The sequence below is a fragment of the Pleomorphomonas diazotrophica genome, assembly GCF_002844595.1.
GTDB classification, from domain to species: domain Bacteria; phylum Pseudomonadota; class Alphaproteobacteria; order Rhizobiales; family Pleomorphomonadaceae; genus Pleomorphomonas; species Pleomorphomonas diazotrophica.
Window position 1 is genome coordinate 227533 of the sequence record NZ_PJNW01000016.1, and the last position, 55835, is coordinate 283367.

At 64.2% G+C, this 55835-nt stretch carries 52 protein-coding genes, 2 tRNA genes, 1 pseudogene and 1 riboswitch (1 of these 56 running past the window's edge); of the genes and pseudogenes, 21 read left to right on the top strand and 34 right to left on the bottom strand.

All coding sequences use genetic code 11. The features are described 5' to 3' along the window. On the bottom strand, positions 1 to 155 hold the start of the coding sequence (locus CXZ10_RS18765) for a TetR/AcrR family transcriptional regulator (RefSeq protein ID WP_101290886.1). Its footprint begins 400 nt before the window's first position; only the first 155 of its 555 coding nucleotides appear in the window; it begins with the start codon at positions 153 to 155; its stop codon lies beyond the left edge, outside the window. 251 nt (positions 156 to 406) lie between these two features. On the opposite strand from CXZ10_RS18765, the gene CXZ10_RS18770 reads away from it, so the two are divergent. Continuing rightward, positions 407 to 1387, top strand: a complete 981-nt coding sequence (locus CXZ10_RS18770) for a quinone oxidoreductase family protein (protein ID WP_101290887.1) — start codon at positions 407 to 409, stop codon at positions 1385 to 1387. A 68-nt stretch (positions 1388 to 1455) separates the two neighbouring features. Here CXZ10_RS18770 and CXZ10_RS18775 read toward each other — a convergent pair whose 3' ends face one another. The 13 genes from CXZ10_RS18775 to CXZ10_RS18835 form a co-directional block, all read right to left on the bottom strand. Continuing rightward, positions 1456 to 2784, bottom strand: coding sequence for an aspartate aminotransferase family protein (locus CXZ10_RS18775; protein WP_101290888.1), 1329 nt, complete (start codon positions 2782 to 2784; stop codon positions 1456 to 1458). Then, positions 2781 to 3785 (bottom strand): phosphotransferase enzyme family protein, encoded by a 1005-nt coding sequence (locus CXZ10_RS18780; protein ID WP_101290889.1) that lies wholly within the window; start codon positions 3783 to 3785, stop codon positions 2781 to 2783. Before CXZ10_RS18780 ends, CXZ10_RS18775 begins: the two co-directional genes overlap by 4 nt. Before the next feature lie 180 nt (positions 3786 to 3965). After that, positions 3966 to 4901, bottom strand: coding sequence for an ABC transporter substrate-binding protein (locus tag CXZ10_RS18785; protein WP_101290890.1), 936 nt, complete (start codon positions 4899 to 4901; stop codon positions 3966 to 3968). A 272-nt stretch (positions 4902 to 5173) separates the two neighbouring features. Then, entirely contained in the window at positions 5174 to 6181 is a 1008-nt protein-coding gene (locus CXZ10_RS18790; RefSeq protein ID WP_101290891.1) for an ABC transporter permease subunit, read from the bottom strand. Positions 6182 to 6210: 29 nt separating this feature from the next. Beyond that, entirely contained in the window at positions 6211 to 7758 is a 1548-nt protein-coding gene (locus tag CXZ10_RS18795; protein ID WP_101290892.1) for a sugar ABC transporter ATP-binding protein, read from the bottom strand. Beyond that, positions 7742 to 9010 (bottom strand): ROK family protein, encoded by a 1269-nt coding sequence (locus CXZ10_RS18800; RefSeq protein WP_101290893.1) that lies wholly within the window; start codon positions 9008 to 9010, stop codon positions 7742 to 7744. Before CXZ10_RS18800 ends, CXZ10_RS18795 begins: the two co-directional genes overlap by 17 nt. A gap of 273 nt (positions 9011 to 9283) precedes the next feature. Then, positions 9284 to 10843 carry a D-aminopeptidase gene (locus tag CXZ10_RS18805; RefSeq protein ID WP_101290894.1) on the bottom strand — a complete coding sequence of 520 codons (1560 nt, stop codon included), beginning with the start codon at positions 10841 to 10843 and terminating at the stop codon, positions 9284 to 9286. An 85-nt stretch (positions 10844 to 10928) separates the two neighbouring features. After that, complete coding sequence (locus CXZ10_RS18810) at positions 10929 to 11747, bottom strand: ABC transporter permease (RefSeq protein WP_101290895.1); 819 nt, start codon at positions 11745 to 11747, stop codon at positions 10929 to 10931. Continuing rightward, positions 11744 to 12532 carry an ABC transporter ATP-binding protein gene (locus tag CXZ10_RS18815; protein WP_180336075.1) on the bottom strand — a complete coding sequence of 263 codons (789 nt, stop codon included), beginning with the start codon at positions 12530 to 12532 and terminating at the stop codon, positions 11744 to 11746. The genes CXZ10_RS18810 and CXZ10_RS18815 overlap by 4 nt, the downstream gene beginning before the upstream one ends. A gap of 63 nt (positions 12533 to 12595) precedes the next feature. Then, positions 12596 to 13636 (bottom strand): ABC transporter substrate-binding protein, encoded by a 1041-nt coding sequence (locus CXZ10_RS18820; RefSeq protein ID WP_101290896.1) that lies wholly within the window; start codon positions 13634 to 13636, stop codon positions 12596 to 12598. Positions 13637 to 13796: 160 nt separating this feature from the next. Continuing rightward, a complete protein-coding gene (locus CXZ10_RS18825) occupies positions 13797 to 14918 on the bottom strand; it encodes a DmpA family aminopeptidase (protein ID WP_101290897.1) in 1122 nt (373 codons plus the stop codon). 538 nt (positions 14919 to 15456) lie between these two features. Next, positions 15457 to 16827, bottom strand: a complete 1371-nt coding sequence (locus CXZ10_RS18830; protein ID WP_101290898.1) for a PleD family two-component system response regulator — start codon at positions 16825 to 16827, stop codon at positions 15457 to 15459. A 27-nt stretch (positions 16828 to 16854) separates the two neighbouring features. After that, entirely contained in the window at positions 16855 to 17226 is a 372-nt protein-coding gene (locus tag CXZ10_RS18835; RefSeq protein ID WP_101290899.1) for a response regulator, read from the bottom strand. 173 nt (positions 17227 to 17399) lie between these two features. Here CXZ10_RS18835 and CXZ10_RS18840 point away from each other — a divergent pair, with 173 nt between their 5' ends. Next, positions 17400 to 17687 (top strand): DUF3572 domain-containing protein, encoded by a 288-nt coding sequence (locus CXZ10_RS18840; protein WP_101290900.1) that lies wholly within the window; start codon positions 17400 to 17402, stop codon positions 17685 to 17687. Positions 17688 to 17720: 33 nt separating this feature from the next. Further along, positions 17721 to 18987, top strand: a pseudogene (locus tag CXZ10_RS18845) (DNA polymerase IV). Positions 18988 to 18996: 9 nt separating this feature from the next. On the opposite strand, the gene CXZ10_RS18850 reads toward CXZ10_RS18845, so the two are convergent. Then, complete coding sequence (locus CXZ10_RS18850) at positions 18997 to 19443, bottom strand: Lrp/AsnC family transcriptional regulator (protein ID WP_101290901.1); 447 nt, start codon at positions 19441 to 19443, stop codon at positions 18997 to 18999. 129 nt (positions 19444 to 19572) lie between these two features. On the opposite strand from CXZ10_RS18850, the gene rocF reads away from it, so the two are divergent. Next, complete coding sequence (rocF, locus tag CXZ10_RS18855) at positions 19573 to 20499, top strand: arginase (protein WP_101290902.1); 927 nt, start codon at positions 19573 to 19575, stop codon at positions 20497 to 20499. Beyond that, complete coding sequence (locus CXZ10_RS18860; protein WP_101290903.1) at positions 20496 to 21548, top strand: ornithine cyclodeaminase; 1053 nt, start codon at positions 20496 to 20498, stop codon at positions 21546 to 21548. Before rocF ends, CXZ10_RS18860 begins: the two co-directional genes overlap by 4 nt. Here CXZ10_RS18860 and CXZ10_RS18865 read toward each other — a convergent pair. Next, complete coding sequence (locus tag CXZ10_RS18865) at positions 21541 to 22029, bottom strand: hypothetical protein (RefSeq protein ID WP_101290904.1); 489 nt, start codon at positions 22027 to 22029, stop codon at positions 21541 to 21543. The genes CXZ10_RS18860 and CXZ10_RS18865 overlap by 8 nt on opposite strands. A 536-nt stretch (positions 22030 to 22565) precedes the next feature. Between CXZ10_RS18865 and CXZ10_RS18870 the strand changes: the two genes are divergently transcribed. From CXZ10_RS18870 to CXZ10_RS18890, 5 genes are all read left to right on the top strand, one after another. After that, complete coding sequence (locus CXZ10_RS18870; protein ID WP_101290905.1) at positions 22566 to 24272, top strand: methyl-accepting chemotaxis protein; 1707 nt, start codon at positions 22566 to 22568, stop codon at positions 24270 to 24272. A 114-nt stretch (positions 24273 to 24386) separates the two neighbouring features. Next, positions 24387 to 24463 (top strand) — tRNA-His (locus CXZ10_RS18875). 595 nt (positions 24464 to 25058) lie between these two features. Then, positions 25059 to 25376, top strand: coding sequence for a hypothetical protein (locus tag CXZ10_RS18880; protein ID WP_101290906.1), 318 nt, complete (start codon positions 25059 to 25061; stop codon positions 25374 to 25376). Positions 25377 to 25616: 240 nt separating this feature from the next. After that, positions 25617 to 25934 carry a hypothetical protein gene (locus CXZ10_RS18885; protein ID WP_101290907.1) on the top strand — a complete coding sequence of 106 codons (318 nt, stop codon included), beginning with the start codon at positions 25617 to 25619 and terminating at the stop codon, positions 25932 to 25934. Between the two features lie 259 nt (positions 25935 to 26193). After that, positions 26194 to 26270 (top strand) — tRNA-Arg (locus CXZ10_RS18890). Positions 26271 to 26339: 69 nt separating this feature from the next. Here the strand turns inward: CXZ10_RS18890 and CXZ10_RS18895 are convergent. Beyond that, a complete protein-coding gene (locus tag CXZ10_RS18895; protein WP_180336076.1) occupies positions 26340 to 27260 on the bottom strand; it encodes a LysR family transcriptional regulator in 921 nt (306 codons plus the stop codon). 132 nt (positions 27261 to 27392) lie between these two features. On the opposite strand from CXZ10_RS18895, the gene CXZ10_RS18900 reads away from it, so the two are divergent. Continuing rightward, on the top strand, positions 27393 to 27695 hold the full coding sequence (locus tag CXZ10_RS18900) for a monooxygenase (protein ID WP_101290909.1): 303 nt from the start codon (positions 27393 to 27395) through the stop codon (positions 27693 to 27695). Positions 27696 to 27707: 12 nt separating this feature from the next. Further along, positions 27708 to 27995, top strand: coding sequence for an antibiotic biosynthesis monooxygenase family protein (locus CXZ10_RS18905; protein WP_101290910.1), 288 nt, complete (start codon positions 27708 to 27710; stop codon positions 27993 to 27995). Between the two features lie 124 nt (positions 27996 to 28119). Here the strand turns inward: CXZ10_RS18905 and CXZ10_RS18910 are convergent, their stop codons facing one another. Then, a complete protein-coding gene (locus tag CXZ10_RS18910) occupies positions 28120 to 28545 on the bottom strand; it encodes a VOC family protein (RefSeq protein WP_101290911.1) in 426 nt (141 codons plus the stop codon). Positions 28546 to 28614: 69 nt separating this feature from the next. Here CXZ10_RS18910 and CXZ10_RS18915 point away from each other — a divergent pair, with 69 nt between their 5' ends. After that, positions 28615 to 29196 carry a TetR/AcrR family transcriptional regulator gene (locus CXZ10_RS18915; RefSeq protein ID WP_101290912.1) on the top strand — a complete coding sequence of 194 codons (582 nt, stop codon included), beginning with the start codon at positions 28615 to 28617 and terminating at the stop codon, positions 29194 to 29196. A gap of 31 nt (positions 29197 to 29227) precedes the next feature. Here the strand turns inward: CXZ10_RS18915 and CXZ10_RS18920 are convergent, their stop codons facing one another. Both CXZ10_RS18920 and CXZ10_RS18925 read right to left on the bottom strand, forming a co-directional pair. Continuing rightward, the gene (locus CXZ10_RS18920) at positions 29228 to 29671 is read right to left on the bottom strand and encodes an RrF2 family transcriptional regulator (protein WP_101290913.1); all 444 of its coding nucleotides are present in this window, start codon (positions 29669 to 29671) and stop codon (positions 29228 to 29230) included. Positions 29672 to 29722: 51 nt separating this feature from the next. Continuing rightward, positions 29723 to 30832 carry a threonine aldolase family protein gene (locus tag CXZ10_RS18925; protein WP_101290914.1) on the bottom strand — a complete coding sequence of 370 codons (1110 nt, stop codon included), beginning with the start codon at positions 30830 to 30832 and terminating at the stop codon, positions 29723 to 29725. Between the two features lie 42 nt (positions 30833 to 30874). Continuing rightward, a riboswitch (SAM-I-IV-variant riboswitch) is annotated at positions 30875 to 30981 on the bottom strand. A gap of 302 nt (positions 30982 to 31283) precedes the next feature. On the opposite strand from CXZ10_RS18925, the gene CXZ10_RS18930 reads away from it, so the two are divergent. Beyond that, on the top strand, positions 31284 to 32789 hold the full coding sequence (locus CXZ10_RS18930) for a pyridoxal-phosphate dependent enzyme (protein WP_101290915.1): 1506 nt from the start codon (positions 31284 to 31286) through the stop codon (positions 32787 to 32789). Between the two features lie 3 nt (positions 32790 to 32792). Continuing rightward, a complete protein-coding gene (locus CXZ10_RS18935; RefSeq protein ID WP_101290916.1) occupies positions 32793 to 34073 on the top strand; it encodes a PLP-dependent lyase/thiolase in 1281 nt (426 codons plus the stop codon). A gap of 157 nt (positions 34074 to 34230) precedes the next feature. Here the strand turns inward: CXZ10_RS18935 and CXZ10_RS18940 are convergent, their stop codons facing one another. Genes CXZ10_RS18940 through CXZ10_RS18950 form a run of 3 tightly spaced genes read right to left on the bottom strand, consistent with a single transcriptional unit; the run spans position 34231 to position 38249 of the window. Beyond that, positions 34231 to 35985, bottom strand: coding sequence for an NADH-dependent [FeFe] hydrogenase, group A6 (locus tag CXZ10_RS18940; protein WP_210199967.1), 1755 nt, complete (start codon positions 35983 to 35985; stop codon positions 34231 to 34233). A 26-nt stretch (positions 35986 to 36011) separates the two neighbouring features. Continuing rightward, entirely contained in the window at positions 36012 to 37667 is a 1656-nt protein-coding gene (locus tag CXZ10_RS18945) for a NuoF family protein (protein ID WP_101290917.1), read from the bottom strand. A gap of 42 nt (positions 37668 to 37709) precedes the next feature. Next, positions 37710 to 38249: an NADH-quinone oxidoreductase subunit NuoE family protein gene (locus CXZ10_RS18950; RefSeq protein WP_101290918.1), complete on the bottom strand. Its 540-nt coding sequence runs from the start codon at positions 38247 to 38249 to the stop codon at positions 37710 to 37712. A 455-nt stretch (positions 38250 to 38704) separates the two neighbouring features. On the opposite strand from CXZ10_RS18950, the gene CXZ10_RS18955 reads away from it, so the two are divergent. After that, positions 38705 to 39100, top strand: coding sequence for a hypothetical protein (locus tag CXZ10_RS18955; protein WP_101290919.1), 396 nt, complete (start codon positions 38705 to 38707; stop codon positions 39098 to 39100). Between the two features lie 61 nt (positions 39101 to 39161). Here CXZ10_RS18955 and CXZ10_RS18960 read toward each other — a convergent pair whose 3' ends face one another. Together CXZ10_RS18960 and chrA are read right to left on the bottom strand one after the other, a co-directional pair. Further along, complete coding sequence (locus tag CXZ10_RS18960; RefSeq protein WP_101290920.1) at positions 39162 to 41393, bottom strand: methyl-accepting chemotaxis protein; 2232 nt, start codon at positions 41391 to 41393, stop codon at positions 39162 to 39164. A gap of 287 nt (positions 41394 to 41680) precedes the next feature. Further along, a complete protein-coding gene (gene chrA / locus CXZ10_RS18965) occupies positions 41681 to 42898 on the bottom strand; it encodes a chromate efflux transporter (protein WP_101290921.1) in 1218 nt (405 codons plus the stop codon). A 270-nt stretch (positions 42899 to 43168) separates the two neighbouring features. On the opposite strand from chrA, the gene CXZ10_RS18970 reads away from it, so the two are divergent. The 5 genes from CXZ10_RS18970 (at position 43169) to CXZ10_RS18990 (ending at position 47207) form a co-directional block, all read left to right on the top strand. Beyond that, on the top strand, positions 43169 to 43714 hold the full coding sequence (locus tag CXZ10_RS18970) for an RNA polymerase sigma factor (RefSeq protein ID WP_101290922.1): 546 nt from the start codon (positions 43169 to 43171) through the stop codon (positions 43712 to 43714). After that, complete coding sequence (locus CXZ10_RS18975) at positions 43711 to 44133, top strand: hypothetical protein (RefSeq protein ID WP_101290923.1); 423 nt, start codon at positions 43711 to 43713, stop codon at positions 44131 to 44133. Before CXZ10_RS18970 ends, CXZ10_RS18975 begins: the two co-directional genes overlap by 4 nt. Beyond that, positions 44130 to 44603, top strand: coding sequence for a periplasmic heavy metal sensor (locus CXZ10_RS18980; RefSeq protein WP_101290924.1), 474 nt, complete (start codon positions 44130 to 44132; stop codon positions 44601 to 44603). The genes CXZ10_RS18975 and CXZ10_RS18980 overlap by 4 nt, the downstream gene beginning before the upstream one ends. A 69-nt stretch (positions 44604 to 44672) precedes the next feature. Next, positions 44673 to 46058 carry a DUF1800 domain-containing protein gene (locus tag CXZ10_RS18985; RefSeq protein WP_101290925.1) on the top strand — a complete coding sequence of 462 codons (1386 nt, stop codon included), beginning with the start codon at positions 44673 to 44675 and terminating at the stop codon, positions 46056 to 46058. Between the two features lie 6 nt (positions 46059 to 46064). Further along, positions 46065 to 47207, top strand: coding sequence for a DUF1501 domain-containing protein (locus CXZ10_RS18990; RefSeq protein ID WP_101290926.1), 1143 nt, complete (start codon positions 46065 to 46067; stop codon positions 47205 to 47207). Here CXZ10_RS18990 and CXZ10_RS18995 read toward each other — a convergent pair. The 9 genes from CXZ10_RS18995 to CXZ10_RS19035 all read right to left on the bottom strand — a co-directional run bounded on the left by CXZ10_RS18995 (position 47204) and on the right by CXZ10_RS19035 (position 55744). Next, complete coding sequence (locus CXZ10_RS18995) at positions 47204 to 48469, bottom strand: Zn-dependent hydrolase (RefSeq protein WP_101290927.1); 1266 nt, start codon at positions 48467 to 48469, stop codon at positions 47204 to 47206. The two genes, CXZ10_RS18990 and CXZ10_RS18995, sit on opposite strands and share 4 nt — an antisense overlap. Further along, on the bottom strand, positions 48466 to 49308 hold the full coding sequence (locus CXZ10_RS19000; RefSeq protein WP_101290928.1) for a BtpA/SgcQ family protein: 843 nt from the start codon (positions 49306 to 49308) through the stop codon (positions 48466 to 48468). Before CXZ10_RS19000 ends, CXZ10_RS18995 begins: the two co-directional genes overlap by 4 nt. Continuing rightward, positions 49305 to 50201: a PfkB family carbohydrate kinase gene (locus CXZ10_RS19005; RefSeq protein ID WP_101290929.1), complete on the bottom strand. Its 897-nt coding sequence runs from the start codon at positions 50199 to 50201 to the stop codon at positions 49305 to 49307. The genes CXZ10_RS19000 and CXZ10_RS19005 overlap by 4 nt, the downstream gene beginning before the upstream one ends. A gap of 3 nt (positions 50202 to 50204) precedes the next feature. Further along, positions 50205 to 50972, bottom strand: a complete 768-nt coding sequence (locus tag CXZ10_RS19010) for a glutamine amidotransferase (RefSeq protein ID WP_101290930.1) — start codon at positions 50970 to 50972, stop codon at positions 50205 to 50207. Between the two features lie 36 nt (positions 50973 to 51008). After that, on the bottom strand, positions 51009 to 52097 hold the full coding sequence (locus tag CXZ10_RS19015; protein ID WP_101290931.1) for a phosphotriesterase family protein: 1089 nt from the start codon (positions 52095 to 52097) through the stop codon (positions 51009 to 51011). A gap of 2 nt (positions 52098 to 52099) precedes the next feature. Further along, positions 52100 to 53101, bottom strand: a complete 1002-nt coding sequence (locus CXZ10_RS19020; RefSeq protein WP_101290932.1) for an ABC transporter permease — start codon at positions 53099 to 53101, stop codon at positions 52100 to 52102. After that, positions 53098 to 53895 carry an ATP-binding cassette domain-containing protein gene (locus CXZ10_RS19025; protein WP_101290933.1) on the bottom strand — a complete coding sequence of 266 codons (798 nt, stop codon included), beginning with the start codon at positions 53893 to 53895 and terminating at the stop codon, positions 53098 to 53100. The genes CXZ10_RS19020 and CXZ10_RS19025 overlap by 4 nt, the downstream gene beginning before the upstream one ends. A 145-nt stretch (positions 53896 to 54040) precedes the next feature. Continuing rightward, positions 54041 to 54976, bottom strand: a complete 936-nt coding sequence (locus CXZ10_RS19030) for an ABC transporter substrate-binding protein (RefSeq protein ID WP_101290934.1) — start codon at positions 54974 to 54976, stop codon at positions 54041 to 54043. A gap of 207 nt (positions 54977 to 55183) precedes the next feature. Continuing rightward, positions 55184 to 55744: a cupin domain-containing protein gene (locus CXZ10_RS19035; RefSeq protein WP_101290973.1), complete on the bottom strand. Its 561-nt coding sequence runs from the start codon at positions 55742 to 55744 to the stop codon at positions 55184 to 55186. Between the last annotated feature and the right edge of the window lie 91 nt (positions 55745 to 55835).

Genomic DNA, 55835 nt, shown 5'->3' on the forward strand with positions numbered 1-55835 from the left:
TGCCTGTCGTCAAACTCTCGATAGAGCGCAACGAGAAGCGCCTCACGGGTCCGGAAATGGCGATATGTGATTGGCTTCGTTACACCCGCCCGCTCAGCAAGCCGGATAAGTGTTAGGGCGGCGGGACCCTCCTCCTTCACGATTGCACGAGCCATTCCCAATAGCTGCTGGTGCCGCTTCTCTCCAGGGAGCCGCGCTTTCGTCTTCCGCCTCGCAGGCAGGGATGTGCTCGTGCCGGTATCGCTCACGCCGATATTGTATTTTACCGGGACCGCACCGTCGAGGTCGTTCGGTTAACGAGCTGGCTTGCACGCCAGCCCCGCTTGAAAAATCGCGACGACCGTCTATGTTACTGTTAGTAACTTAAACGGAGGGAATGGGTATGCCTGAAGCGCGAGACCAACATATGCATGCAGCGGTGATCGAGTCTTTCGGCGGGCCGGAGGTTCTGAAGCTGGCTGAACTCAACATACCCACCCCGGGAGAAGGAGATGTGCTCATCCGAGTCGAAGCCGCGGGAATCGGAGCGTGGGATAGGCAGGAGCGAGCAGGCGAGTATGACGGAGTGTTCGGAGTACCGTCTACTTTTCCCTATGTACTGGGATGGGACGGAGCAGGAACTGTCGCGGCCGTGGGGCACGGAGTGACAAGGTTTCGTCCGGGAGACCCGGTCTATGCCGCGTCTATGCCACTACCCAGAGGCGGCTTCTACGCTGAATATGCGGCTGTTGAGGAGCAGTTTGTTTCAAAGCGCCCCAAACAACTCTCCGTGGAGCAAGCAGCAGCTTTGCCTTGGGATTCCCTGACTGCCTTGAGCGGCCTGAAGGTTCTGGAGCTCGTTCCAGGCGACACGTTGATGATCTTTGGAGCAAGCGGCGGAATAGGACACATGGCGGTGCAACTGGCAAAGCATCTTGGATACCGCGTGTTTGCCGTGGCCTCGGGAGCAGATGGGGTCGCCCTCGTTCGGAGCTTGGGGGCCGATTTTGCCGCCGACGGGCGCCGAGACGACGTCGTCTCCGTCGCGCGCCAAACTGTGCCGGAAGGTTTTGGCGGAGCATTGGTGACAGTCGGCGGAGAAGGCCCGTCCAACGCGATCAAGAGCGTCCGTGCAGGCGGACGGATCGCATGCCCCAACGGGGTCGTTCCGCTTCCGACGGCTGCGGGCGGGACGGAGCTCGTGCTCTACGACGGAGACAGGACTCCCGAAGCCATGGAACAAGTGAACACGATCGTGGAGCGCGGCGGCCTGATCGTCCATGTGGCGGAGGTGTTCCCCCTGCACGCGGTCCAAGCCGCCCATCGACGTCTACAGAGCCATTATGTTGGCAAGCTCGTTTTGAAGACAGGCCGATCAGGAAATGCTCTGGGCTCGATACAGAGTTGAAACGGGGGCAGCCTGTAGAGCCGTCCCTCTCATTTGCGGGCGGGCGGAGGCGAGATGCGGGAGACGATCTAGCGTTCTGCCAAGATCGCCCGCAGCGTGTCGACGAAGAAGTCGGCATTGTCCTTGGCAAAGCAGAGCGGCGGCCGGATCTTCAGCGTGCTGCCCCAGAGGCCGGCGGCGCCGATCAGGATGCCGCGTTCCTTCATGGCATTGATGACGAAGGTGGCGAGCCCCTGGTCCGGCCGCCCGTCGGCATCGATGAAATCGAGGCCGATGAAGAGCCCTGCTCCCCGCACCGCACCGATATCGCGGCGATTGCCCATGATGGTCGAAAGGCCGGCCTTGAAATAGGCGCCGACGTCGCGGGCATTGTCGATCAGCCCTTCCCGCTCGATGACGTCGAGCACCGCCGACCCGGCAGCGGCGGCGACAGGATTGCCGCCAAAAGTGTTGAAGTAGCCGGTCTCCTCGCAGAACAGCGACAGGAGGTCCGGCCGGGTGACGACGCCGGCCATCGGAAAGCCGTTGCCCATCGGCTTGCCCATGGTGACGATGTCTGGGACGATACCATGGCGCGAGAAGCCCCAGAGGCCGCCACCGGTGCGGCCGAAGCCGGGTTGCACCTCGTCGGCGATGAAGAGACCGCCCGCCTTGTGAGCCACCTCGACCGCCGCCTGAAGAAAGCCCGGCGGATCGGCGAAGATACCGTCCGAGGAAAAGATGGTGTCGACGATGACGGCAGCGAAGCCGATCCCCTTTTCTTCGAGATCGTCGATGGCCGCCTGAAGGTTGCCGGCAAAGAAGGCGGCAACGTCGCCGCCCGGCGCCAGCGCCGGATCGGGCTCGGGAATGACCCGCACGAAGTCCGGTACCGGTTTCGACTTCATCGACGACGGCGATATGGCCGTCACGTGATGGGTATTGCCGTGATAGGCGGCGCGGGTGACCACGAAGCCGCGCTTGCCCGTTGCCGCCTCGGCAATGCGCATGGCGAGATCGTTGCTCTCCGAGCCGGTGCAGGTCATCGTGAGGTTGGAAAGCGGCGCCGGAAACTTCGACAACAACTTCTCGGCATAGGCCTCGGCCGGCTTGGTCAAATAGCGCGTGTGGATGTTGAGGACGGCGATCTGCCTCGCCACCGCCTCGGCAACGGCCGGGTGCGAATGACCGACCGACGGCACGTTGTTGTAGACGTCGAGATAGCGCTTGCCATGGGCGTCATACATGAAGACGCCCTCCGCCCGCACCATCTCGATCGGCTCCTTGTAGAAGAGAACCGAAGAAGCGCCGAAGGTGGCCTGTCGCCTCGCGACGCGGGCCGCCAGTTCCGGCGCGAGCGCCGCGCCATCGGACGCCTCGAAGCGATTGAGAGCGAGGATCTGCTTGGTCGGGCTCATGCCACACCCTTCAGGAAATCGGCGGCAAGGTAGCGGTCGGCGAGATCGACGGTGCCGGCGGTGTAGGCGGGCCCCATCGACTGGGCGGTCGGCGTTTCCGAATGCGAGGCGATCCAGGCGGTGAGCTGCATCCGCCGGAGCATCACCAGCATGGGCAGCGCTGCCGCCTGTTCGGGATCGAGCGGAGCGACACGCGCATAACCCTCAAGCCAGGCTGCCGTCAGATCGGGAATGAAGGGTTCGGTCTCCATGAAGGAAATCGAGGCGGCGAAGTCGTAGGCAAACCAGGAAAAGCCGCAGTCGTCGAAGTCGATGACACCGAGCCGGTCGCCATCGACCAGAAGGTTGGCAGCGCGCATGTCGGCGTGGATCAGGCCGAAGCGATCGGGCGCCGTGCCGAAGGCGGCCGTTTCGCGATGGAGCTGCGCCGCGACCCTTTCGAGGATTGCCCGCCCGGTGGCATCGAGGCCAAGTGCCGCGCGCCAATCGCCCCAATATGCGTTCGGGCCGATGATGGTGTCGAAGGTCCAGGTCTTGCGGGTGAAGTCCTTGGGTGGCGACCAAGCCCGGCTGTGGGCGTGGAGGCGAGCGGAGATCTCACCGAGATGGCCGTACCAGCGGGTGAGGTCGCCGGCTTCATCGGGTGCCTTGCCACTCATGAATTCGAAGGCCACGGCGTTGCGGTGCGTTTCGCCGTCAAAGAAGCTGGCGAGCAGTTGGCCGTCGGCGGCGTGGATCGGCGCCGGCGTGGCGATGATACCGGCCGCCCGCAACGCCTCGATCCATTCGAGCTCGGAGACTATCTCATCGTCGCTGTGGTAGGCCGGACGATGCACGCGCAGGATCAGGCGACGACCGGCCTTCGCGTCATCCACGAGAAAAGTGGCGTTCTCGGAAATCGTCAGCAGCGACAGATCGGACGTTTTGTCGATATTCCAAGTCGGTAGCGCCGAGCGGAGACCGTCTTCGAGGCGGGCGAGAAAGGCGTCGTCATAGAGCATGCTGGCCGGATCCGTGATTGCCAATGTTTGTAGATGCAACAACATTGATGTTGGAATTGCAACATCAAAAAGCGGGCAGCGGATGCCTGTCCCTCTGGCAACCGCAGCCCTGAAAAGCACATCCCCGGAGAGCGGCGCTCCCCGGGGATGCATTCTAGCTCCAATTGGCGGAGGCGTGACTCAGCGAGCCGCCGTCCAGCCCTTGTAGTCGGCGATGTTGTCGCGCGTCACGAGCTTGGAGGGCATCAGCGTCACCTGCTGCTCGGGCTTCTTGCCATTGAGCAGGTCGATGCCGATCTGCGTGGCGAGCTGGGCCATGGCATAGGGGTCCTGGCTCGAGGAGGCCAGAACGAGCGACGAAGAATCCTTCAGCTCGGCTTCGATGTCCGGCGCGCCGTCAACGGCGGTGATGAACAGGTTGGTGCGATTGGCCTGCTTGGAGGCAAGGCTGGCACCGATACCCGTCGGGTCGTTGATGGCGAACACGGCGTCGATCTTCTCGAAGCGGGTGAGCAGCGACTGCATGACGTTCAGGCCGCCGTCGCGCGAACCCTTGGCGTCCTGGTCGTCAGACAGCACGTTGATGCCGGAGTTGGCGCCGAACACCTTCTTGCAGCCGACGACGCGGTCGATGACCGACGACACCTGCGGGCCATTGACGATGACGACGTCGCCCTTGCCGCCCAGCTTGTCGACGATGAACTGGCAGGCGATCTCGCCGGCCTGGACGTTGTCGGTGGTGACGGTGGCATCTGCGCCTTCGGCGGCGGTGTCAACGGCCACGACCGGAATGCCGGCAGCCTGGGCGCGGGCGATGGCGGGCGCCACGGCCTTCGGGTCGGCCGGGTTCAGGAGGATCAGGTCGACGCCGGCGGCGATGAAGTTGTCGATCTGGGTGAACTGCTTGTTCATGTCGTAGTCGTAGCCGAGGGCGGTGACTTCGACGTTCGGGTTGACTTCCTTGGCCTTGTTCGTCGCACCGTTGGCGAGGGCCACGAAGAACGGATTGCCCATCGAACCGAGCGAGATACCGATCTTGTTGAGGTCCTTGGCCGAGGCGACACCAGTGAAGGCGACGGCGGCGGCGGCGGCGAGCAGAATGCTGCGAGACTTCATGAGTTTACTCCTCCTTGGGATGCCGGCTGGGCCAGACGGTTCTCCTCCCGCCTGACACGCCTGCTATGTCCGGCCGGCCGCGGAGCGGTCCTGCCGATGGCTTGCCGGGGTATCGTGTCGGCCGGGTCTATCCGGCTGAAACGCCACCCCAGATACGGAGGCGGGACCGGCCCGCCGCCGAATTCCTGGATCGAGGCAGACGAATTTGCCTCGATCCCTTATCGTTTCGCATCCGCTTGGTCCGAAAAGTCTCCAACTTTTCGGGCAGATGCTTAGGTCCTAGCGCCACCCTGCGAGCGGACGCGGTCGAGCGCCACGGCGATGATGATGACGAGGCCCTTGATGATGTACTGCCAGATGTCGCTGACGCCGACGAGCACCAGACCGTTGGACAGCACGGCGATGATCAGCGCACCGATCAGCGTGCCCCAGATGGATCCGACGCCGCCGGTGAACGACGTGCCGCCAAGAATGACGGCCGCGATGGCGTCGAGTTCGTAGGACTGGCCGAGCTGGGTGCCGTTGGCGGCGAACAGGCGGGCCGCGCTCATCACGCCGCCGAGGCCGGCCATCAGGCCCGAGAAGCCGTAGACGAACAGGAACACGGCCCAGACCTTGATGCCGGAGAGCCGAGCGGCGCTCTCGTTGCCGCCGGTGGCGTAGATGTGCACGCCAAGCACCGTTCGGCGCAGGATGATCCAAGTGACGATCACCGACAGGAAGGCGATGATCACCAGCCAGGGAACGCCGAAGATGTAGCCGTTGCCGATGAAGGCGAAGGGCATGTGCGAGTTGAAGACGGTCGTGTCGTTGCCGAGAAGGCGCGCCACGCCACGCACGGCGGTCAGCGAACCCAGCGTTGAGATGAAGGGCGGCAGGCCGATGAAGGCGACCAGCGAGCCGTTGATGAGGCCGAACACCAAGCCGGCGAACAGCGCCAGCGGGATGCCGATCATGCCCATGTCCGGGACCAGCGACCCCATCACCGCCACCATGGCCGAAGCGGCGAGGATCGAGCCAACCGAAAGGTCGATGCCGCCGGTCAGGATCACCGCCGTCATGCCGCAGGCGAGCACGGTGTTGATCGACGCCTGTTGGGTGACGATGGAGAGGTTCTGGGGGGAGAAGAACCGGCCCGACATCAACTGAAAGGCGATGCCGAGCAGGATCAGGATCGGCAGCATGCCGACCGTGCGGATGATCTGTTGGATGAAGACCTGACGATTGGCGGCGGCCTTCTCGCGGGAGAGTTCGGCGGCCGACGAGGTTTCCTGGGACATGGCGGTTCCCTTGCTTCCGTTTTTTGGCTTCAGGCGGCCGGCGCGCTCGGATGAGCGAGACCGGCGGCCAGGGCGATGATGTTTTCCTGCGTGATCGCGACGCCGGTGGTGCCGCCGACCTCCCCAACGATATGGCCCTCACGCATCACCAGAACGCGGTCGGCGATGCCCACCACTTCAGGCATCTCCGAGGAGATGACGAGCACGCCGACACCCGCTTTCACGAGGTCATCGATGATGCGGTAGATTTCCGATTTGGCACCGATGTCGACGCCGCGCGTCGGTTCGTCGAGGATCAGCACGCGCGGCCGCGTCTCCAGAAGGCGGGACAGCAGCACCTTCTGCTGGTTGCCACCCGACAGAGAGCCCACCTCGACGATCGGCCCGGCGACGCGGATCGACAGTGCCTTGATGGCGTCGACCGCCCTCACCCTCGCCTTCTTGAGGTTGAGAATGCCGCCCTTGCCGGCGTCGCGGCCGATGACCTGCAGGTTGATGTTCTCCTGCACCGTCATGTCGAGGAAAAGGCCCTGCCCCTTGCGGTCCTCGGTGAGATAGACGATGCCGGCATCCACGGCCTGGATCGGCCTGTTGATGTCGACCGGCTTGCCGTCAAGCGCCACCGTGCCGGTCTTGCGACTGTCGGCGCCGTAGATGAGACGAGCGAGCTCGCTGCGCCCCGAGCCGACCAGACCGGCGAGACAGAGCACCTCGCCGCGGTGCAGATCGAAAGAGCAGCCGCGCACGCGGTGACCGTCACTCATGTCGCGGACGGACAGGATGACCTCTCCGCGACTGCCCTGGGCGTCGTGGTCCTTCTTGTAGAACTTGGAGAGGTCGCGGCCGACCATCATCTTGACCAGCTTTTCGGCCGACAGTTCATCACGGGTGAGCGTGCCAACGTAGCTGCCGTCGCGCAGCACCGAGCAGCGATCGGCCAGTTCGTAGACCTCGGCCATGCGGTGCGAGATGTAGATGATGGCGAGCCCGTCGGCGCGCAGCGTCCGGATGAGGTCGAACAGCTTGTCGGTCTCGCGCGAGGACAGGGCCGTCGTCGGCTCGTCCATCACCAGGATGCGGGCGTTGGCATGAATGGCACGAGCGATCTCCACCATCTGCCGCTCGGCGATCGACAGGGTCGAAACCACGGTACCCGGTCCGAAGGTGGCGCCCAGGCGGTCGAGCACGCCCTTGCACTCGGCGCGCATGCGTGCCCGGTCGACCTGACCGCCCGCCGACAGCTCGCGACCGAGATAGATGTTCTCGGCCACCGTCAGGTTGGGCGACAGGCTGAGCTCCTGATAGATGACGGCGATGCCCTTGGTCTTGGCGCTGAGGGGGCCATCGATATGGATCACCTCGCCATTGATGCGCAGCTCGCCGCCAGCGTCCGCCCGGTAGGCGCCCGACAGGATCTTCATCAGCGTCGACTTGCCGGCGCCGTTCTCGCCCATCAGGGCGTGCACCTCGCCGGGGTAGACGGTCAGCTCGACGTTGGCGAGCGCCTTCACACCGGGGAAGGTCTTGGAGATGCCGCGCATCTCGAGGATGGGTGTCGTCTCAGGCGCGGACGGCATAGTCTCTGAACTCCCTGAACATGGGCGCCGTGCCGGTCAGGATCGACGAGCGCGGCGAAAAGTTGAAGAAGAGTGGCAGCGTGGCGGCTCCGAGCGCGCCGGCTCGAGCCCGGAACGAACCGTCGAGCACCTTGGCTACGGGCACGCTTTCCGGCGTGGCGGCATCGAGCGCCGCCGAAAGGCGCTCTACGATGGTTTCGATGAGGCCGCAGTCGAGATCGCCCTCGAGAATGACGTGGTCGACATCGAGCGTCGCCGTGATGGCCAGGATGGCCGGCACGAAGGCGGCCACCGCGTCGTCGATCCACTCGTCAAAGGCGACGGGGCGCGGCTCGTGCCGGAAGAGATCGCCGATCTCGGCCAGCGTCTCGACGGCATGGCCGTGCCAGCGCAGATGCCGCCGCAGCCCGGCCAGCGACGTCCGGGTGAGCAGCACGTCGAAGGAGCGCTCGGGCCGGGGAGCCGAAGGCAACGACGAGGCCGACACCGGCATCATGGCGAAGTCGCCGGCGTTGCCGCGGCTGCCGCGCAGGCAATCGCCATCGAGCACGATACCGCCGCCGACGGCACCACCGATGAACAGATAGACGAAGTCGGAACGCGTCCGCCCGTGACCATAGAACAGCTCGGCGATGGCGGCGGCGTTGCCGTCGTTTTCGACGAACACCGGAATGCCGGTCTCCGATTCGAGCGCCGCACCGAAGTCAAACTCGTCCCACAGGCGGAAAGAACTGGCCGGCAGCTCCAGCTCACGCAGCCAACTGCCGAGATGATAGGGTTGGGCAAGACCGATGCCGGCAAGCCGCTCCCAGCGCTCCGGCCCGACTTCCGCTTCAATCGACTTGATGTCGGCGGCCACGGTGGCCAGCATGTCCTTGGGCGGCGGCAGCAAGCTGTCGTGTGACCGGCTGGCCAGGATGCGGCCGCCGAAATCCACGCAGACCGTCTCGCAACCGACGCGGTCGAGGCGAACTCCGATGGAATAGGCGCCTTCCGGCGCCAGCGCCAACATGGTGGCGGGCTGGCCGCGCTGCCCCTCGCGCTTCTTGCCCAGCTCGACGACGAGCCCGGCGGCGGCGAGATAGGCGGTGATGGCGCCGATGGCGTTGTTGGTCAGGCCGGCGGCCCGGGCGAGATCGGCTTTCGACGCTTCGCCAAAACGGCGCAGCGCCTGCAGCACGATTCGCTCATTGTAGAGACGAACCTGGGCAGAGTTCGACCCCTGCCCGGTCCGCGTCTTGCGGGCCGACATTCTCACTCCCCAATGCAGTTGAGCAAAGCAAACCGACGTGACGACAGTTGAAGATGGCGACGACGGCCTCCCAACCGTCGCCGCCCAGCCGAGGCAAGTTCTCCCGTGCTTCCCTCGATTAATTAATTCACGATGAAGAACCTAGGTCCGTTGAGTCAGACCGTCAATTCAGCCAAAAGCATGAACGACAATCGGTTGACTCGGCGCGGGAGTTATCGCATCGCGCGCATGCTCCCGCGCCGGAAAACTTGAATTGTTTCAAAGAACAAGCCGTCAGGCGAGCTTGGCGAACGCAACGTTTCGAGCAAGCCAGCAGCCGATGGTGATCCCCTCGACGGCACCGCTCGTCGAACGGCAAACGCGGACAGTCCAGTCGCCCGGCGCCGGCGCATCCATGCCGCGAGGGGTGGAGAGCCGCCAGACATCGCCAGCAAAGGGTCTCAGCTGGTGCATCGGACCGCGCCCCAGGAAGCCATCGAATCGGCCGGCAAAGGCCGGCCCTACCGCCTCGATCTCCAGGGTGGACTCGGTCTCATCGGACCAGTATCGGCCCGCGATGTCCTGCACCCCATCACCGTCGAGGCGCTCGACCACGCCGCGAAGGTTGTCGCCCGGGCGGTCAAGCCGAAGCCCGCCATCCTCACGGGATAGCAGCATGCCCGTCGAACGGGCGACACCATCCTCGCCAAAGGTCAGCACCTCGGGTCCGCCGCCAAGGTTGGCGAGAATGGCGTTGCCATGGACGGCCACATCGAGCGAAAGGCCAGATGTCGGCTCGAGATAACGTCCGGCCCAACCGGGATCGGCTGGTCCACCGTTTCGTGGCGTCGAGGGTCGGCCAAGAGCCGCCCGCATCACGAAAAGGGCGGCGGCATGGGCGTCGGCCTCATGGTTGAACATCACCACCACCGACAGCCGCTCGGCCGCCGCGTGCAGGCGGCGAATACGGAAGCCGCGCAAAGCGCCGCCGTGGCCGGTGATGGCGACCTCGTCGATGCGGTCATGCGCGAGGCCCATTCCATAGCGGGCGGGCCGACCGTCGGCGAAGGTCGACGGTGCCGATAACCGTCTGTAGAGACCATTGGCATCGTTGCGGGTGCGGTCGATATAGCGCTCCCAGGCGAGCATGTCGTCGAGGGTTGCCGCGACGCCGGCGTCGCCCGACCAGAAGATGCGATTCGCCGCCGGGAACCAGCCGACGGACGAGTTCCCCTCATGGCCGATCGTGCCGTTGAGCGGTGCCGCCGTGTCGGACGCAAGGCGGGCATCCCGCATGCCGGCCGGACCGAAGATGTGGGTTTGATAAAGCTCGGCAAGCGAACGGCCGGACTTCTCCTCGAGGAGATCGGACAGAATGCGGAAGTTGCCGTTGGAGTAGGAGTACTGGCTGCCTGGCTCGAAATGAGTGGTCTTCATGCGGGCAAACAATGGCCGCGCGTCCTCGCGTCGGAAGGCGCCCTCGTGGTGGGCGCCGTGCAATACGGTGAGCGCCCAATAGTCGCGCAGGCCCGAACGGTTGTCGCAGAGCTCCCGGACCGTCGGCCGCCGGCCGCTCAGATTCGGGAGGGCCACGGCAAGTCGCCCGTCGAGCGAGGATGGGTCGCCGACAAGATCGAGCAGCACGCCGCAGGTCATCTGCTTGCTGATCGAACAGATCGGCAGAAGGCGGGACGGCGTCATTTCGAGGCCGGTATCGGGGTCGGCATAACCCCAGGCCTCCCGGACGATCACCTCGCCGTCCTTCATCACGCCGACCGCTCCGCCCGGCCCCTTGAAACGCTCCGGCAGCGAAGCCACGGCAGCGGCAAGGGCGGCACGATCGATCGACGGCATTTTCTACATTCCTACGGTTGGACCACGCGCAGCTAAGGCGGCAACCTCTCGCCGCGCAAGGCCTTTCCCGCCGAAGAGCGTTCCCTCAATGCGACATGGTGGACCGGTGCGCCCATCCGGTCATGCGCTTCTCAACCCAGGCCATGATCGAGTACATGACGATGCCCTCGACGGCGAGCGCCAGCAGGCCAGCGAAGACCAGGGGCACGTTGAACTGGCTCTGGGCCGAACTCATCAGGTTGCCGAGCCCGTAGTTGGAGGCCACCGTCTCCGACACCACCGAGCCGACGAAGGCCAGCGTGATCGCCACCTTCAGCGAGCCGAAGAAATAGGGCATCGAGCGGGGAATGCCGACCTTCAGCATGATGTCGATTTTTTTCGCGCCGAGAGCGCGAAGCACGTCCTCGGTTTCCGGTTCGATGGTGGCGAGACCGGTGGCGACATTGACGACGATGGGGAAGAAGGAGATCAGGAAGGCAGTCAGCATGGCCGGCACGGCACCGATGCCGAACCAGATGACCAGGATCGGCACCACCGCCACCTTGGGCACGGCGTTGAAGCCGATCATCAAGGGGTAGAGGCCGGCGTAGATCACCTTCGACCAGCCGATGAACAGGCCGAGCGCCAGACCGCCCACCACTGCCATCAGAAAGCCGAGCGTGGTCGTATAGAGCGTCTGCAGCGAGTTCTTCCAGATCGGCGACCAATATTGATAGAGGGCTGCGAAGATGCGGGAAGGCGCCGGCAGCACGGTGTAGGGCAGATCGAAGACGCGCACCGAAGCTTCCCAAATGGCGAATAGGGCGATGGTGTAGAGCCAGGGCGATGCCTTCACCCAGTCGATCCTGGCTATCAGCGGCTTGGACCGCTCAGGCCTCTGGATATCCTCGACAACGGCACTCATGCCGCCCTCCTTGCATTGGCGATCTCGCCGTGGAGCTGATGGACCACGTCATTGAAGGCCTGGTCGTAGGTGATCTCCAGATCGCGCGGCCGCGCGAAGGGCACGCGGTGCTCCCGCAGCACACGCCCGGGGCGGGCGCTCATAACCAGGATCTTGTCGGCGAGAAACACCGCCTCGCGCAGATCGTGGGTGACCAGGATGATGGTGACGTCCTGTGCGGCGTGCAGGTCGCGGATGACGCACCAGAGTTCTTCACGCGTGAAGGCATCGAGGGCTCCGAATGGCTCGTCCAGCATCAGGAGCTGCGGCTCATGGATCAGAGCCCGGCAGAGGTTGGCGCGCTGCTGCATGCCACCGGAGAGCTGCCAGGGATATTTCGACCCGAAGTCCTTGAGGCCGACCACCTCCAGCAGATGCTCGGCTTTCTCCACATATTCCGCCCTGTGGGCGCGCAGGCGCTTGCGGTGCCTCTCGACGATCTCCAGTGGCAGAAGGATGTTGTCGAGCGTGGTGCGCCACGGCAGCATGCTGGGGTTCTGAAAGGCCATTCCGACGATACTCACCGGCTCGGTCACATGCTGACCGGCGACGATGACGTTGCCCGCCTGGGGAATGTGCAGCCCGGTGACAAGGCGCATCAGGGTGGACTTGCCGCAGCCGGACGGACCGACCACGGCGGCAAACTCGCCCTTGTCGACCTTGAAGGTGAGATCGGCGACGGCCAGCGTGCCACTCGCCCCGCCATAGCGCATGTCGACGTTTTCGATGGAGACCAGATGGGTCATTGTCTCGCTTTTCAAAGAAAGCAGAACCGGCCGAGGGATCTCGGCCGGCCCGCGACGCCTCGGTCAGGGCAGCTTGCGTTCGCCTTCCGGCGGCAGGAAGCTCGCATCGAACACCTTGTCGGCGGTCACAGCGCCCTTGAGGCCCATCGATGTCTTCAGCGTCTCGATGGCGGCGGCGAGTCGCGCCGGATCCACGCCGCCCATGCCATGCTCGACGACATAGGGCGTCTTGATGTTCTGGCCGTTGGCCATGGTGAGGCGCTCGAGCTCGATGTCGGGGTTCAGCGTCTCGTTACGCTTCAGCACGGCGTCGACACCCTCCTGAGGGTTGGCGACGGCATCGGCAAAGCCCTTGGCAAGCGCCTTCAGCACGCCCTTCACCACCTCCGGGTTCTTGGCGGCAAAGTCGGTGTTGACGGTGACGGTGTTGCCGTAGAGGTTGAGACCGTGCTCGGCCATCAGGATCGGCACAATGTCGTCAGCCGGCACGCCCTGGGCCTTGAGGTTCAGAATCACCGAGAAGGAGAAGCCGAAGACCGCGTCGACGTCGCCCTTGGCCAGCATCGGCTCGCGCACTGGGAAGCCGACCGACTCGAGCGTGATCTTGCTGTCGTCGATGCCGGCCACCGCCTTGAAGGCCTTCCACTGGGCGAAGGCGCCATCCGGCGGCGGCGCGCCCAGCTTCTTGCCCTCAAGCGACTTTGGATCGTCGGTCACGCCGAGCGACTTGCGACCGACGATCGCAAAAGTCGGCCGTTCGTAGACCATGAAGACGCCCTTGATCTTCTGCGAGGGATCCTCGTCGAGCAGCTTGATCAGCGAGTTGATATCGCCGAAGCCCATGTCGTAGGTGCCGGTGGCGACGCGCGAAATGGCCTCCACCGAACCATTGCCGCTGTCGATGGTGACATCCAGCCCCTCGGCCTTGAAATATCCCTTGTCGAGCGCCAGCAGGAAGCCGGCGGCCGGCCCCTCGAACTTCCAGTCGAGCGTGAACTTGACGGGCGTATCGGCAAAGGCGGCCGGCACGGCGGCGAGCGAGGCGATTCCCGCAAGACCGGCGAGCGCGGCCCTCGCAGCAAGGCGGCGGGCGGATTTCAGCATGACGTTCCCCTTATAGGCTTGGAATAACGCCATTTTGTCGGATGAACGCATGCGATTGCAAGACAAAATGCTCAATGTCTAAGCAACTAGCACTATGCCTGCGATTTAGACAATCCGTTGGATGACTTTGCGCTGATAGTAGGCAATCCTCTGTGGACTATCACTCCGTCCGACCGAAGGTCGCCGCCAGCCAGTCATGCGGCAGCGCCGGCACGAAGTTGCCGTCCCGGCCGGTCATGTCGGCGTTGGCGACGAGCGCGTTGAGGATGGCCTCTTCGACTGCCTGAACGGTGGCGTCGAAGAAGGGATCGATATCGACATCCGGGATTGCCGAGAGCAACGCGAGGTGGCCGGTGCGCCCCAAGGCGGCCTCGCCGTTGGCGGTCGAAAAGGCAAGGAAGATGTCGCCGGAAGAGTTGTAGCCGAGGCCTCCGGTCCAGGCGATGCCGAGCGGCACCCGCCGCGCCAAGCGTTTCAGCTGGTGCGGCAGGAGCGGCGCATCGGTGGCGACAATGGCGATGATCGAGCTTTTCTCGGCGCGGGGTGTGCTCTCGACGAGGCGCGGCTCGGCGAGCTCGACGCCGGCTCGATGACCACGGATCATGAGATTGCGCCGCTCCCCGAAGTTGCTCTGAACGAACACCCCTAGCGTGAAGGTTTTTCCCGCCCAGCGGACGACGCGGGACGCCGTGCCGGAACCGGCCTTGAAGTCGAAGGTGCACATGCCTGTGCCGCCACCGACCGAGCCCTCTTCGATCGGCCCAGGCACCGCGCCGTCAAGTGCGGCGAAGACATGCGCGTCGGTCAGATGGTGGCCGTTGATGTCGTTCAGAAAGCCATCGTAGGTCTCGCCCGCCACCGGTAGCCCCCAGGCCGAAGCGAGGGCTTCCGGCCTGTTGGACGCCACCCATTTCAACGTCGCATCGTGGGCGACTCCGAGAGAATGGGTATTGGTGATGGTGATCGGCAGGCTGAAGGCGCCCACCTCCTCGATGAGATGGATGCCGGTGAGTTCGCCATTGCCGTTCCCGGAGAAGAAACCGGCATAGCAGGGCTGGTCGATCGCTGCATTGGGCCGCGGCAGGATGGCCGTCACGCCTGTTCGCACCGGACCGCGACCGACGCTGAGCGGTCCCTCGCCGGAAATCAGCGTGGTGTAGCCGACACTGACGCCGGGAACGTCGGTGATGGCGTTGAAGATGCCCGGCTCGCCATCAAAGGACATGGCGAAGGCACGGGCGCGCGGCAGGCCCGACGGCGTTGAGAAATGGAAGTCAGTCACGGCCGGTGCATCTCCGAGTTCCTAGAGCTTTTCGGTGAACTCAGTTTACCAGAAAAGCTCCATCTCCTTGTCAAGACGCAACTCCGGACGCAAAACCGGTTCCCACTTTTGCTGGAGTTGCTCTAGTAGAAGATGCAGGATAATTGCCTTCCAGGCCGGAAAGGCAAGAGTGGTCGATCGATGCCGGGTCAACGAGGAGGCCACTCTCGCCGGCATCGATCGACCGACCCGACAAGACCAGGAGATGCGGCGGACCTGGTTTCACCGGGTTGTAGTTTGGAAAGCAACTGTACTCTTTCCAAAATCACTAGACTATCAACACTATTGTTCTAACGTTTTAACGAATTATTTACAACATCATCGCCGCAAAACTCAGCATTTTGATGTATTAATCATAAACGGGTAACCTTAATTTCTTGAGCGAAGGCGCACAGAGGGGATCGCCGGACTCATTACCGAATCCAACGAAGACAGCCGCGGAAGCCACATGCCATTGGTTTGCAACGGCCGCTTCGATACGGTTGAACAGAGGGCTTGGTCAGGCGGCAGCGAGAACGACGCGGTTCCGGCCTTCCGCCTTGGCGCGGTAGAGGGCGTTGTCGGCGCGCTTCAGGAGCGACTCCGGCGTGTCGCCTTCATGCAGGATATAGGCGGCGCCGACGGAAATGGTCACGTCGACGAACTCCGCGCCGCCATGAATGGCGAAGGGATCGCGAGCGATCTTGGTGCGCAGCCGTTCGGCGACGATGGACGCTATGCCATAGTCGGTCTCCGGCATGACGATGACGAACTCCTCGCCGCCGAAACGGCAGGGCAGATCGAGGGCCCTCAGGTTGCGGCGGATGCGGGTCGCAAACTCTCGGAGGATCTCGTCGCCGGCATCGTGGCCGTGGGTGTCGTTGACCTTCTTGAAATAGTCGATGTCGACGATCAGAAGCGACAGGTCACCCTTCTTCTCGGTGGCGCGTTCGACGAGGGCGGAGAGATGCGAGTCGAGGTAGCGGCGATTGTAGAGACCGGTGAGCGCATCGGTGATGGCGAGCTCCATCGTCTGCAGCACGCTGGCGCGCAGCCGGTCGGTGTAGCGCTTGCGGCGGATCTGGGTGCGGCAGCGGGCGGTGAGTTCCTGGGCGTCCACCGGGCGGATCAGATAGTCGTTGATACCGAGCTCGAGGCCGCGCGTCAGGCGACCGCCTTCCTCGGGGTCGGCGATCAGCAGGATCGGCAAGAGACGCGTCCGGTCGAGCGATCTCAACTGCGAACAGAGACGTAGCGCGTCGTAATCGTCGAGAGCCATGGAGATCATGGCGAGGTCGTAATTGCCCTCGGCGGCGCGGAACAACGCCTCCTGCGGGTTGGTCTCGATGTCGACGGCCATTTCGCTCGATAGCGCCTGAGCAATGCGCACGTAGGCCGAGCGACGATCCTCCACCAGCAGCACCCGGCCTGGCGCGCGAGCGGTGAGGTCGGCATAGGTCATTGCTCGATCGAAGGCGACGGAACCCTGGTTGGCCCTGAGGTCGAGCTCGTCGGTGAGCTGCTTCAGACGGACGAGGCTCTTGACGCGGGTGATGAGCTGGACGTCGGAGACCGGCTTGGTGAGGAAGTCGTCAGCGCCGGCCTCAAGTCCCAGAACGCGATCGGCAGGCTGGTCGAGCGCGGTGACCATGATCACCGGCAACTGCGTGGTCTTGGGGTTGGCGCGAATGCGGCGACAGACCTCGAAGCCGTCCATTCCCGGCATCATGACGTCGAGAAGAACGATGTCGTAGGCGGCATTGTCCAGCATGGCCAGCGCCTCGGCACCGGAGGTGGCAGTGTGGACATCGAAATACTCGGCGGTGAGGCGGGCCTCCATGAGGCGCACGTTGACCATGATGTCGTCGACAACAAGAATACGCGCTGTCATCACACACACTTCCGTTCCGGCAGACGCCTACTGGTCGCCGATATAGGTACGCACCGTCTCGATGAACTTTGAAACCGAAATCGGCTTGGAAATATACGCCTCGCAGCCTCCCTGCCGGATGCGTTCCTCGTCCCCCTTCATGGCGAAGGCGGTGACCGCGACCACCGGGATCGAGCGCAGCTCGTCATCTTCCTTCAGCCACTTGGTGACCTCCAGCCCCGACACTTCCGGAAGCTGGATGTCCATGAGGATGAGATCCGGTCGGTGGGTGCGCACCAGGTCCAGGGCCTCGATCCCGTTCCGTGTCTGAATCGTGCGGTAGCCATGCGCTTCCAGGAGATCATGGAAGAGCTTCATGTTGAGCTCGTTGTCCTCGACGATGAGAACTGTCTTGGCCATTCGACTCTCTTTCCACCTCGCGCGCCGGTCGGACCGGGTGCTCGGCGGGTTCTCATTCCGGCGCACTCGGCTTGTACGCAGGAACGCCTTCCGGTGGGATAGGTTGCCGCACTGATTCCAGTATAACAAATATAGTACGGATTCCTTTAGCAATCCCAAACGGTGGACCGAACATGCCCATTGATAAAAGGCTTAGCGTCGAGGCAGCGGAGGAGTTGGCGATTTCCGCCCTCGCCTACCTTGCAGGAAATCCTGACGCTCTGGGCCGCTTCCTGTCACTTTCTGGCATTGGGCCGTCCGACCTTAGGGCTGCGGCGCGCGAACCCGGCTTTCTCGTCGGCGTGTTGGAATTTTTTCTCGCCGACGAGTCTCTGCTGCTATCCTTCGTCGAGGAGGCGCAGGTGAGGCCGACAATGATGGCGGCGGCACGGCATGTGCTGGCCCGCGACTTCGAGTTCTGACCGACCAGCGGGGCTAGGTCGGCGGGGGCGAACATGTCCGAGGCGTCGAATGGCTTTTGCAGGGATTGCCTTGCCCCGGCGCCGACCGAGGGGCGTCGTTGTCCGGCCTGCGGCAGCCCGCGCCTTCTCCGTCACCCCGATCTCCATCGGCTCGTCATCGCCCATGTCGACTGCGACGCTTTCTATGCCTCGGTGGAAAAACGGGACGACCCGTCGCTCGCCACCAAGCCGCTGATCATCGGCGGCGGCAAGCGCGGCGTCGTGTCGACCGCCTGCTACATCGCGCGCATCAGCGGCGTGCGCTCGGCCATGCCGATGTTCAAGGCGTTGCAGCTCTGCCCCGACGCGGTGGTGATCCGACCCAACATGGAGAAATACGCCCGTGTCGGCCGGGAGATCCGCCGCCGCATGCTGGAACTGACGCCGCTCGTCGAACCTTTGTCCATCGACGAGGCCTTTCTCGACCTGTCCGGCACCGAGAAGCTGCATCGGGCCAGCCCGGCTCTGGTGCTCGCCCGCTTCGCGCGCGACGTGGAGCGCGAGGTCGGCATTACCGTTTCCGTCGGTCTCGCCGCCAACAAGTTTCTCGCCAAGATCGCCTCCGACCTCGACAAGCCCAGGGGCTTTTCGGTGATCGGGCTCACGGAAGCGGCGGCTTTCCTGGCGCCGCGCCCAGTCACGACGATCTGGGGCGTCGGTCGCGCCTTTTCCGAACGGCTGGCCGCCGACGGGTTCCGGACGGTAGGCGATCTGCAGGCGGCCGATCCGGCACGGCTCGCTAGCCGATACGGGGCGCTCGGTCTCAGGATCGTCAAACTGGCGCGCGGTTCCCAACTCGAAGCGCAAGAGCGTCGGCTCGGAAGTGACCTTCTTCGAGGACCTTGCCGACCTAGGCGACCTCCGGCCGATCCTGCGCGAACAGGCGGAGCGCGTCTCCTTCGGTCTCAAGCATGAGGATATCGCCGGCTCCTCGGTGACGCTGAAGCTCAAGACGGCCGACTTCAAGCTGAGGACGCGAACACGGCGCCTCGCGGATCCCACCCAGCTCGCCGACCGCATCTTCACCGCTGCCGATGCCCTGCTCGCCGAGGAAGCGCACGGCCAGAAATATCGTCTTCTCGGCGTCTCGGTCGCCGATCTCTGCGAGAGCCGCTTTGCCGATCCCGCCGATCTCGTCGACCAGAAGGCGACCCGCAAGGCCGCCGCCGAGCGGGCCATGGACGAGGTCAGGCAGAAGTTCGGCAAGCGTGCGCTCGAGACCGGCCTCGTCTTCGGCAACCACCGACGCCACAAGGAGTGACGACGTCGCTCACCTTTGGCTCAGGCGGGCGCGCGTCGTGCGTGGCGTCGTCAGGAGCAGGCTGGTGTCGGATCCGGTGATGCCGGGCAGAAGGCGGATGCGGCGCAACACCGTGTCGAAGTCGGTGAGCGTCGCGGCACCCAGTTCGACGACGAGATCCCAGCGGCCATTGGTGGTGTGGATCGCCGCCACCTCTGGAAAGCCCCCGAGCTGACGGATCACCTTGTCGAGCACGTGGCCCTCGATCTCGATCATCATCACCGCCCTCACCGGCACCTCGACGGCGTCGTTGCGCAGAATGACCGTGTAGCCGAGGATGTCGCCGTCGCGCTCCAGTCGTTCCATGCGGGCGCGCACGGTGGCGCGCGACACGCCGAGCTCGGCCGCAAGATCGGACACCGATCGGCGGCCGTCATGACGCAGCAGTGTGACTAATTGCTGATCCAGCCGGTCCATATAACCACCGTTTTGACCAATGGAACTGCCGTTTTGATAAGCTGATCCGCATAATTTGCCAATCCCGCCTGTTCACTTCGCCGGCCAGCAATGGCCAGATGCCGGCAGTCACACAGCGAGGGAAACGGCATGAAGGTGAGGCTCCTGGGCATTCCGATCGAGGATGGCGCTGGCCGCATGGGCTGCGAGATGGGGCCAAGCGCCTATCGCACCGCCGGCATCGTCGAGGCCATCGCCGAACTCGACCACGAAGTCGAAGATCTCGGCAATGTCACCCGCGGCCCGCTGCCGACCATAACGCCCCCTCACCCGCATCTTCGGCGCCTTCCCGAAATCGCGGCCTGGGTCGGCACGGTGACCGAGGCCGCCTACCGGGCCAGCGACGGCGCCCTGCCGGTGTTCCTCGGGGGCGATCACGCGCTTGCCGCCGGTACGGTGCCGGGCGTTGCCCGGCGAGCGGCCGAAGACGGGCGCCCTCTATTCGTGCTGTGGCTCGACGCCCATACCGACTTTCACACGCTCGACACCACCCAAAGCGGCAATCTTCACGGCACGCCGGTCGCCTATTTCACCGGCGCGCACGGCTTTCACGGCTGCTACCCGCCGCTCTCGCACCCGGTGCCGCCCGGCAATGTCACCATGGTCGGCATTCGCTCGGTCGACCCGGCCGAACGGCGGGCGCTCAGCGGCTCCGGCGTTACCGTGCACGACATGCGCGCCCTCGACGAACATGGCGTCGGTTCGCTGGTCTGGCGCTTCCTCGAACGCGTCGCCGCAGCTGACGGCCGCCTGCATGTCAGCCTGGACGTCGACTTCCTCGACCCGTCGATCGCGCCGGGCGTCGGTACCACCGCGCCGGGTGGCGCCACCTTCCGCGAGGCGCATCTCATCATGGAGATGCTGCACGACAGCGGCCTCGTCTCCTCGATCGACCTTGTGGAACTCAATCCCTTTCTCGACGAGCGCGGCCGTACCGCCACGCTGATGGTCGACCTTCTCGCCAGCCTTATGGGCCGCACCGTCATGGATCGGCCGACCCGGAGCTTCGCAGCATGAACGCCATATCCGCGCTCGCCATCGTTCCCTTCGTGTCGGTCGACAACATGATGCGGCTGGTGCTCAGCATCGGCATCGAGCGCTTCCTCGTCGAACTCTCAACCTATATCGAGGAGGACTTCCGGCGCTGGCCGACCTTCGACAAGACGCCGCGCGTCGCCTCGCATTCGGTCGATGGCGTCATCGAGTTGATGCCGACATCCGACGGGGCGCTCTACGGCTTCAAGTATGTCAACGGCCATCCCAAGAACATGCGCGAGGGCAAGCAGACGGTGACGGCCTTCGGCGTGCTGGCCGACGTCGGCTCGGGCTATCCGATGCTGCTGACCGAGATGACGCTGCTGACCGCCCTCAGAACCGGCGCCACCTCGGCGATGGCGGCGCGGCACCTTGCCCCCAAAGGGGCCAATACCATGGCGATCATCGGCAACGGCGCCCAGTCGGAGTTCCAGGCCCTGGCGTTTGCCGCCATTCTCGGCATCCGCAACCTGCGCCTTTATGACATCGATCCCGCAGCAACGGAGAAGTGCCGGCGCAATCTTGCCCCCCTAGGCTTCTCCATCAAGGTCTGCCGTTCGGGCCAGGAAGCCGTCGAAGGCGCCGATGTCATCACCACGGTGACCGCCGACAAGCAGTATGCGACCATCCTGACCGACAACATGGTCGGCTCCGGCGTGCACATCAACGCGGTCGGCGGCGATTGCCCCGGCAAGACGGAACTCCACCGCGACATCCTGAAGCGGTCGTCGATCTTCGTCGAGTATGCGCCGCAGACGCGCATCGAAGGCGAGATCCAGCAGCTTGCCGCCGATCATCCCGTCACCGAGTTATGGGAGGTGCTCGATGGATCCGCGCCGGCCCGCAAGTCTCCAGACGAGGTGACGCTGTTCGACTCGGTGGGGTTTGCGATCGAGGACTTCTCGGCGTTGCGCTATGTGCGCGACAAGCTCGCCGGCACGTCCTTTTATCAGGAACTGGACCTGCTCGCCGATCCCGACGAGCCGCGCGATCTCTACGGCATGCTGGTGCGCGCCGAGATGGCTATTTGAGGTGTTCCTGAAGGGCCTGGAAGCGAACGGCCAGTTCACTCTTGCCGCTCGGCTTGCTGCCGGCCTTGGCGGGCGGCGAATATCCCGGCACCACGATGCCCTGATCGAGCATTTCCTTGACCGTTATGGTCCCGGCGTCGACGATCTCGCCCGTCTGGGTGTTGGTGATATAGTGCCGATAGGTGCTGCTGCCGACCTTCCAGTAGGAGTGGGTCTTCTTGGCTTCGAGGTCGGCGACGCTCGGCGGCGGGCGGGGGCCGGGCTCGGAGGAGGCAACCGGAAAAGGCTTCACATAGAACCAGATCGCCGTGACGATCGCGGCGAGCACCAGAGCCAGGGTGCCGGCAATGACAAACGACCTTGTGTCCTGATGACCACCGGTGCGACGCCGGCCTGAGGACGCAGTGGTCGCCTTCCCGCCCTTCTTCTTGACGGGACTGCCGATCGACATGTGTTGCGAGGCGACTACCCGTGACTGCATGACCCGCCTCCCTCAGTGCGCGGCGCTCTTCCTCCACCCCATCGAACCGACCTGCCGGTCGCGGCTTCTTCTTGAGGTTGCTGACCCAACCCGTTTCGCCATCATGCAACAGATAAGCGCGGAAAGTGTTTATTTCCCTTACGAGGCGAATCCTTGGGCCAGGAAAGAAAAAATATCCTTAACATGGGGTTAACCTTGCCTTGGAGCTGTCAAGCTCCAAGCAAGCCGGTTTGCATGCTGGCCTCGAAAAGTCGCGGTCCCGTTGCTTTGTGCTACGGAAACCTTTCGCGGGACTTGCCAGGACGAAACCGCCCGACCATCCCACGCTCGGCTTACCTGCAGCAAATGTCTGGCCTGTTCTTCGAGTTGTTGGATTCCATAGGCTTTTCGGCGCGAAGCACGATTTCTCGCGCTGCCCAGAAAGGCGCGACCACAGCGTCGGCCTGTAGGAACACGAAGAACAGGCATCTTAAGTCTCGGTTCACCATTGCTGGAGCAAACCTGCTTCAGAACTGTTTTTACTAGAAGATGCGAAAATGTTTCTCAATCGAGTCAAGTTGTGGAAAGTCATTGGCGCAGCCGTAGCGATATTCATCACGTTGACGGTGTGTCTGCTGCTGTCCGTCGTCTATACGACACTGTCGACCGACGCCGCCAGGCAGGCCCTGGAAAAGCAGCGAACGGCCATCAGCACCGGCGCCCTTCTGATGCAAAAGGATATTGCCGGCACGGCGATCTCCTGGTCCGGCGATGTCGTCGACCATATCGAGCTGTCGGCCATTCCGCCCTTCCCGACCCACGAGCTCATCGACAATCTGACGCGCACGGCGGGCGCTGCGGCGACCATTTTCGCCTATGACGCCGTCAAGGACGACTTCACGCGCGTGACCACGTCGGTCAAGAAAGCCGACGGCAGCCGCGCGGTCGGCACCGATCTCGGCAAGACGTCGCCGGCCTACGCAGCCATCAAGGCAGGTCGAAGCTTCACTGGCGAAGCCACCATTCTCGGCTCGCCCTATCTCACTATTTACACGCCCATCAAAAATGATGCCGGCCAGGTTGTCGGCATCTTGTTTGCCGGCATCCCCGAGGACACGGTCGCCGCCACCAAGAATGGGCTGGTGCTGAAGATTTCGCTGCTCGGCTTCCTGCTGGCGGCGCTGATGTCGATCGGCGCCTCGTGGCTGGTGGCGCGCCTCATCCGCCCCGTGACGCATCTCTCGGGACTGATGGAACGCATTTCGCGCAATGATCTCGCTGAAGAGGTTCCCTACGCGGCCTATGGCAACGAGGTGGGAACCATCGCCCGATCCGTCGTCATCCTCAAAGACAGCGCCGTTGCCCGCATCGCGCTGGAACGGGACAAAGACGCGGAGACGGCGGGACGCGCCGCGCGACAGGGACGCATCGAAGCGCTGATCGACGACTTCCGCTCCTCCACCCGGACCGCCCTCGGTGAAGTGACCAAGACCGTCGAGAGCCTGCTCGCCACGGCCGGCTCGCTCGGTGCCGGCGCCCAGCGGACCGTGCAAGATGCAGGCGCTGCCTCGCACGCGTCATCGGACGCCACCGACAACGTTCAGTCCGTCGCGTCGGCGACCGAGGAACTTGCCGCGTCGATCGGCGAGATCTCCAGCCAGATCCAGCGCACCGGGGCCATCGTCGCCGAGGCGGCGCGCGGAACACGCGATGCCGACACCAAGATCAATCGCCTTGCCACCGGCGCGACCAAGATCGGCGAGGTGGTCACGCTGATCCGCGCGATTGCCGAACAGACCAACCTCCTGGCACTCAACGCCACCATCGAGGCGGCGCGGGCCGGCGAGGCCGGCAAGGGCTTTGCCGTCGTCGCCGCCGAGGTGAAGAACCTCGCCGGTCAGACCGCCAGGGCGACGGAGGAAATCGCCTCCCAGGTCGACGGCATCCAGGGGGCCACCGCTGACGCCGTCGAGGCGATCCAGGCGATCAGCGCCACCATGCAGGAAGTCGATCGCTACACGGGGGCCATTGCAGCCGCCGTGGAAGAACAGGGCACGGCCACCGGCGACATCAGCCGTTCGGTCAATGCCGCGGCCGCCGGCTCACAGCGTGTGGCAGCCAATGTCGACGCCGTGCTGTCAACGGCTCGCGAAACCGAGGCGGCGGCGCAGAAGCTAGACCGCGATTCCCGCGAGGTCGCCGACGAGGCGAGCCGGCTTCGCTCGACGATCGACGCCTTCCTCGGCGCTGTGGTCGCCGCCTGACGGTCTTGCGGCCGGCTTCCGGCCGCTCTTCCGCTCATGACGACGGCCCATAAAAAAGTGGCCGGCGGGGCTTGCATTGCCGGGGCGATCCAACTAGGTTCCGCGCCGTCGTGTGCAGCTGTAGCTCAGTTGGCTAGAGCGTCGGATTGTGGCTCCGAAGGTCGCTGGTTCAAGCCCAGCCAGCTGTACCATTTCTTCCTCCGTAGAAATGAACATACCGTCTGACAGCGCCTCGCCGTGAACCTTCGTCCAAGCGACTGGGGCATCCACCGCATCGGTCGGTACTCCGGGACGCCGTCGTCGCGCAGGCCGATTCGGACCGACGCGAACTCGCGATCTCGGTGCGGCGGCAAGACACCAAGATCGAGCGCATCATGGTCTTCCGGCCGCGACATGATGCGCGTGCCGGGCTGGTGTCTCTGACCCCTTGGAACCAATCAGCGCGAAAAGTGTATCTTCTTGTAGCAGGCGGGGCCGGATGACCTACGCCCCGCACCCTCGGTTAGGCCGGTTTTGGCCCAGCGAGCTCGAATCCCAGCCTTATTTTCAAGGCCTATCACGCAGAAGTGCTCGTGGATCGCGGTGAGTTTCCCGACCGGCCACGACAACACACGGCGTCGTGAAAACACTTCACGAAATCCATCCCGTCCTATTGACCTGCCCTCCCCTTTTTCCGTGAAGAGGGGCGATCTATATCATCATCATCGAAGCGAGACGAATGATCGGGCTGGATCATAAACCTCCCCCAGGACCTGACGACGCTATCGAATACATGGAGTTACTGAAATGAAGACCTTTGCTATCGCCGCCGTTGCTTTCGCCGCCATCGCTCTCCCGACCCTGGCTTCCGCCGCGACCTTCTATGACCCGGCCGAGGGCGAGTTCGTGTCGGGTTCGTTGAATGCTGCCGCCACCAACGGCGACGCGGCCCGTTACACCCAGAGCGCCACCATCTACGACCCCGCCGAAGGCGAGTTCGTGACGACCAAGGTGTCGGGCGCCCCGGTGATCGCCACGCATGACGCCGTCAAGGCCAGCGGCGCGACCATCCGCTTCTACGACCCGGCCGAAGGCGAGTTCGTGAACGTTTCCGCTGGCAACTAATCCTAGCCAACGGATGATTTCGGAGACGGCGCCGGTTTTCCGGCGCCGTTTTTTCGTGTTCTTTTCACACGATCCCGTGAAAACACTTCACGAAATCCATCCTGTTGTATTGACTTCCTGCCGCTTTCTCCGTGAAGAGCGACGATCTATATCATCATCATCGAAGCGAGACGAATGATTGGGCTGGATGACAAAAGCTCCCAAGATCTGCCGACGCTGTCGAATACATGGAGCATGAAAATGAAAACCTTCGCTATCGCCGCTGTTGCTTTCGCCGCCATCGCTCTCCCGACCCTGGCTTCCGCCGAGACCTTCTATGACCCCGCCGAGGGCGAGTTCGTTTCGGGTTCGTTGAATGCCGCCGCCACCAACGGCGACGCGGCGCGTTACACCCAGAGCGCCACCATCTACGACCCCGCCGAAGGCGAGTTCGTGACGACCAAGGTGTCGGGCACTCCGGTGATCGCCACGCATGACGCCGTCAAGGCCGGCGGTGCGACCGTCCGCTTCTACGACCCGGCCGAAGGCGAGTTCGTGAACGTTCCCGCTGGCAACTGATCCTCGCCAACGGATGATTTCGGAGACGGCGCCGGTTTTCCGGCGCCGTTTTCGTTTCTGAGGCCACCCACTTCCTTCTCCGGCGTTCCCTCTTGGCGGGCGAAAGGCGCCACAATGTGGCCAGCCGCGCCTGCCTTTTTCGAGGTAGCAAGCGGTTTTCCTCGCCTGTGTTCTAGGGGCAAATCGCGATGCTTTTTCCTTTGCCTTCTCGACGAACTCGGCTATACGAACCGTGTTTCGCGTGTCCGCGATCGGCCATGCACCCGTAGCTCAGCTGGATAGAGTGCTGCCCTCCGAAGGCAGAGGTCACAGGTTCGAATCCTGTCGGGTGCGCCACACTTCGTCACGCTAACGCCTCCCCTCACGATGTTCTGCGCCCGACAGGCCTGAAAGCGCCGTCGAGCATCAGCCGCGGCTTGGCTGGCTTGAGTTCGGCAACCACGGATCACCATCGGGATCTCCTCCGAAACGCTCCGCGATCAAGTCGAGGAAAAGGCGCAAGCGATTGGGAACGAAGCGTCGATGCGGGTAGAGCGCGTAGACGGAAAGGCTCCCCCAGTTTCGGTCCGTCATGACGGGGACGAGATCGCCAGCGGCAAGGTCGCGACCACAGACGAAGCTCGGCAGCCAAGTGAACCCCACCCCTCGACGCGCCGCCATCCGCAACGCTTCCGAACTGGACGACACGAGACGCGGCGCAATGCGAACCTGCCCCTTATCCGGGCCATCCCAGGTCCAGAGCAGCCGCGGCGCAGGGACGGCGAATGTCAAAGTCGGCAGTCGAGCCAAGGCCTCGGGTGTCTCCGGTAACCCTGTTTTCGCCACGAGCCCCGGGCTCGCCACGACGAAGAAGCGCGAGGTTGCCAGCTTTCGCCCGATCAGACCGGTGTCGAGCGAACTCGCCACGCGGACAGCAAGATCAAACCCTTCCTGAACAAGGTCGACCTGGCGGTTGGTAAAGTCCGACGCAATCGAAACGTTGGGATAAAGCTCCATAAAGTCGATGATAATCGGCGCGACATGTTCCTGGCCCAGTTCAGCCGGAGCCGTCAGGCGAAGCCTGCCGCGAGGTACGGCCGTGTCGGCTCCCGCTTCCGCATCGGCGTCGTCCAGCGCATCCAGAATGGCGAGGATACGTTCGTAATAGGCGTGTCCCGATACTGTCGGCCGGACTAGGCGCGTCGTGCGGTCCAACAGGCGGGCACCGGTGCGCTCCTCCAGGCTGTTGACATGCTTGGCGACCATCGCCGGCGACAGGCCCAGGGCACGTGCGGCGGCGGCCAGCCCACCGAGCTCCACCACGCGCGCGAACACGCGCATGCTCATGACTCTATCCATCGCATCCCACACCGTGAGTGTTGAGTGACGCGACAGTTTGCAGGATTAACAGCCAATCCGGCTAGAGATATTTCCTGCTTCGCGGTCACGCCACATCAACGAACTCATAGGTCCATTTGAATGACGACACTTGTTCAGTTCGATTTTGCCTTCGACGGTCCATGGGGCGAGCAGTTCACGTCTGTTTGCCGCGATCTTGCCAAGGATATCGCTGCCGAGCCGGGATTGATCTGGAAGCTTTGGGGCGAAAACCGGGAAGCTTGCCGCGCCAGTGGCGTCTATCTTTTCGATACTCCCGAAAACGCGGAAGCATATGTGATCAAGCACCGGCCGCGCCTCGCGGCGTTCGGCGTTACTGACCCAGGATGCTCGGTTTTCTCCCTCAACCTGCCGCTTTCGCGCATAACCCACGCGCCGCTTTGAGAGGAGGACAGGATGCATACCACGCTTGCCGAAGTCGAGATCGAGGATCTCCCGCGTTTCCTGTCGGTTTTCGCCACCGACGGCCGAGACAAGCGGGAGGCACATGGCAGCCTCGGCGCCGAGGTACTTTCGGTCACCGACGGCTCGAACCGGGTCCTTGTCCTGATCGACTGGACGGACGACAACGCCTACCAACGCTTCGCCTCGGATCCGGCGGTTCCGCCGACGATGGCCAAGGGCGGAGCGAAGGGTCGTCCGAAGTTCACCCCGGTGCTCAAGGTCGGACGCTTTCCAGCCTGAGGATTTTGTAGACGAGCGGCGCGTGGCCGAGCCAGGCACGCGCGGGAGGCGGGTACCCTCCGACTGCCCTCGGCCAGCCCCGCCCGCCCAGGCGTTGGCGTGGCTTGACCGATGCGCCGGTCGCTCAGTCCGGCAGCGCCTCCGGCTGATAGAGAGAGGCAAACTCGCCCTTGGGCGGGATTGGTGTGATGACATCGATCAGCACGCCGTTGGGGTCGGCGGTGATGAAATGGCGCTGGCCGAAATCCTCGTCGCGCAGCGGCAACAACACCGGCAGGCCGGCAGCGACCAAACGGGCGTGTTCGGCGTCGACATCATCCACCTCGAAGTTGAGGATCAATCCGGAGACGCGGCCTCGGCCGACCTCCGGGATGGTCGCGTGGTTGCCGTCGAGAATAGCGAGGTTGACCGATGCATCAGCCGTCGATTGGAGATGGACATACCAGTCGGCCGAGAACATCGGGCGGAAGCCGAAATGGTCTTGATAGAACGCGGCCGTTTCGGCGACCCGGTCGGTCATCAGCACGGGATAGACGCTGGTCGTGTGCATGGGGTTGCCTCCAAGCTTGAACAGACATACAGTCTGTATGTAAGCTGAAATAACATACAGGCTGCACGTATGCAAGAGAGACGGACGAACCGGGAGCGCAGCGAAGGCACCACGGCCACCCTTATCTCCACCGCCCGGCGGCTGTTCGTGGAGCGAGGCTACGCGGACACAGGCACGCCGGATCTCGTCATGGCGGCCGGGGTGACGCGCGGTGCCCTCTATCACCACTTTGCAGACAAGCGAGCGCTGTTCCGCGCCGTCGTGGTCGTAGAGAGTCGAGTGATTGCGGAGGCCGTGGAGCGGGCCGCACCGGGGGGCGACGATCCCGTCGCGGATCTCATAGCCGGCGGAGAAGCCTATCTCGACGCCATGGCCGAACCGGGGCGGTCGCGGTTGCTGCTGGTCGAGGCGCCAGCGGTCCTCGGGACGGCCGAGGCGGCGGCGATCGATGCCGAACACGCGGGGCGAACGTTGCGCGAGGGGATCGAGGCGGCGCTCGCCGCCGGCGCCATCCGGCCGCTGCCGCCCGCCGCCCTCGTCACGCTGCTCGGGGCCACCTACGACCGTGCTGCACTCGCCATTGCCGAGGGCGCGCCCCGCTCCGACTGCACCGCCGTTCTTGCGGCCATGCTGGATGGCCTGCGGACCTGAGCCGCTTCCGAGCAACGAGGTGTCAGGAGCCTCAGCCGGCGAGCACCATGGCGGCCGTGTTGGATTTCTGCAGCATGTCGGCAAGCGTGGTGCGGTCGAGCACCTCGGCCATGGCATCCCTCACCTCGGTCATGACGATGCGCACCGAGCAGGTGGAAAGGTCACCACAGTCGTCGCAGGGCTGAAAGGCGGTGCGGCTGGCGCAGGCAATCGGCGCCAGCGGCCCGTCGAGCGCCCGCACCACCGGCCCGATGGAAATCTCGGCCGGCGGCCGGCTCAGCGCGAAGCCGCCACCCGGACCTTTCCAGGAGCGGACGAAGCCGGCGTTCTTGAGATCGCGCATGATGGCATCGAGAAACTTCTTGGAGATGTTCTCGCGCGCGGCGATTTCCGCCACCTGGACCGCCTTGCCCGGTTCCGATCGGGCGAGATGGACCAGCGCCTTGAGCCCGTATTTGCCCTTCTTGGTCAGCATCGATCGTCTCCGGACGTCCTGGAGCCGGGATAGCCGCGCCGGCGAGCAACGTCAATCGATCGAAGGTCCTCGCGGCTTTCCGTCGTCGTCCGTCAGCTCAAGCTGCCGGTTGCCAACGCGCGGAATCCCGGCGGCGGCGGACCGAATGTCGGCCGCCAGTTCGTCGACGCGTGCCGGGTCGGCGTCCCAGGCGAACATGAAGCGGGCACCGCCGCCGATGAAGGTGTAGAAGCGCCAGCCTCGGCGGCGCAGTTCGTCGAGCACGCTCTCGGGAGCGCTCAGGAACACCGAGTTCGCCTCCACAGGGAAGAGGAATTCAACGCCGGGCACGCCGGCGATCGCCGCCGCCAGCCGTGCCGCACAGGCGTTGCCATGCCGGGCATTGCGGAGCCACGCCCCGCTCTCAAGCATGCCGATCCAGGGCGCCGACAGGAACCGCATCTTCGAGGCGAGCTGACCGGCCTGCTTGCAGCGATAGTCGAAATCCTCGGCCAAGGCTCTTTCAAAGAAGATGACCGCCTCGCCGACCGCCATGCCGTTCTTGGTACCGCCGAAGCAGAGCACGTCGACGCCGGCCTTCCAGGACAGTTCGGCCGGCGAACAACCGAGCGCGGCGCAGGCATGGGCGAAGCGAGCGCCGTCCACGTGCAGCTTCAGTCCCAGCTCGCGACAGACCGCGGCGATGGCCCTGACTTCCTCGATGCTGTAGACGAGGCCGGTCTCGGTCGGCTGGGTGATGGTCACCACGCGGGGCTTGGGGAAGTGGATGTCGGACCGGCTGGTGGCCATGGCCCTGATAATCGCGGGCGTCAGCTTGGGAGCGGTGGCGGGGCCGACGAGCAGCTTCGATCCGTTGGAAAAGAACTCGGGAGCGCCGCACTCGTCGGTTTCCACATGCGCCGACGAGGCGCAGATGACGCTGTGATACGACTGGCACAGGGACGACAGTGCGAGCGAGTTGGCGGCGGTGCCGTTGAAGACGAAGAAGACCTCGCAATCCTTCTCGAACAGCTGCCTGAAGGCATCGGCGGCGCGTTGGGTCCACTCGTCGTCGCCATAGGCGATGGACGACCCGCCATTGGCGCGCTCCATCTCGGCCCAGGCCTCGGGGCATATGCCGGCATAATTGTCGCTTGCGAATTGCTGGGCGGAGTTGGTCACGTCAACGTCCTCTCTTCCTCGGAAAGCGGAGCGACGCGTGGCTGGGATCCCGTTGGTTGCCGGTCGGCCACATCCCCCTCTTGCGAAGGGCACCACCTTGCTCGGGAGCAGGTTGGTGTCGGGCGTCTCCCCGACTCTTGATGCATAGATGGCAATTATCATCAAGGCCGGAAGGCGGCAACTGCCTGTCGGCAGGCACCGACGGAAACAAGCGCTATCCTCGCGTCCGTGTCTTTTTGCCCACTCCGATCCGCAGACACGGACGCCGTCTGCGCCAGACAGGTGGAATCAGAGCTCTCCCTACCTTCCCGTGGGACCACTTGCGGCACATCATGTCGTGGCTTGCCGAACTGCGTCATGTTGGTCGGCGATGGGTTACGGTTTGTCGCCTGCCGGCGCATCGATTGCGAAACGCATGGCGGACCAGGAAACGAGCGAGGGGATATCGAATATGGCGCGGCTAGGTTTGGAGCGGAATGTCGTCGATCAAGCGGTTCTCGACCGGACCATCGCCCGTCTCGGACAGGAAGGCGTTCTGCTGCCCACGCTGGGACAACTCGCCAACCCCAAGACGATCGCCGATGGTGTGCGCAAGCGCCTCGCCGGCGTCGACCCGGATGTCGCCGATCCCCTCAATCTCTTCCGTGTCCACTGGTTCAACGACGCGGCCCGCAGCGGGTTGACCGACGTGCCCGTCCATATCGAGCTGCCGAGTGAGCTCACCGGCGTCAAGGCGCGCATCGTCATCGCGCTCGGCAACCGCTTCCCGATGATCCGCGCCCACAAGGTGCTCGCCGCCTATGGCTGCCTCGTGCCGCGTCTCGTCACCGGGCAGTTCGACCCTGGCCATCACAAGGCCGTCTGGCCGTCCACCGGCAACTACTGCCGCGGCGGCGTCGCCATCTCGCGCATTCTCGGCTGCCACGGCGTGGCCGTGCTGCCGGAAAACATGAGCCGCGAGCGCTTCGACTGGCTCGACAAGTGGGTGGTGGATGCCAGCGACGTCATCAAGACACCCGGCTCGGAGAGCAACGTCAAGGAAATCTACGACGAGTGCGCCCGTCTCGACAGCGACGCCGACAACATCATCTTCAACCAGTTCTGCGAGTTCGGAAACTATCTCGTTCACCGCACCTGCACCGGCGCGGCGCTGGAGACGCTGTTCAAGGCGATCACTAGGGATCGTCCCGGTTCCAAGCTCGCCGCCTTCGTGTCGGCATCTGGGTCGAGCGGCACGCTGGCGGCCGGCGACCACCTCAAGGAGCACCATGGCACCAAGATCGTCGTCGTGGAGGCGACAGAGTGCCCGACGCTGCTCGAGAACGGCTTCGGTGAGCACAACATCCAGGGCATCGGCGACAAGCACGTGCCCTACATCCACAACGTCATGAACACCGACATGGTGGCAGGCGTCAGCGACAGCGACACCGATCGCCTGATCGTGCTGTTCAACACCGAAGTCGGCCGCAACTATCTGATCGAACGGCGCGGCATCGATCCGAAGCTGGTCGCAGACCTCAGCAATCTCGGCCTGTCATCGATCTGCAACCTGCTGGCGGCGATCAAGGCCGCCAAGTATTACGACATGGGGCCGGACGACGTCATCGTCACGCTGGCCACCGATGGTGCCGCCATGTACGGCAGCGAGATCGACAAGGTGGTCAAGCGCGACTTCGGCAACCGCTTCGACGCGGTGGCGGCCGGCGAGACCTGGGGCCGTTCGCTGGCGGCGGCGTCGACCAGCGATCTCCTTGAGATGACCCATGTCGATCGCAAGCGGGTGTTCAATCTCGGCTATTTCACCTGGGTGGAGCAGCAGGGCGTCACCGTCGACGAGTTCAAGGCCCGCGCCAAGCAGTCCTATTGGGACGGCCTCCTCGATCTCGTGCCGGCCTGGGACGAAATGATCGGTGCCGTCAATGCCAAGAGTGGTGCCGCCAAGAAGCTGGGTCTCTAGACGATGGTGAGGTTTCGCTGCCACGGCTGTGGCGCCGAGGTCGATGCCGGCGTTCGGCTGGCGTTTGGTTGCCCGAACGCCAGGGCAGACGACGATATCGACCATGTTCTCGTGGCCGATACCGAGGCGACATCGCCGTCGATCGGCAGCGAAACCGATCCCTTCCTGCGCTACCGCGCATGGCTTTCGCCCTACCGGCTAGCACGGTCCTCGGGGTTGCCGGATGCGGCCTGGGTCGATCTCGTCGGAGAGCTCGACCAGGCTCTGACGGCCATCGACGGACGCGGTTTCCGCGTTACGCCCATGGCCGAACAACGTCCGCTCGCCAAGGCGCTCGGCCTTTCCGGATCGCTCCTCGTCAAGGACGAGACCGGTAACGTATCGGGCTCCCACAAGGCGCGCCATCTGATGGGAGTCATGCTCTACCTGCGTATCCTTGAGGCGGCCGGTTTGCCGGCCGGCGAGGGACTCCGGACGCGGCGCCTGGCGATTGCCTCCTGCGGCAACGCCGCGCTCGCCGCCGCCGTCGTGGCGCGGGCCGCCGACTGGCCGCTCGACGTGTTCATCCCGCCCGACGCCGATGGATCCGTAAAGTCGAGGCTCAAGGAACTCGGCGCAGAAATCACCGTCTGCGACCGGCGACCCGGCGAGGCCGGCGACCCCTGCTATCTCCGCTTCCGCGAGGCGGTTGCCGCCGGCGCCATTCCCTTCGGCGTTCAAGGCACAGACAACGGCCTAGCGATCGAAGGCGGCCGGACGCTCGCTTTCGAGATGGCCGAAGAATTCAGCCGCATCGGCACGGTGCCGGATGCACTGTTCGTGCAGGTGGGCGGCGGAGCGCTGGCGAGCGCCCTCGCCCAAGGTTTCGCGCTTGCCCGTACAAATGGGTTGCTGCCCCGGCTTCCCAAGCTGATTGCGGTGCAGACGACAGGCTGCGCGCCGCTGGCGCGCGCCTGGAACCGCCTCGGAGATACCGATTTGCAGGCCGCGGCGAGGAGGCGTTCGCAGTTCATGTGGCCGTGGGAGACGCCGCCGACGAGCCTTGCCCACGGCATTCTCGACGACGAGACCTACGATTGGTGGGCGATCGCCGAGGGCATGCGCGCGAGCGGCGGCTCAACCGTCGTCGTCGACGAGGCACAGGTCGCGGCGGCCTACGAAGCCGGCCGAGAATACACCGACATTGCGGCCTCGCCGACCGGCACCGCCGGCCTCGCCGGCGTCATCGCCCAACCCGGGGCTGGCAAGCGGATCGCCGTGATCTTTTCGGGCGTCGGGAGATAAAAGTAAAAGGCCGCTGCGACAGACACCGCAGAGGCCCGATCCAATCCCTAGAGCATGCCGGCAAACCCTGGTTCGCCGGCATGCTCTAGTTTATTGTTTTCGCATTGTTTTTTCGGAAAACCGGTTCCCACTTTTCCGCACAATGCTATAGCCCAACTCAGCGCTTGTACTCCGGCAGCACCTGGTAGCTGGTGTGCAGCAGTTCGTGCGCCTCGTGACCGCCGATCTCGCCAAGGAAGTCGGCGTAGAGCTGCTTGATGTACGGGTTGTGGTGCGAGCAGCGCCAGAGACCGGCCTGATCCTCCTGATAGAGGCCGGCGGCTCGCTTGGAGCGCAGCTCGTTGGTCGCCCCGTAAGGCTGCCCGCCACCACCGACGCAGCCACCGGCGCAGGCCATCACCTCGATGAAGTGATAGGGCACCTCCTCACCGGCTTCACGAGCGGCACGCACCTTTTCCAGCACCTCTTCGACATTGGCGAGCCCATGGGCGACGGCCACGCGGATTTCCTTGCCGGCAACGGTAAGCCTGCCCTCCTTGACGCCTTCGAGGCCGCGGGTCATCTCGAAATCGACACGCGGCGCGTCGTGGCCGGTGACGTAGTAATGGGCCGTGCGAAGCGCCGCTTCCATGACGCCACCGGTGGCACCGAAGATGGTGCCGGCACCTGTGTAAGCGCCCAGCATGTGGTCCGGCTGCTCTTCGGGGATTGAGACGAAGTCGATGCCGGATTGCTTGATCATGCGCGCAAACTCTCGCGTGGTCAGCGACACATCCACGTCCTGATAGCCCGAAGAGCTCATCTCCTTGGAACGGATGATCTCGGACTTCTTGGCCGTGCAGGGCATGACCGAAACCACGAAGACCTTGGCCGGATCGATCCCCATCTTGTGTGCGTAATAAGTCTTCGACAGGGCGCCGACCATCTCGTGCGGCGACTTGCAGCTCGAGAAATGGTCGATCATGTCGCCATGGAACTTTTCCATGAAGTCGACCCAGCCCGGGCAGCAACTGGTGATCAGCGGCAGCGCGCCGGTTCCGTCGAGAAGGCGACTCTTGAACTCGGAGGCTTCCTCGATGATCGTCAGGTCGGCGCCGAAGTTGGTGTCGAACACCGCCTTGAAGCCCATCCGCCGCAGCGAGGCGTAGATCTTGCCGGTGAGGTTGGCGCCGATCGGGAAACCAAAGGCTTCGCCGACGGCAACACGCACGGCGGGCGCGATCTGAACCACGCAATAAGCGTCCGGATCCTGCAGCTTGTTCCAGACGTCGACGGTCTCGTCATACTCGACGATGGCGCCGGTCGGACAATGGGCCGAACACTGGCCGCAGCGGACGCAAGGCGAATCCGCGAGCGGAATGTCGCCGGCCGCCGCAATGCGGGTCTTGAAGCCGCGATTGAGGAAGCTCAGTGCCCAGACGTTCTGATGCTGCTGGCAGACGGTGATGCAGCGACCGCACAACACGCATTTGCGCGGGTCGAGCACGATGCTCCTGGTGGAGGTGTCGAGGGGCAGATCGGGAACAACGTTCGGCAGGTCGGAGCCGGTCATGCCGAAGTCGGCGGCGAGCGCCTGCAGCTCGCAGTTCTGGTTACGCAGGCAGGTCAGGCATTCGTTGGGATGCCTTGACAGCGTCAGTTCGAGAACACCGCGCCGCACCTCGACGATTTCCGGCGTCTCGGTCAGGATATCCATGCCCTCGTCGATCGGCGTGCAGCAGGACCGCAGCATTTTGCCGGTGTTTTTCACCTTAACGATGCAAATGCCGCAGGCGCCGGTCGCCTCAAGGTCCGGATGCTTGCAGAGCGTCGGAATCTTCACGTGCACCTTGCGCGCCGCGTCCAGGATGGTGGTTCCCGGAGCGACCTCCACGGGCACGCCGTTAATCGTAGCGTTGATCATATTGGTCATTTCGATCACTTCTCGATCTCGGAAAATCAGGCTTCGGCGGCCACGGGCTTCTTGAGGCGTTCGGTGAACTCCGACCCGAAGTGCTTGAGCGCCGACAGCACCGGGTTGGGCGCGGTCTGGCCAAGCGCGCAAAGCGAGCCTTTCTGCATGGCCTGCGCGATCATCCTGATGTTCGCGATGTCCTCCTCAGTGCCCTCGCCGGCGACGATCTTGTCGAGAAGGCCCAGCATCTGCGTGCCGCCGATGCGGCAGGGCGCGCACTTGCCGCAGGATTCGTCGACGCAGAAGTCGAGATAGAAACGGGCAAGCTCGACGACGCTGTCCTGATCGTCGATGACGATGAGACCACCCGAGCCCATCATCGACCCGAGCTGTTGCAGGTGCTCGTAGGAAATCGGCGTGTCGAACTGGCTCTCGGGGATCATGCCGCCCGACGGGCCGCCGGTCTGCACCGCCTTCACCTTGCGATCCGTGCCGGTGCCGCCACCGATCGTCTCGACGATCTCGCGGATGGTGATGCCCATAGGGACCTCGACGAGGCCGTTGTGGGCGATCTTGCCCGTCAGGGCGAACACCTTGGTACCCTTGGATTTTTCGGTTCCCTTGGCGGCGAACCAGTCGGCACCCTTCAGCAGGATGCGCGGCACATTGGCCAGCGTCTCGACGTTGTTGACGCAGCTCGGCTTGTTCCAGAGACCCTTGACCGAGGGGAACGGCGGTCGCGGACGCGGCGTGCCGCGCTTGCCCTCGACCGAGGCGATCAGCGCGGTCTCCTCGCCGCAGACGAAAGCACCGGCGCCCAGGCGGACGTCGAAGTCGAAGCTCCAGCCGGAGTTCAGGATGTTGCGACCGACGAGACCGGCCTGGCGTGCCTGACGGATGGCTTTCTCGACACGATCGACGGCGAGCGGATATTCGGCGCGGATGTAGAAGACGCCATTGGTGGCGTTCATGGCCCGAGCCGCGATCATCATGCCCTCGATCACCGCATGCGGATCGCCTTCGAGAACCGAGCGGTCCATGAAGGCACCGGGATCTCCCTCGTCACCGTTGCAGATGACGTATTTGACGTCGGATTCCACACGGCGGGCGAAATCCCACTTGAGCCCCGTCGGATAGCCGGCACCACCGCGCCCACGCAGGCCGGAGGCCAGCATCTCCTGACAGATCTCCTCGGCCGACATGGTCAGGGCCTTCCTGAGGCCCTGATAGCCGCCGTGCACGAGATAGTCGGCCAGCTTTTCCGGATCGGCATGACCGTTGTTGGAGAGAACGACGCGCTCCTGCATGGCAAAGAAGGCAGCATGGAGATCCATGACATGCGCACCGAGCGGTCCCACGGGATCGGCAACCTTTTCGCCTCTGGCGATCGGCGCGACCACCTCGGTGACAAGACGCGAGGCAAGATCGGGTGTCATCTCGCTGAACAAGGTGTCCTCATGCACCTTGGAGGTCATGCGAACGAGCGGCCCCTTGCTGCAAAGGCCCATGCAACCCGTGCCGCCAACCTGGACCTTGCCGTCCAGCCCCATCTCGGCAAGATCGGATTTGATACGCGCGACGATGTCCGCCGCGCCAGATGATTGACAGCCCGTACTCGAACAGCACACCAGGCGCACGTCCATTGCCTGCTGCTTGGCGAGCTCGGCCGCAGCTTTCACTTCAAGCTCTTCCGGCTTCATGATTGCTCTACTTCATGTCTGGAATTGTTGGTTTTCTGCGGCCTATTCGGCGTCGGTGGCCTCGGCGGCAACGTGCATCGGCTGGTCTTGCTTGACCTGTTCGAGCAGCCCGTGGGCATTGGTAACGTCCTGCTTGCCGTAAACCTTGCCGTTGACCGAGGCGAGCGGCGCCAGACCGCAGCAGCCGAGGCAGCGCACCCCTTGAAGGTGATACTCGCCGTCAGGCGTGCTCTCGCCTTCCTTGATCCCGAGCTCGTCCTCGATGCCATGCAGCAGCTTTGGCGAACCCTTGATGTGGCAGGCCGTTCCCGTGCAGACCGAGATGATGTATTTGCCGGGACTTTCCAGCTTGAAGTAATTGTAGAAGGTCAGCACCTCGTAGATGTTGGCCAGCGGCACCCCCATCTCGCGGCCGAGCTTCATGGCGGATTCACGCGGAACATAGCCAAGTCGGCCCTGCAGCTCATGCAGGGCCATGATCAGGCTGCCGCGCTTTTTCTTCCACTTCTGAGCCAGGACGATGATTTCGTCCTCCGGCGCCTCTTCGATCTCAACGTCATCCACTGCTGTGTCGTCAGTCATCTTTCTCGTCCGTGCAGCTTTGTTTTTATTCAATCGATTTAGTTGCCAAGCGAACGCATCGACCTCAACCAGTTCTGCAGGTTAGCGAGGAAACGTCCCCATCACGCCACCTTCATGTCGCCCCGAATATTAAGATTTTTATTGTCATGTTTTCGGGCCATCAGGCTTTTATCGGCGAGCCATTCGCTTGAACACTTCGAGAGGCTTTCACATCGTCAGCCGATCATCAAGAGTATAGTTCCCTATACGATGAAATCAGTATTCGATCCGAAACGTTACTAAGATCGGCGTATTCTATTCCACACCGGATACAAAAATGCAGAAGCAGACACTCTCTACCTCGGACGCCGAGGATAGCGTTGAGCGGTGGTCCGCTCGTGGCGGGAGATCACGGGCTCGCAGAAATGCCGTAAACGCCTCGTATCGACCTTACTGACAATGACAAGGGCGATACGATGAACCAGCATGCGCGTGACATCGAGCCGGACCTCGGCCCGCTCCTCGACCTGACCGACGATCTGTCTGATCAGAATGTTTCGGGATATGGCAAGACCGAGCCGCGCCTTGAGGGCGACACCCGGAAAAAGCCCGGCTTGGTTCTCGGGCCGATGGATCGGATCGGCCCTGAAGCCGCCCAGCTTTCCGAACGGCCGCCGAGGCGAACCAAGGCGATCGCACCATCCACCGCTGCCTCGCCCGGGGTCTGGGGCGGCTTCTGGCACGCCGTGGTCATCGGCGTCGTTTCGGGAACCGTCGGCGGCCTGGTCGGTGCCTTCACGCTCGTCTGGCTGACGGGCGAGGGATGGAGCGTGTTCGCCAAGCTGCTCGTCGACGCGATCGGGCACCTCTGAACCCAACCTGACCGATCCTATTGAACCGGTCGAAGCGTCGGCCAGGCTTCACCCGCGCGTTTCACGCAGCGAGCCGGCGCGCAACCAGTTGATCGACCTCATCATCGGACAGCAGACGACCGACCAATTGAACGCCGGCCATCTTGTCGTCGCTCCAGACGACCTTGACGTCCAGCGGGCCCAGAACAGGGTGGTGGACGCGGCATTCCGCGCCGGTTTCCATGCCGTCGGCCTTGGCAAAGCGCATGCCGGAACGGGAGACATCGTGCAGGCGAAGAGCGCGCTTGGCGCCGCCGGCGAAATCGACGGTCAGGGTTACGTCGGTCTGTTTGCGGGGATGGCGGCGCTGATCCATGAGATCGTTGACCAGCGCATCGACCTCGTGCTCGAGATTCTGCACCTGACCAACGAGCGTGGCGCTCATGTCGGCCAGCTTTCCGGCCGCCTGTTCGGTTTGAGAGGCGAGCGTCGGCAGGCAGTTGAGGCTGAAGACCACATCCTGGTTGGCGGCCGTGGACCGATCGAGGCTCCCGTTGATTTCCGAGGTCGCCGCGCTCTGCTGTTCCACCGCGCCGGCGATGGTCGTGCTCAACGAAGATATGGCCTCGATCGAGCCGGTGATTTCGTCCAGCGACAGGGCGACCTCCTGAGCGGCGGCGCGGATATCTTCCACCTGACGGGTGATCTCCTCGGTGGCGCCGGCCGTCTGGTTGGCTAGCTGCTTGACTTCGGCGGCCACCACGGCAAAGCCCTTGCCGGCTTCGCCGGCCCGCGCCGCCTCGATGGTAGCGTTGAGGGCCAAGAGGTTGGTCTGCTGGGCGATGGCCGAAATCAGTGTCGTCACCTGCCCGATTCTTTCCGAGGCCTGCGACAGCTTGGTCCCAAGCGCCCTGGCGGCTTCCGAGTAGGAGCGGGCCGTGGCAGCATCCTTGGCCGAAGTCGCGGTCTGGCTGGATATTTCGGCAAGGGCCGCCGCAAGTTCCGTGACCGCCGAGACGACGCCGTTCATATCCTTGTTGGTGAGGTCGAGCCGGTTCAGCGACTGGTCGAGTTCGCTGCGCGTCGTCGAGGCGTTGGTGGCAACGGCATCGATCACCACGCTGACGTTCTGAGCGAGGCCGTTGATCGCGGCGACCACCGAGTGGACCGACACGCGCAGGCGGTCGGCGACGCCAGCGAGCGCCGCGCGCTTGTTCTGCAAAAGCTCCCTCTGCCGCTCCTCGGAGTTGGCCTCGTTCAGCTTTTCGATGGTCCGGTCTCGGAAATAGGCGACGGCGCGTGCCAGCTGGCCGACTTCATCTGAGCGGCTGGCTTCCATGAGCTCCGTTGCAATGTCGGCATCACCGAGCTCGCGGATATGCGCATCGAGGCTGGATATGCTGTGCACGATCGAGCGGGACAGCAGAACCGCCGCGGCGATGGCCAGAACGGCAATGCCGAGCGCAAGGCCGAGCATGGTGGACATGCGCGTCCAGAAACCCGAAACGCGCAGCTTGAGCAGCTCATCGAGCTGATCGGCCGATTTCTGCCAGTAGCTGTCCGCCGCCGTCACCAGCGTCCTGTTCGCCGCCGCCAGCCCGGCGATGTCGGCAGACGCTCGCAAGGCGTCGTCGCGAAGGTCGGCTGCAATCTTGTTGGCCGTTTTGGAGAAGGCTTCGACGCCGGCGACAAAGGATGCGGTCGGAGTGTCCAGCGCGGCGGCCACCGAACCTGAAGCGTTGCTCTTCTTGGCCACCTCGACCGAGGCCTTGATGGTGCTGAGGTCGGTTTCGATCTGTCCGAGAAGCACGATGAAGGCGCCGCGGGCGGCATCATCGAGCACCGCGAGCTTCGACTGATCGCGCGCCAGCATGCCGAGCTCGGCGGCACGGGTGATAAGGTCCGGCAGGCGCACCACCACCGTATCCATGACGTAGAAACTGTCGAGATCGGGGTCGAGGATCAGGTTGCTGTCGTTGCCCGCCGCCGTTGCCAGATCACGGAACAAGGCACCAACCTCGGCCGGGCTCTTGGCCGACAGCGAAAGCCGGCCAGCCGCTTCGCGCACAGACGCCGGATAGTCGGGCGCAGCGAGCGACTTGGCGGCGCCCAGAGCTGTCTCGTCGGCGCTGTCCGGCGCGGACGCCCAGGAAATGACCGAAGGCCACATTTGGCGAAGCCAACCTGTTCCGGCCAACTCCGCGTCGGCAAAGGCAATGTCCTTCTTGCTTTGCAGAACGAACAGACCGGACATCAGTCCCAATGGCAGGAGCAACATGACAACGACGATCGCCAATTTCCCGCGAATGGACATTTCCAAGCTCCGTCCCGTAGGTGGCAGCCGATCTCTTCGCAGCCCGTTATTTGGGCATGTGCAACAAAATTGGGCCGTTATAGCTGCCCGTCCCGATTATATGCCGGCACTCATTGAGTATATTTTCGATTGAAGGGGTTAATGGCGTGTTTATTTCCCAGTCGAAGTAACCAGCCATTGGGCTACGTTCCTTGAAGTGCTTGCGAGAATATTGACAGGTGGCGCACCGCGGGGAGGTTCACAGCCCAGGATTGCGCCGCAAACATCTCACCGTGTACAAGCCCTGCTCAGCCGAGCAGCGCCAGCCCCATGCCCCCTGCCGCGGAAAGAGCCACGACCAGCCACGGTGGAGCCTTCCAAACCATCAAGGCCACAAAACCGGCGAGGGCCAGGGCGAAGTCGCGCAGGTCGGTGATCGCGCTGGTGAAGACTGGAGAATAGAGAGCAGCGCCCAGAATGCCGACGACGGCGGCATTGGCGCCCCGCATCAGGGATTGCGCAACAGGCTTGACGCGAAACTGGTCCCAGAAGGGAAGAACTCCAACCAACACAAGAAAGCCGGGAAGGAAAAGGGACAAGAGGGCCAGCCCTGCCCCCAGGACGCCGTTCGGCTCGGGTCCGAGCACTGCACCGAGATAGGCCGCGAAGGTGAAGAGCGGGCCGGGTACGGCCTGGGCAGCGCCATAGCCCGCAAGAAAGGCGTCGGGCGTCACCCAGCCGGTGCGCACCACCTCGGCGTCCAGAAGCGGCAGCACGACATGACCGCCGCCGAACACCAGAGCACCCGCCCGATAGAAGCGGTCGATGACGGCCAGGGCCTGCGATTGATCGGCGAGAACCGGCAGACCGACCAGCAGAACAAGAAAGGCAACGATGGCTCCCACAGCGATCCGCCGCGAGATTGCTACACCGACGTGGCCGCCGGTGGGTTTGGCTTCCCCTCTCCCCAAGGCCAGTCCGGCCAGGGCTCCCAGGCCGATCGCTGCCAGCATGCCGATGCTTCCCGGCGCGGCGGCCAGCAGGGCAACGGCGGCGACCGCGATTGCCGACCGCTCGCGATCCGGGCAGAGGTTCTTGGCCATGCCCCAGACCGCCTGTGCCACGATGGCGACGGCGACGATCTTGAGACCATGCAGGGCGCCGCCCCCCACGACCCCACCGATCGCCGGCGCTGCCAGCGCGAAGATCGTCAGGATCAGTGCCGAAGGTAGGGTGAAGGCGACAAACGCCGAGAGGGCGCCCGGCCAACCGGCCCGCATCATGCCCAGGGCGAAGCCGACCTGACTGGAGGCCGGGCCAGGCAGGAACTGGCAGAGCGCCACGAGGTCGGCGTAGGCATGATCATCGAGCCAGCGCCGGCGGACCACCAGCTCTTCCCGGAAGTATCCCAGATGGGCGATGGGGCCGCCGAAGGACGTCAGGCCGAGCTTGAGAAATGCGAGGAAGACCTCGGCTGCGCTCCCGCGTGGCGTATCCTTCTTGGAATCGGCAACCTGGTCCGCCATCCCCCACCGCCCTTTCCCAGTCGTTCGACATAGTGTCATGGCGACGGCGGATGACAAGTGCGTGACGGAGGGCGTCCGATCCTTTCGGTGCGTTACAAGTCTCAGCAGGTGGAACTCATACGCCAGTCGGCGACGGATAAGTCCTCCAGTCCCGTTAAAGAGATAATTCGCAGATCCATGAGTTGTCATGGATCGCGAGGGCCTTTCCGGCGTTGGAAAGGACAGTCTGGGAGCGGCACAATTTGACCCAACGAGCGAGAAGCAGGAGCATTGAGCAGCAATGATCCAGACGAGGCGTTGCTTGAGCGCGTCGCTGGCGGCGATGACGGCGCCGTCCGCGATTTGGTCGCGCGCAAACTGCCGCGTCTACTTGGTCTTGCCGCCCGATTGCTTGGCGACCGCTCCGAAGCCGAGGACGTGGCACAGGAGGCCTTCCTACGCGTCTGGCGTCGAGCCGGCGAGTGGCGACGTGGGGAGGCGCTGTTCGATACGTGGCTGCACAAGGTGGCACTCAATCTCTGTCTGGACCGCTTGCGCAAACGGCGTGAGATCTACGTCGATCAACTGCCAGACCGGGCCGACCCGGCGTCTGGCGCAGATGCCGGCATTGCCGCGAACGAGCAACGCGACGCGGTCAAGGCAGCGGTCGATGCCCTTCCTGACCGCCAGCGCGAGGCGATCGTGCTGCAATATTATCAAGACCTCAGCAACGTCGAGGCGGCCGCCATCATGGGCATCAGCGTCGAGGCCCTTGAAAGCCTCCTGGCGCGAGCCCGTCGCAGCTTGCGAGCCAGCCTTGCCGGAGATCGGTCATGACACCTGAGAGATTCCGCCAGATCGTCGAAGCCTACGGCGCGACACCGCAGAGATGGCCAGAAGGCGAGCGAACCGCTGCCGAGGCCTTTGCGAGGACCAATCCCGGAATGCAAGCGATGCTCGCGCGGGAAGCCAGCCTGGACAGCATGCTCGGCGCCTATCAAGTTGCGCCGGCGGGAAGCGCCCTGGTTGGGGCTGTGATCGCGTCGGCCCGACGGCGGCGCCCCGGATTGTCGTGGATGGCGATCGGCCAAGGCTTTGGCATCGTGGGCGCCGGCCTTGCGGGAGTGATCACCGGCGCGTTCCTGATGACCGCCTACGCGCCTCCGCCTTCATCCTTCGCCGAGGACGACGATCAACCCATCCTCACGAGCTTCGACGTCGGTGACAGCGCGTATGATCTGGGCGATGACCAATGAGTAGACGCACGATGAAAATAGCCCTCTCGGTATCGATCGTGCTGAACCTGTTCATTCTGGGCGCAGCAACCGGCGCGTATTTCTGGCAAGGGGCACGTCAGCCGCCCCGGCAGTCGGGACAGGGCTTCGCGGCGGCTGCCGAGGCGCTGGAGCCGGCCGAGCGGCAAGCTTTTCGACAGGCACTGGCGAAAGCCAGACGTGAGGCGCAACCGGATTCACAAGCCGCGCGCGATGCGCGCGACACACTTGCCCGCTTGCTGAACGAGCCGGAGCTTGATCGCAAGACGATCGACGCGGCATTGGAAGCCGCCCGCAACGCCGACACCAAGGTGCGCGCGCACGTGGAGGAAGCCGTCGTCGATTTCGCGGAAAGTCTTGATCCCGCAAGCCGTACCATCCTCATCCAGGGGCTTTCACGGCGCGGGCAGATCCTGCCGCGCGATCCGGTGCCAGGCGACACAAAAAAATAGCGCGACGCCGCCGACGGATCGGCCGCCACTCTCCGTTCAAAGCACATCCTCAACTCAACGGAGATTTGCGTGAGCAATCCCTCTGATGGCGCGCGCGCCCATGTCGCACTGAACCGCTTCGGGCTGGGCGCGCGGCTGGGCGAGAGAAACCCCAAAGATCCGAGCGGCTGGCTGACCGCCCAGATCAAGGACTATGAACCCGCACCGGCCGCCATGGACGAACTCCCTCCATCGGCCACAATAGTCACGACCTACCGGGAAAACGGGGCCAAGCTGCGCGCCCTGTCCCCGGTCAAGCGGCTGAAAGTCCGACAAGCGCAGCATCGGCGCGGTCGGGAACTCTACGGGCGCGAAGTCGAGGCTCGAACGACAGTTGCACTGACCAGCCAGACGCCGTTCGCCGAACGGCTCGTCCATTTCTGGGCCAACCATTTCGCCATTTCGGCGGACATGCCACTTGTAACGGCCCTTGCCGGCTCTTTCGAACGCGAGGCCATCCGGCCGCATGTGATGGGTCGCTTCGAGGATATGCTTCTGGCGGTCGAGACCCATCCGGCCATGCTGCTCTACCTCGATCAGGTGCGCTCAATCGGTCCCAACAGCGACCGCGCCAAGCGTGCCGCGAGACGTGGCGAGTCGAAGAGGCTGGGAATCAACGAAAATCTGGCCCGGGAAATCCTGGAGCTCCATACGCTTGGCGTTCGTACAGGATACAGCCAGGCGGACGTGACGGAGCTTGCCTTGGCCATAAGCGGGTGGTCGATCATGGGGCCGGACGAGACGGTCGAACCAGGGGGTGGCGCGTTCCGATTCAAGCCGCTCTTTCACGAACCAGGTCCAAGGGCGGTTTTGGGAAAGATCTACAGCCAGGAGGGAATGGATCAGGCCGAGGCTGTGTTGCGCGACATTGCCCATAGCGAGGCGACCGCAACCCATATCGCAACCAAGCTCGCCCGCCACTTCGTGTCCGACGAACCGCCGCCGAGCCTTCTCGATCGACTACAGTTGGCGTTCTTGAAGTCGGAAGGCCACCTGCCGACGCTCTATCAGGCACTGATCGATGCGCCCGAAGCGTGGGACGCATCGCCCCGCAAGTTCAAGACACCTTGGGAATGGACCGTTTCTGCCCTGCGGGCAATCGGAGCCGACCCCAGCACGGCGAAGGTGGCGCAAAGGGCAAAGCAGCTCGGCCAGCCGGTATGGCGTCCCCAGTCGCCCGCCGGTTACGACGATTTGGCCGCCAGTTGGGCAGCGCCCGACGCGCTGATCCGGCGCGTGGAGGTTGCACAGCAGCTCGCCCGCAAGGCCGACCCGACGCTGGACGCACGCGACCTGTCAAAGGCGCTCATTGGCCCTTCCCTATCGCGGACGACGGCGACCGAGATCGCCCGTGCGGAATCGCCCGCCACGGCGATTGCACTCTTGCTTGTTTCGCCAGAATTTCAAAGGAGATGAGGCGTGATGCATCGTCGTGACTTCCTGCGCAATGCAGCCCTAGGTGCAGGCACACTCTTCTTTGCGCCGCGCATGGCTTTCGCCAACGTCGAGACGGATCGCCGCTTCGTCTTCATCATCCAACGCGGCGCCGCCGATGGGCTCGATACGGTCATCCCGCACGGCGACCCTTCGCTTGCCAGGTTGCGTGGTTCTCTCGCAATCGATCCGAACACCATGCACAAGCTGGATGGCATGTTCGCCTTGCACCCCTCTCTGGGCCGGCTCGCCGATTTCTATCGAAAGAAGCAGTCCCTGTTCGTCCACGCGATCGCATCGCCCTATCGCGAGCGCTCGCATTTTGACGGTCAGAATGTTCTGGAAAGCGGAGGCGTCGGCCCGTATCAAGTGCGCGACGGCTGGCTCAACCGCCTCTCCACGCTGCTGCCCAAGAGCCGTGAGGAAGCCATCGCCTTTGCGCCAACCATTCCCCTGGCCTTGCGCGGTGCGGCACCGGTCACCTCCTATGCGCCCTCGAACCTGCCCGAAGCACCTGACGATCTCCTTGCACGGGTCACTACGCTCTACGATGGCGACGCTGAACTACATCGTCTCTGGAGCAGGGCTGTCGAAACCCGCGGGATCGCCGAGACGGCGGATGCGCGTCAGGATCCGGCGGCCGTCGGCAAAACCGCCGCCGAGTTCCTCGGGCGAGCCGACGGCCCACGCATCGCCATGATAGAAACAGCGGGATGGGACACCCACGGCGGTCAGAAACAGCGCCTTGCCAACCAACTGGGTGGGCTCGACAAGATGATCGGTTCGCTGTGTGACGGCCTCGGCGATGTCTGGGCGAAAACGACGGTGCTGGTGGCGACCGAGTTTGGCCGCACCGCAACGGTCAATGGTACCGATGGGACCGACCATGGCACGGCCGCCGCCGCCATGCTGATCGGCGGCGCGGTCCAGGGCGGACGGGTCGTCTCAGACTGGCCCGGGCTCGCACCCGGACAACTCTACGAGGGACGAGACCTCGCGCCGACCCTCGACCTCGACGCGCTGATTGCCATGGTGGCAGCCGAAAGCCTGGGTCTCGACCCGGAAAAGACGATGCGGACGCTGTTTCCCAACCGACCGATCAACCGGCAGCTATCCGGCTTGGTCGCCTAGGGCATTTGCCGAGTCTCAACGACCGGCATTGCCTCTAGCACGGCATCACACAACACCTGGGCACCGGCAATGACCTGATGGGGCTCGACAAACTCGGCCTCGTTGTGGCTGAGACCACCCCGACAGGGGACAAAGATCATCGCCGCCGGACCGAGGCGTGCCATGAACAGGGCGTCATGGAAGGCGCCGGAGAACATGCGGCGGCTGGGAAAGCCGCGCCGCCGCGCCACACCCTCGACAATCCCAACCAGCCTTTCGTCGAAGCGGGCCGGCGCCACATCCATGTTGCGGCGCACCGACAACCGGCAACCGCCGCTCGCGGCAATCTCGGCCGCCAGAGCACCAACTTCGGCTTCCAGCCGGTCGATCTCATCGCCGCTCGGATGACGAAGGTCGATGGAGAAAGTCACTTCGCCGGGAATGACGTTGACGGCGCCGGGGGCAAGGATCAGGCGGCCGACCGTGAGGCGCGCATCGGCATCGGCCGGCATGACCGTTGCCTGCAACCGGGCGATGACGGCCGCCGCCGCCGCCATGGCGTCGCGGCGGTCGGCCAGCGGCGTCGTGCCGGCGTGCGCCACCTGTCCTTCGATCGTGACCTCCAGCCAGCGTGTGCCCTGGATGCCCTCGACGACGCCGATCAGCGCGCCCTCGCGCTCAAGCAGCGGGCCCTGCTCGATATGCAGTTCGATATAGCCGGTAACAGGACGACCAAGCGGACGCTCGACCGCTTCAGGCAGAGCCGCAAACGTCGCGGCCAACTCATCGGCAAGGCGGATGCCGTTGCCGTCCACCGTGTCTTGCCACCCGCTTGGGAAGGCGCCGGCGGCATAGACCTGCGAACCGAAGGCGCCAGGCGAGAAGCGGCTGCCCTCCTCGTTGGTCCAGGCCACCAGCTCGACCGGGCCGGCAGTAACGATCCCATGATCTTCCAGCGTTTCCAGCACTTCCAGCGCCGCCAGCGTGCCGAGCGCGCCATCGAAACGCCCGCCGGTCGGCTGGCTGTCGAGATGGCTGCCGATCAGGAAGGGCGGCCGATCGTTGTCGGCGCCGGCCCGTCGCAGAAACAGATTGGCGGCCGCATCCTGAAAGACCGAGAAGCCGCGCGCCGCGCCGAGACCGGCCAACAGCGCCCGCGCCGCCCTGTCCTCGGCACCCAGTGCCGGACGGTTGACGCCGCCGGCCGGCGTGGCGCCGATCGCCGCGAAGGCGTCGAGCCGGGCGAGCAGGCGACCGCCGTCGATCTCGGGACCGAGCGTCATGGGCGCAGCCCGGCCATGAAGGCCTTGACGCGCTCGGGATCGACCATGTTCCACCAGACGCCGTCATGCTTCAGAGCGCTGGCGACGATGACGCCGTCGACGATGCCGAGAATGTCTCGGGCATTGTCCGGGGTGACGCCACTGCCGACCAGGGTGGGCAGATGCGACGCTTCCTTGATCAGGCGGATATAGCCGAGGTCGGCGGCGTGGCCAGTCCGCTGGCCGGTGGCGATCACCGCGTCGGCGTCGAAGAAGGCGAGATCGCGCACCAGTTCCTCGACAGGCCGGTCAGCGACGATGGCGTGGGCGCCGTGCTTGACGTGGGCGTCGGCGAAGATGCGGACGCCATTCGCCCTGAGGCGGGCACGATAGCGCATGGCGCGCGCCGCCTCGCCTTCGACGAAGCCTTCATTGGCGATATAGGCGTTGGCCCACTGGTTGACGCGGATGAAGCCGGCGCCTGACGCGCTCGCCACGGCCAGCGCCGGCAGGGCGGCATTGGCCAGCACGTTGATGCCGATGGGACGGCCGAGTTCGCGGCGGATGCGGTCGGCGACCACCGCCATGTGGGTGGCCGTCTCGGGACCGATGTCGTCGGGCTTGGAGAACGGGACGTCGCCGTGGTTCTCGACGATGACGCCATCGCAGCCGCCGGCGAGATAGGCCCGCGCGTCGGCGAGGCCGCGCTGATAGATGTCCTCGACGGGTTCGCCGTCATGGCGTGGCGCGCCGGGCAATGGCGCCAGATGAACCACGCCGATCACCACCTTGGTCCGGCCGAACAGATGCTGGAGGGCGTCGCCGGCCGTCTGGCCGACCGGTTTTGCGGCTTCGGTCATGAGAGATCCCTCGATATCCCCGTTATCAGGGCATTGATTTCCGTGCGGCTCGGACAGGCGGCGAGCGTTCCGCGCCGGGTGACGGCGATGGACGCCGCCCGGACACCGACGGTCGTAGCGATGGAGAGCGGGACTCCGCGTGTGAGACAGCCACTCAACACCCCAGCGAACACGTCGCCAGCCCCGCTGCTATCGACGGCGGCGACCGCCGGAGCGGCTATGCGTTCTACATCCTTCGCGCCCCGATCGAGGCAGATGGCGCCGTCGGCACCGAGCGTGACGACCACAGAGGCAGTACCGCCCCGCGACAGCCGGCGGGCCGCCTCGGCCGGATCGGCGCAACCGGCCATCGCCTCGGCCTCGCCGGCATTGACGATAATGACGTCGGCCTCCGGCACCGGCCCACCATCCAGCGGACTGGGGTTGAGGATGGTGATGGCGCCGCCGTCTTTCGCCTTTTCGAGGCAAACCCTGGTGACATCCGCGCGAAGGTTGCCCTGCATCAGCAGGTGGTCACCCAGTCCGGGCCAGGAGAGCTGCCCTGTCGGATCGAAAGCGGTAGCCGAGGCGGCAGCGGTCACGACCACGTTCTCGCCCTCTCGGTTGACCAGAATGGTCGACCGGTCGGTCGGGGTATCGAGCATGACAAGCCCGTCGAGCGGCAGTTCGGCACCAAGCGCTGCCCGCAGGAACATGGCATCGGCATCATCCCCCAGCGCGGCGCGGAAGACCACCTCGGCGCCGATACGTGACGCCGCCACAGCTTGGTTGGCACCCTTGCCGCCGACGCCTCGGGCCGTCGCGACGGCGTTCACCGTCTCGCCGGGCCGCGGCAGCCGCTCGACATAGAAGGTGTCGTCGACGCAGACGTTGCCGACCACGTGAAGCGCCATCGCTCAGTCCCGTCCGGTCGCCCAGGCCAGCATCTGCTCGAACAGCGTCTTGTAACCCTTCCAGGCGACGAAATCGGGCGACAGCCAATGCGGCCCGACGTCTGACGTCCAGGCGACCGTGCGGCCCTTGCCGTAGGTGCCGGTGACCAAGAGCGGCAAGGAACCGTACTCGGACGATACGGTGGCGAGCACCTCGGCACCCGGCTTGACCTCCACTTCGTTGAAGCCGAGGAGCACCGGCCAATCCTTGCCAATACCCTTGAGGATCGGATGGTCGGGCTTGCCGGTCACCTCGGCGGCAAACCCCTCCGGCACCTCGACGCGGTCGTCATAGGGCAGGCAGGCAACCGGCAGCACCTCCTCGACGGCCGTCTTGCGGTAGCGCGCACCACCGTTGATGCCCTGGAAGGAGTAGTAACCGCCGAACATCAGGAGGCCGCCGCCGCTCTGAACGTAATCGCGGATCAGCTTCAGCCGGTTGGGCGTCGTCTGCGACTTGATCCAGGTATCGGGGTGCAGCAGCAGCGTGTTGGCGCCGATGTCGGAGAGTACCACCGCGTCATAGGCCGAGAGCGCGTCCATGGTCTGCGGGAAGTCGCGCTGGGCCTCGTGCGAGGGCATGAAGGTGACGTCGAACGGCCCGCCCTTCAGCGCCTTCAGGAGGTCGTCGGCGCCGGTGTGATAGGTGACGGTGGCAAATTGGTCGAACCCCTTGATGTGGGTCGCCGTGGAAACCCACGATTCGCCGGCCAGCAGGATTTTCTTGGTCATTTTGCATTCCTCGCCAGTATGGCTTGAGACCGCCCTTCAGGCGGAGAACACCGATTTGGGATTGTCCGTGAGCATGCGCTGGATCACCGCCTCGTCGAGGCCGTGACGCCGGAGGCGCGGCACGAAATGGCGCAGCACGTGGGCGTAGCCGAAACCGCCGTAGCGGGTCAGCATCATCTTGAGGAACACGTCCTGCGACATCAGGACGCGGTCGGCGTAGCCCTTCTCGACCAGCGTCAGGATGCCACGCGCATTGTCCTCGTCGGAGGGCGACTGGGCGTCCTGGTCGGCGTAGTAATAATCCATGCCGATCATGTCGTATTCGATGAAGGCGCCACGGGCGGCGAGCGACGTCTGGTAGGCGGTGTCGTTCCAGCTCGGGTTCATGTGACAGAGCACGGTATGGCGGAGGTCGGCGCCCTCCTCTTCCACAACGTCGAGAACCTCGTGGGCGAGCCGTTCCCAGCCGGGCAGATGAATGGTCAGCGGCACGCCGGTGCGAGCCGAGGCTCGCGCAGCGCCCCTGAGCGAGCGCCGCTCGGCCTCGGTGAAGTCCTTGGAGACGCCGATCTCGCCGATGATGCCAGCCATCACTGGCGGCTGCGTTTCGCCGCCGCCGACGTCGTCGACGATGAACTGGGCGATGGCCTCGACATCCATGGCTTTCAGCCAGTCGGGATGGCTGAACTCGAGATAGAAGCCGGTCCCCATGACGATCTTGAGGCCGGAGAGGCGGGCTATGCGGGCAAGTGCGTCGGGATTGCGACCGATGCCGATGGTGGTGGCGTCCACCACCGTGTTGCCGCCGAAGCGCCGGTAGCGCTCCAGCTCGCGCAGGGCGAGGTCGGCGTCGTCGAGCGACACGTTGTCGCGGTTGAGATAGGGGTTCATTCTGAGCTCGCCGATGATCTCGATGTTCACCGGCTGCTCGGAGACCCGGCGCCCCTCATCGTCGATGTCGCAGGGGCAGCGCCACGCCTTGGCGCCGTCGAGCAGGATGTGCTCGTGCATCAGCGTGACGCCCATCTCTTCGACCGGGACAGGCCCGGTGACCGTCATCACCGTGCCGGACTGGACACCGATCGGCGCCCGTTCGGCCGGTTTTCCCGCGAACAGGTGTTCCATGATCAGCGACTCCTCGACCCGCCCTTGAACAGACGGAAGTTCAACCAGATGGCGATGAGAATGATCGAGCCGGTGACGATCGGCGTCAGGAACGGCGACAGGTGGGCGAGGATCAGACCGTTGGCGATCACCGCCACGGTCAGCGCGCCCAGGATGGTGCCCACCACCGAGCCACGACCGCCGAACAGGGATGTGCCGCCCAGCACCACGGCGGCGATGACATCGAGCTCGAAGCCCTGGCCGGAGTTGGACGAGCCGGAACCGAGCCGCGAGGCGAGAATGATGCCGGCAAGCGCCGCCGCCGAACCGGTCAGCACGTAGACCATGAGCGTGACGAGGCGCGTGTTGACGCCGGCCCGCCGCACCGCCTCGGCGTTGGCGCCGACGCCGGTGACGTAGCGGCCGAAGGTCGTCTCATTGAAGGCGGTATAGGCGAGGGCCAGCACGACGATGGCAATCAGCGCCGGCACCGGCATGCCGATGAACCAGGCGCGGCCGATCATGTTGAAGCCGCTCGCCGGGTCGACCGGAATGGAATAGCCGCCGGTGATCAGAAGCGCGATGCCGCGGATCACCGACAGGCCGGCCAGCGTGACGATGAAGGCGGGGATGCCTTCGTAGGCGATGAAGAAGCCCTGCAACGCACCCACTGCGGCGCCGAGGCAAAGAAGCGCCAGCACCACGATCGGCCAGGGTACGCCCCATTGCAGCAACACGGCCGACAGCGTCGCCGTCAGCGCCAGCACCGACCCGACCGAAAGGTCGATGCCGCCGGTGGTGATGACGAAGGTCATGGCCGAGGCGACGATCAGCAGCGGCGCCGACTGGCGCACGATGTTGAGGAGGTTGGGCGTGGTCAGGAAAGCGTCGGTCGCCAGCGAGAAGACGATGCAGACCACCGCGAAGAACAGGGCGATGGACACGACGCCGCCCCGGGCAACGGCCTTCTCGTGCCAACTCGCCTTGACGAGGCGCGAGGAGGTTTCCGATTTGATGGCGCTCATGCCGGAACTCCCGTGCTGCCGGCCGCTCCGGCCGAACGGGCGGCGAACTTGCGCCCGACGATCAGGTTGACCACTTCCTCGATGCTGGTTTCGGACACGTGGCGTTCGGCGACGTTGCGCCCCTCGTACATGACCTGGATGCGGTCGCAGACCAGGAACAGGTCCTGCAGGCGATGGGTTATCAGGATCACCGACACGCCACGGGCACTGACGGCGCGGATCAGGTCGAGCACCGCTTCAACTTCAGCGACGGCCAGGGCGGCCGTGGGTTCGTCCATGATCAGCACGCGCGGATCGAAGGAGGCGGCGCGGCCGATGGCGATCGATTGCCGCTGGCCGCCCGAGAGGTTCTCGACCTTGAGGCGGGTGTCGGCGATGACGATGCCCAGGCGATCGAGCATGGCGCGCGCCTCGGCGTGCATGCGCGCCTTGTCGAGGAACGACAAGCCGGCGATCCGGCGGCGCGGCTCGCGGCCGAGAAACAGGTTGCCGGCGACGTCCACGGTGTCGCAGAGGGAGAGGTCCTGATAGACCATCTCGACACGGGCGGCGCGAGCGTCCGCGGGCGAGGCGAAGCTGACGACCTCGCCGTCGATCTCTATGCTGCCGGCATCAGGAATGATGGCGCCCGACAGAACCTTGCTGAGCGTCGACTTGCCGGCGCCGTTGTCACCGACAAGGCCGAGCACTTCGCCCGGCTTCAGCGTCAGCGACACGTCGTCGAGCACCTGAATGGGATGGTAGCGCTTGGAGATGCCGGTCATCCGCACGCGATAAGGCAAGCTGTCCGTCATGCTGAAATCCACTCGGGAGCGGCCAGTGGCCCGCCCATTGGACATGGCATCCCGCCGGCGGGTCGCCTATACGGCCGGCGGGAGGCAGCGATGCACGGGAGCGCCGAGAGCCATCTCGACGCCCCGACCCGTTATAGAACTCCGGTCACTCGAACATCGACTTGAAGTCGGCGACGTTGCTCTTGGTGACAATGGTCACGGGCACATTGATGATCGGATCGACGGTGCCGCCCTTCTTGAGCGTCATCAGCGCCTCGACGGCGGCCTTGCCCTCGCCGGCCGGATCCTGCTGGACGACGGCGACGACCCAGCCTTCTTCGATGCCCTGAACGGCCTGCTTGGTCAGGTCCCAGCCGAACACCTTGACGCTGTCGGTGTGGCCCTGGGCGGTGACGGCGGACACCGCGCCGATCAGTGCCGGCTCGCCGGTGGCGTAAAGCGTGCCCATGGTCGGGTTGGCGGTCATCAGGTTCTCGGCGGCCGACAGGGCGACATCCTGGACGTTCTGACCGTCGACCGTGTCGAGGAAGGTCACGTCGGCGCCGCTCGCCGTAACCGCCTTCTTGAAGCCGTCGAGGCGCTGGTTCTGGATGAACGAATTGAGCGCCCCGACGACACCTACGGTCGCCTTGCCGCCCATTTCGGCCTTCACGTAATCGGCGTAGAACTTGCCGATATCCTCGCCGGCCTTCGTGTTGTCGACACCGACGAAGGCGACGTTGTCGCCATCGGGAATCTGGGCATCAATGGCGATCACCGGAATGCCGGCGGCCTTGGCGGCGGTGATGGCCGGCTTGACGCCGTTGACATCGATGGCCACCAGAATGATGCCGTCGACCTTCTGGGTGATATAGTTCTCGATGGCGTCGTTCTGCGCGGCAGGAACGTTGTTGGCATTGAAGATGACGAGATCGACGCCGGCAGCCTTGGCAGCGGCCGTGGCACCATCATTGATCTGGTTGAAGAACAGCGCCTGCTGATTGATGTTGACGAGTGCAAATGTCTCGGCGGAGGCCTGCGACAAGCTGGCTACGAAAGCGGACGCGAGGACGCTGCCCGCCAGAATCCTGGAAAGACGCATTTGGGATCCCCTTTGGTTATTTCGCCCCTTTTGAGGCTTGTTGGCGCCGAATGGCACAGCGCGATATTTCAAGATTGTTGACTTATTGTCAAGTAACTTGAACAGCGATTTCAGCGGCAATCCGGCCATTCAGCGGGGACGCTTCGCCATACCGAGAAATGAAGATATCGGCGCCGGGTCATAGTCGGCCCAAGCGATTGGCGCACTTCAGAAGGTCGCCGGCGTGTTCACCCAGAAGATGCTGGCCCGACGGTCACCGGCATTCCGGTAATGGTGCGGCAGGTCGGAGTTGAAGGCGAAGGCGTCGCCTTCCCTCAGGTGGAAGCTCCGCTCGCCGACGATCAGCTCGACCTCTCCGACGATGACATATCCAACTTCCTCTCCGACGTGCTGGATGGGGCCAGCGCTTTCCCCGCCCACCTCGACATGGTGGATGTTGCACTGCAGGAGATGGCCGGGCGAGTAGGGAATGATCCGTTCAAGCGCGATGCCCTTGCCGCGACGTAGCGGATCGAGCGTCAGAACAGGCCGCGTGCCGGCCCGGAAGATCATGCCTTCCTCGCCGTGCGACTCCTCGAAGAACCAGCCGATGTTCTTGTCGAGCACCTTGATGATCCGGTGCAGCATGGGCAGGGAGGGTGAGGCCTTGCCGTTCTCGATCTTCGACAGCAGGCTTTCCGAGCAGTTGGCTGCCTCCGCCAGCGCCTTCAGCGTCATGCCGCGCGTTTGGCGCGCCAGCTTGAGACGCGTGCCAAGGCCGACCGGCATGCCGTGACGGGTGTCTTCGGCCTGTGCGCCGGGGGCATCAACAACGACCGTGTCGTCCGTCTTCATAAAACACTTTCCTGGCCGGCCGGAT

Excerpts from the sequence above, each read along its gene's own strand:
- CXZ10_RS18915 (WP_101290912.1), top strand. The coding sequence starts at position 28,615 with ATGCAAGAGAGACGGACGAACCGGGAGCGCAGCGAAGGCACCACGGCC.
- CXZ10_RS18850 (WP_101290901.1), bottom strand. The coding sequence starts at position 19,443 with ATGGACCGGCTGGATCAGCAATTAGTCACACTGCTGCGTCATGACGGC.
- CXZ10_RS18880 (WP_101290906.1), top strand. The coding sequence starts at position 25,059 with ATGAAGACCTTTGCTATCGCCGCCGTTGCTTTCGCCGCCATCGCTCTC.
- CXZ10_RS18940 (WP_210199967.1), bottom strand. The coding sequence starts at position 35,985 with ATGACCAATATGATCAACGCTACGATTAACGGCGTGCCCGTGGAGGTC.
- CXZ10_RS18800 (WP_101290893.1), bottom strand. The coding sequence starts at position 9,010 with ATGTCGGCCCGCAAGACGCGGACCGGGCAGGGGTCGAACTCTGCCCAG.
- CXZ10_RS18990 (WP_101290926.1), top strand. The coding sequence starts at position 46,065 with ATGCATCGTCGTGACTTCCTGCGCAATGCAGCCCTAGGTGCAGGCACA.
- rocF (WP_101290902.1), top strand. The coding sequence starts at position 19,573 with ATGAAGGTGAGGCTCCTGGGCATTCCGATCGAGGATGGCGCTGGCCGC.
- CXZ10_RS19005 (WP_101290929.1), bottom strand. The coding sequence starts at position 50,201 with ATGGCGCTTCACGTGGTCGGCAACGTCTGCGTCGACGACACCTTCTAT.
- CXZ10_RS18865 (WP_101290904.1), bottom strand. The coding sequence starts at position 22,029 with ATGCAGTCACGGGTAGTCGCCTCGCAACACATGTCGATCGGCAGTCCC.
- CXZ10_RS19020 (WP_101290932.1), bottom strand. The coding sequence starts at position 53,101 with ATGAGCGCCATCAAATCGGAAACCTCCTCGCGCCTCGTCAAGGCGAGT.
- CXZ10_RS18980 (WP_101290924.1), top strand. The coding sequence starts at position 44,130 with ATGAGTAGACGCACGATGAAAATAGCCCTCTCGGTATCGATCGTGCTG.
- CXZ10_RS19010 (WP_101290930.1), bottom strand. The coding sequence starts at position 50,972 with ATGACCAAGAAAATCCTGCTGGCCGGCGAATCGTGGGTTTCCACGGCG.
- CXZ10_RS18830 (WP_101290898.1), bottom strand. The coding sequence starts at position 16,827 with ATGACAGCGCGTATTCTTGTTGTCGACGACATCATGGTCAACGTGCGC.
- CXZ10_RS18770 (WP_101290887.1), top strand. The coding sequence starts at position 407 with ATGCATGCAGCGGTGATCGAGTCTTTCGGCGGGCCGGAGGTTCTGAAG.
- CXZ10_RS19015 (WP_101290931.1), bottom strand. The coding sequence starts at position 52,097 with ATGGAACACCTGTTCGCGGGAAAACCGGCCGAACGGGCGCCGATCGGT.
- CXZ10_RS18775 (WP_101290888.1), bottom strand. The coding sequence starts at position 2,784 with ATGAGCCCGACCAAGCAGATCCTCGCTCTCAATCGCTTCGAGGCGTCC.
- CXZ10_RS18995 (WP_101290927.1), bottom strand. The coding sequence starts at position 48,469 with ATGACGCTCGGTCCCGAGATCGACGGCGGTCGCCTGCTCGCCCGGCTC.
- CXZ10_RS18955 (WP_101290919.1), top strand. The coding sequence starts at position 38,705 with ATGAACCAGCATGCGCGTGACATCGAGCCGGACCTCGGCCCGCTCCTC.
- CXZ10_RS18780 (WP_101290889.1), bottom strand. The coding sequence starts at position 3,785 with ATGCTCTATGACGACGCCTTTCTCGCCCGCCTCGAAGACGGTCTCCGC.
- CXZ10_RS19025 (WP_101290933.1), bottom strand. The coding sequence starts at position 53,895 with ATGACGGACAGCTTGCCTTATCGCGTGCGGATGACCGGCATCTCCAAG.
- CXZ10_RS18930 (WP_101290915.1), top strand. The coding sequence starts at position 31,284 with ATGGCGCGGCTAGGTTTGGAGCGGAATGTCGTCGATCAAGCGGTTCTC.
- CXZ10_RS18900 (WP_101290909.1), top strand. The coding sequence starts at position 27,393 with ATGACGACACTTGTTCAGTTCGATTTTGCCTTCGACGGTCCATGGGGC.
- CXZ10_RS18785 (WP_101290890.1), bottom strand. The coding sequence starts at position 4,901 with ATGAAGTCTCGCAGCATTCTGCTCGCCGCCGCCGCCGCCGTCGCCTTC.
- CXZ10_RS18975 (WP_101290923.1), top strand. The coding sequence starts at position 43,711 with ATGACACCTGAGAGATTCCGCCAGATCGTCGAAGCCTACGGCGCGACA.
- CXZ10_RS18885 (WP_101290907.1), top strand. The coding sequence starts at position 25,617 with ATGAAAACCTTCGCTATCGCCGCTGTTGCTTTCGCCGCCATCGCTCTC.
- CXZ10_RS18920 (WP_101290913.1), bottom strand. The coding sequence starts at position 29,671 with ATGCTGACCAAGAAGGGCAAATACGGGCTCAAGGCGCTGGTCCATCTC.
- CXZ10_RS18960 (WP_101290920.1), bottom strand. The coding sequence starts at position 41,393 with ATGTCCATTCGCGGGAAATTGGCGATCGTCGTTGTCATGTTGCTCCTG.
- CXZ10_RS18860 (WP_101290903.1), top strand. The coding sequence starts at position 20,496 with ATGAACGCCATATCCGCGCTCGCCATCGTTCCCTTCGTGTCGGTCGAC.
- CXZ10_RS18840 (WP_101290900.1), top strand. The coding sequence starts at position 17,400 with ATGCCCATTGATAAAAGGCTTAGCGTCGAGGCAGCGGAGGAGTTGGCG.
- CXZ10_RS18905 (WP_101290910.1), top strand. The coding sequence starts at position 27,708 with ATGCATACCACGCTTGCCGAAGTCGAGATCGAGGATCTCCCGCGTTTC.
- CXZ10_RS18790 (WP_101290891.1), bottom strand. The coding sequence starts at position 6,181 with ATGTCCCAGGAAACCTCGTCGGCCGCCGAACTCTCCCGCGAGAAGGCC.
- CXZ10_RS18815 (WP_180336075.1), bottom strand. The coding sequence starts at position 12,532 with ATGACCCATCTGGTCTCCATCGAAAACGTCGACATGCGCTATGGCGGG.
- CXZ10_RS18795 (WP_101290892.1), bottom strand. The coding sequence starts at position 7,758 with ATGCCGTCCGCGCCTGAGACGACACCCATCCTCGAGATGCGCGGCATC.
- CXZ10_RS18910 (WP_101290911.1), bottom strand. The coding sequence starts at position 28,545 with ATGCACACGACCAGCGTCTATCCCGTGCTGATGACCGACCGGGTCGCC.
- CXZ10_RS18870 (WP_101290905.1), top strand. The coding sequence starts at position 22,566 with ATGTTTCTCAATCGAGTCAAGTTGTGGAAAGTCATTGGCGCAGCCGTA.
- CXZ10_RS18820 (WP_101290896.1), bottom strand. The coding sequence starts at position 13,636 with ATGCTGAAATCCGCCCGCCGCCTTGCTGCGAGGGCCGCGCTCGCCGGT.
- CXZ10_RS18805 (WP_101290894.1), bottom strand. The coding sequence starts at position 10,843 with ATGCCGTCGATCGATCGTGCCGCCCTTGCCGCTGCCGTGGCTTCGCTG.
- CXZ10_RS18835 (WP_101290899.1), bottom strand. The coding sequence starts at position 17,226 with ATGGCCAAGACAGTTCTCATCGTCGAGGACAACGAGCTCAACATGAAG.
- CXZ10_RS19000 (WP_101290928.1), bottom strand. The coding sequence starts at position 49,308 with ATGACCGAAGCCGCAAAACCGGTCGGCCAGACGGCCGGCGACGCCCTC.
- CXZ10_RS18945 (WP_101290917.1), bottom strand. The coding sequence starts at position 37,667 with ATGAAGCCGGAAGAGCTTGAAGTGAAAGCTGCGGCCGAGCTCGCCAAG.
- CXZ10_RS18950 (WP_101290918.1), bottom strand. The coding sequence starts at position 38,249 with ATGACTGACGACACAGCAGTGGATGACGTTGAGATCGAAGAGGCGCCG.
- CXZ10_RS19035 (WP_101290973.1), bottom strand. The coding sequence starts at position 55,744 with ATGCCGGTCGGCCTTGGCACGCGTCTCAAGCTGGCGCGCCAAACGCGC.
- chrA (WP_101290921.1), bottom strand. The coding sequence starts at position 42,898 with ATGGCGGACCAGGTTGCCGATTCCAAGAAGGATACGCCACGCGGGAGC.
- CXZ10_RS18935 (WP_101290916.1), top strand. The coding sequence starts at position 32,793 with ATGGTGAGGTTTCGCTGCCACGGCTGTGGCGCCGAGGTCGATGCCGGC.
- CXZ10_RS18895 (WP_180336076.1), bottom strand. The coding sequence starts at position 27,260 with ATGAGCATGCGCGTGTTCGCGCGCGTGGTGGAGCTCGGTGGGCTGGCC.
- CXZ10_RS19030 (WP_101290934.1), bottom strand. The coding sequence starts at position 54,976 with ATGCGTCTTTCCAGGATTCTGGCGGGCAGCGTCCTCGCGTCCGCTTTC.
- CXZ10_RS18810 (WP_101290895.1), bottom strand. The coding sequence starts at position 11,747 with ATGAGTGCCGTTGTCGAGGATATCCAGAGGCCTGAGCGGTCCAAGCCG.